Raw genomic sequence first — 41,927 nt, 5'->3', positions numbered from 1 at the left:
CTAGGTCAGCTTGGCCCTATCCATCCCCGCATTAAAATACGGGGATTTTCGGGCGCTTTTCGTTAAAAGTGCTGATATCGTGTGCTGTCATGTCGGCAGCAGTTGCGGCACCTGTCATACCAGCTGCAATAGCTACATATCCAACCAAAGCATTAGAAACAGCACCAGTGAATTTATCGATCATTGGACGAACTGCCAAAACGACGGCCTCGTTTCTTTGACCACTCTTAAGCTGACCATATTCAATCGCATCAGTTAAGGTCAAAACAGTTACTAATTGAGCAAAGTTGATGTTGAATAAAACCAACCCTAAGTCCATTAACACAACATTATCACGGCAGAAAATGAATAAAAGATAAGCACAGATCATGCAAGTTTGACCTGCAACAAACAACCATTTTCTTGGAATGTACTTATTTAAAACTGGGAATAATGGACTGACACAGAACCCTACAATCGTTGCAGCAAGCCCTACAACCCAGAATTCGCCTGGTTTACCAATGACAAACTTGTACAGGTAGAACAAAACCCCGTTAGTAATAGTGTTAGCAAGTGAAAAGACTAAGTAGGCTAAACTCGGCCAAAGAATTTGATCGTTATGGAAAATAGCACTGAAGACTTGAGGCAAAGTAGTTTTCTGCTTGGCTGAATTTCTAATTAAATTGTGCTTTTCTTTAGTACCTAAGCAAACAATAATGGCACAAACAATTGCTAAAGCTGAAATTACGGCCGCAAAGGCAAGCCAACCTGGTGCGCCTTCTTCATGTTTACCAGTAACTGCATAAGTTACCCCAGTTACTAATGGAACAACGATAATTGCTAAACCGTTCCAACCAATAGCACCTGAAAAGGCACCCAATGAAGTATAAATACCACGCTCATGTGAATCTTCACTTAAAGCCGGAACCATACCCCAATATGAAACATCGGATAATGAATAGAAGATATCAAAACCGATGTAGATAATTACGAATAAGATAGCGAAAAGAATCCAATTGCTTTGCGCTAAGCCAAAGATTCCAGTAAATAAAATTAATAATAATACTGCACTAACTACAGTACCCAAGAAAATCCATGGCTTAAACTTCCCCCATCTTGTTTTGGTATTATCAACTATGTTGCCCAAGATTGGGTCAATAACCAACTCGACAATTCTAATCACTACCATTAAGCCAGTGATTAAACCAATCAATTTATCAGCTACTGATTGCTCTAGCCCACTGAACATTCCGCTAGTAATAAAAATAATAAAGTATGTACTCATTACACCATAAAAAGCTGCGTGTCCTAAGTTACCCAGACAGAATGATGCATAGGAAATTATTTGTTTCCCTGAATTTTTATGACTGTTTGTCATAATGCTTCCTCCTAAATTGTTATCATCTGTAATCGTTTACATATCTGAGTATACGCTTAGTATCAGTTTTGGTAAATTATTTATTTAATATAACTAAACTATTTACTTAGAGTAAAAATAAAAGAGAATGCTATGCTTCAGCATTCTCTTTTCAAAATATTCAAAATGAAAAATTTTTATTTACTAAAAAATTTACTCACCTTTAGGAATAAAGCTTTTACGTACCACCAAGTTAGTGTTCATATTCACATCAATATGCGCACGATCAGGTTGAATAATTAAATTGGTCAGCATAGTTAAAGCTAAATCAATCATTTCCTGCTGGTTGATGTTGTAAGAAGAAAGTGGTGGTGATACGTACTTCACTACATTACTGTTATTGATACTCAAGATTGCGGTATCTTTTGGTACGTTAATATTTTCTTCGTTAAGGGCCTGTAAAACACCGACTGCTAATGTATCAGAAGCAATTAAAAATGCATCTGGTAAATTGTTCTTGCACTTCTCTATTACTTCTTTGCCAAGCTTATAACCATTTTCAACGCTGAATGGTCCTGAAACGAACACGTTGCTGTCATCTTTTCCGCGAACCTTCATATATTCCGCAAAGGCAACGGAACGTGGATCATTTTCTTGAATATGATCATGCTTAGGGCCAACACCACCAATAAAACCAATCGATTCATAGCCGTTTTTAATAAACAAATCAATAGCATTCTTAACTGTTAAAGTTAAGTTAGGTCTAATTGAATCGAACAATTCGGGAGCTGGATTAGTATCAACAAACACCCCATTTGGTAAAACTCCGTGCAATTTTACCAACTCAGCATTTTCGATTGGCGCTGCTCCAACTCCAATAAAACCTTGGAACAATGAGGCATTTTCAATTAAGTCAGCCGCATTATAAAAGGTCTTCATCTTCATTGATTCTTGCTTAACGGTTTCTACCAAGGCTTGCTTTAAAGAAGTAAAATACTCATCTTGCAACTGTTCTTTATGGTTAGTGCGGTAAAGAAGCGCAATTGTAGGCTTAATTTCCTTTTCTTGGTGGTCTTTCCAATAACCAAGCTTATTAGCAATTTCTAAAATTTTATTTTTGGTATCTGCAGTAATCGATAAGTTAGGATCATTATTGAGCAACCGCGAAACAGTCGCAGAAGAATACCCCGACTTTTGTGCAATTTCTTTAATAGTTGTCATAATTATTTCTTTCCCATTTACTAATATTCCTGTCTTTATTATACAAAATATTTACTTAATTCCAATAAAGATCAATTTTATTCAAAAATATTTTTCTCGAGATTTGACAATTAATTTATTTACTTTTAATTACTAAATTATTTATTTATTTGATAAATTATTTAATTTTGTGTTATAATAAAACCGTTTTCAAAATATATTTTTTATAGAAACTAGGTCTTATCATGAAAGCAAATATCAAATGGCTTGATGATCCTGAAGTCTTCAGGATTAATCAACTGCCAGCTCACAGTGATCATCCTTTTTACAAAGATTACCGTGAATGGCAAAACCACAGCAGCAGTTTTAAACAAAGCCTCAACGGTGCCTGGCAGTTTCATTTTTCAAAAGATCCTCAAAGCCGGCCCATTGATTTTTACAAACTCAGCTTTGACTCATCTTCCTTTGACACCATCCCCGTTCCTAGTGAAATTGAATTAAACGGCTACGCCCAAAATCAATACACTAACATTCTGTATCCCTGGGAAAGCAAAATCTATCGTAAACCTGCCTACACCCTGGGGCGCGGCATCAAGGATGGCGATTTTAGTCAAGGAAAAGACAACACAGTCGGTTCATATCTTAAACACTTTGACTTAAATCCTGCTTTAGCCGGCCATGACATCCATATTCAATTCGAAGGCGTTGAACGGGCCATGTATGTCTATCTCAACGGTCACTTCATCGGTTACGCCGAAGATAGTTTCACACCTTCCGAATTCGATCTTACACCTTACATTCAAGCAAAAGACAACATCTTAGCTGTCGAAGTCTTCAAACACAGCACTGCTTCCTGGCTAGAAGATCAAGATATGTTTAGATTCTCCGGTATTTTTCGTTCAGTTGAACTCTTAGCCTTACCTCGGACTCATCTAATGGATCTAGATATCAAACCAACTGTTGTTAATGATTACCATGACGGTGTCTTCAACGCTAAATTGCACTTTATGGGTAAAACCAGTGGCAATGTCCACGTCTTAATTGAAGATATCGATGGCAAAACTTTGCTTAATAAAAAGTTGCCACTTAAATCAACCGTTGAAATTGAAAACGAAACTTTTGCCAATGTTCACCTATGGGACAACCATGATCCATACCTTTATCAATTAATCATTAAAGTTCATGACCAAGATGGCAAATTAGTTGAACTTATTCCTTACCAATTTGGTTTTAGAAAAATTGAAATTACCAAGGATCATGTGGTTTTGCTTAACGGCAAAAGATTAATCATCAACGGCGTTAATCGTCACGAATGGGATGCTAAGCGTGGCCGCAGTATTACCCTAGCCGACATGAAGCAAGACATTGCTACCTTTAAACACAACAACATCAATGCCGTTAGGACCTGCCACTATCCAAATCAAATTCCTTGGTACTATCTCTGCGATCAAAACGGAATTTACATGATGGCGGAAAACAATTTGGAGTCCCACGGCACCTGGCAAAAGTTAGGCCAAGTTGAAGCTACTTCCAATGTACCCGGCAGCATCCCCGAATGGCGTGAAGTCGTCGTCGACCGTGCCCGCAGCAATTATGAAACCTTCAAGAATCACACTGCAATCTTATTCTGGTCACTTGGCAACGAATCATATGCCGGCAGCAACATCGCCGCTATGAACAAACTCTACAAAGATCACGATTCTTCTCGCCTCACCCACTACGAAGGCGTCTTCCATGCACCAGAATTTAAGAAAGAAATCTCAGACCTTGAAAGCTGTATGTATTTGCCACCTAAAGAGGCAGAAGAATATCTCCAAAATCCTAAAAAGCCACTTGTCGAATGTGAATACATGCACGACATGGGCAACTCCGACGGTGGCATAGGCTCTTACATCAAGCTAATTGATAAATACCCTCAGTACATGGGCGGCTTTATCTGGGACTTCATCGATCAGGCTCTGCTTGTGCATGATCCAGTCAGCGGACAGGACGTATTGCGTTACGGTGGCGACTTTGATGATCGTCACTCCGATTATGAATTCTCTGGCGACGGTTTAATGTTCGCAGACCGCACACCCAAACCAGCAATGCAGGAGGTTAGATACTACTATGGCTTACACAAATAATTTACACGTCGTTTATGGCGAAGCTAGTTTAGGAGTCAATGGTCAAGATTTCGCCTATTTATTCAGCTACGAGCGTGGTGGCCTTGAATCTTTGAAAATCAAGGACAAAGAATGGCTTTACCGCACGCCTACACCAACTTTTTGGCGGGCGACCACCGATAACGATCGCGGTAGCGGCTTTAATCAAAAAGCAGCCCAATGGCTAGGAGCTGACATGTTCACTAAATGTGTGGGTATTCACGTTCAAGTTGACGATCACCAATTCGACGAATTGCCTATCGCTCCAATCAATAATCAATTTAGCAATCAGGAATTTGCCCATGAAGTAAAAGTGGCTTTTGACTACGAAACTTTAACTACTCCTGCAACCAAAGTCAAAATCATTTACAATATTAATGATGCTGGTCACATGACGATTACCATGCATTATTTTGGTAAAAAAGGCTTGCCGCCTTTGCCTGTTATCGGCATGAGATTCATTATGCCAACCAAGGCTAAAAGTTTTGACTATACTGGCTTGTCTGGTGAAACCTACCCTGACAGAATGGCTGGAGCAGAACGCGGAACTTTCCACATTGACGGCTTGCCAGTTACTAAGTATCTTGTACCACAGGAAAACGGGATGCACATGCAGACTAATGAATTAGTCATCACCCGTAATTCTACGCAAAACAATGCGGACAAAGATGGCGACTTTAGTTTAAAGATTACGCAAACTAAGCAGCCATTCAACTTCAGTTTACTGCCATACACTGCAGAAGAATTAGAAAATGCCACCCACATTGAAGAGTTGCCATTGGCTCGTAGAAGCGTATTGGTAATCGCGGGAGCTGTTCGCGGCGTAGGCGGCATCGACAGCTGGGGCTCCGATGTAGAAGAGCAATACCACATCGATCCTGAGCAAGATCATGAATTCTCATTTACGCTAAATTAATTTAAAGAATTTATTTTGAATTAGTAAATAATTTACTAAATAGTGTGTTATAATGTAATCGATTTCAATAAAAGATAATAACTAAAATAAAGGAGCGCAAAACATGAAAGTTTTAGTTGTCGGTGGTGCGGGTTATATCGGCTCACACGCTGTACGCGAATTAGTTAAAGAAGGTAATGATGTTGTTGTCTTAGATGCTTTATATACTGGTCACAGAAAGGCTGTAGATCCTAAGGCTAAGTTTTACCAAGGCGATATTGAAGATACTTTTTTGGTAAGCAAAATTTTACGTGATGAAAAGATTGATGCTGTAATGCACTTTGCAGCATATTCATTAGTTCCAGAGTCAGTTAAAAAGCCACTTAAGTACTATGACAATAACGTTACTGGCATGATTTCATTATTACAAGCGATGAATGATGCCGGCGTTAAGTACTTAGTCTTCTCTAGTTCTGCCGCAACTTACGGTATTCCTAAGAAGTTGCCAATCACTGAAGACACCCCACTTAACCCAATCAACCCATACGGTGAAACCAAGATGATGATGGAAAAGATCATGGCTTGGGCTGACAAGGCTGATGGCATTAAGTACACTGCCTTACGTTACTTCAACGTAGCTGGTGCTTCAAGCGATGGTACCATTGGTGAAGACCATGCACCAGAAACTCACCTTATTCCAAATATCTTAAAGAGTGCCATTGCCGGTGACGGCAAGTTCACTATCTTCGGTGATGACTACGACACTAAGGACGGTACTAACGTACGTGACTACGTTCAAGTTGAAGACTTAATCGATGCTCACATCTTGGCTTTGAAGCACATGATGAAGACCGACAAATCAGATGTCTTTAACTTGGGTACTGCACATGGCTACTCCAACTTGGAAATCTTGGAAAGTGCTAAGAAAGTTACCGGCATTGACATCCCTTACACAATGGGTCCACGCCGTGGCGGCGATCCTGACTCGCTTGTTGCCGACTCAACTAAGGCTCGTACAGTTCTTGGTTGGAAGCCAAAGCATGAAAATGTCGATGACGTGATCGCCACTGCTTGGAACTGGCACAAGAGTCACCCAAAGGGCTACGAAGACAAGTAAAGTATAATAAAGATTTCTATAAAAACTAATCGTTTTTCAAACTATTTTCTACATCTATTATCTAAAAAATGACGCTGGTTCGATCAACTAGCGTCATTTTTGATTGAAATTATTTTTCAAACTCTAATTTAGTTACCCAAGTTTGAACTGCCTGAATAACTTGAGTAAAAGTGATTCCCTTAGCAAAAGGATGTTTTCTCACGTATCTATTCCAAAGATTCTGCATATTACTATTTTCAGCAATAATATCTACTTATCTTAGACAATACTTATAACCTATATCTTGTCCTGTCCAAAAGATTGATTCACGGTAATTCGTAGTATTAGCAAAAGCTGACTTTAAGGTAGCTAAATTGATTCGTTCTCTCTGCAGTATGAATAAATCATAGAGATCTTTCATACGTGTATTAGCTATTCCTCTCGTAATTACCGTTTCTAATTTTTCCGCTACTATAGTTTCCATAGTATATGCCCAAATATTAATATGTCGATCTTCTAAATGTAATTTATAGCTATATTCAATCTCCCTAGGTGTAATAACATCCCCTGTTGAAACATCTACTTTTAATGGATATCTTATCTTCCGAAAAGAAGCATTAAAATGTAATCGATAGCCCTTGTACTCTTCATGCTCATGAATCTGTTCAATTTCTGACAACGAAATGCTTAATAGATCCCCCGCTAATTTTATTTGACAGATTTCTTCAAATACTTTAGCTATTTGTTTTTCGGTCAAATCTAATCCTTTTATCTCAGCATCAATGTCTTCCGTGGATCTTTTATCGATACCAACAATAGCCGACAACAAAAAACCACCTTTTAAAATGAAATTATCTCGATATTTTGATACTGAAATTCTTTCTAGCAAATCATCTAACATAATTTCTTGCCATAATCGACCAATCTCATTTCCTTTTATATTATGCTCTCTAGCATACCTTCTTACATCTGCTTTGAACTGCTTCTCATCAACATAATTTTTCACAACAACACCTCTAAGTAGCTATTTACCTTTCTAGTTACCCTAAACTTTTCTGCAAAAGACATTAATGTATTTATGTCTTTTTTCTTTTCCTTATTCCACATCTTGAAGGCATTGGTAATTATTTCGATATCTACAGCATTAATCGGTCGCAATATTTCAGCTAAAGTTCTTTCAGCAGTATAGAGATTAATCACATTTCCATTGAATGATTCAGTTTGAGTTATTCCCTGAGTAGCCAAACTTTTAGTTTGAATATGTGGATTTATTTCAATATCCAAAGTTGGATTATTGTAGCCCCTAGGAAAAGTCATATCTAAGCTAAAAGGATATTGATCACTTAACCCCCATAAATATAATGCTGTTTCTAAAGAATAGATTCCTTTTTTATATTTTTGTTGCAAACTATAAAATATATCCTCGGTATCATCACCAAATAAATAAATTCCCGGACGTATTTTTTCTAACGTACCATCCTGAACAGCTTTCGAAATACTATAACTTGATACTCCATTTAATGCTAATTCACGATGAGTAATTGTACCGTTATGTATTTTTGCTAGTTGACTAATCAATGATTTTTGTTTCATAAGTACTGTCAATATACGAATATGGAATTATATTACCTACAATTGAAAAATATATTTCTTCTTTCATTATTTCGAACATAAGTTTAATGAATTACAAATATAAAAACAAGCGAACAAATTATTAAGATTTTATTATTTCCATATTCTTCTTTTTCAATTGCTTTTTTACTTATTTTACTACACTTTACTATGTAGTGTAGTAAAATAAGTAAATTTAGCATCTTTATGGCAAGTATTAGAGACATTGCACGTATTGCCGGGGTATCGCCAGCTAGCGTATCACGAATTTTAAACAATGATCCAACTTTTAGAATCAATGAGGCTAGTCGTGCCCGCGTTATCGAAACCGCCAAACGCCTGCATTATTCGAAATCTCAAAAACATCCTGGTCCCAAACAAACTGATAACCAGCTCTCGATTGCACTAATCATGCGCTATAACAAATCTCGTGAAATCACCGATCCCTATTTTCTCAATCTGCATAAAGGCATTAATGAAGAAGCCAAGAAATGGCATTTACGTATTGAGCAACCTTTTAGAATAGAAGATGATAATAAAAATTGGGCTGACTTAGCTAAATTTGGCGCAGTGCTAATCGAGGGTGAAATGACACCTGCGGCAATTAAGCAGATTCAAAGCATTAATCCTCATATAATTTTTATCGACGTCAACACCAATATTCATAATTGTAATATCGTTCGTAATGACTTCGTGGAAGAAACTTCTCATATTCTTGATACCCTCTATAATCTGGGACACAAGAACATTGTTTATATCGGTGGAAAATCATTGGTTCTTGATCTTGATGGTAAAATTGGTTCTGAGAAAAATGATCTACGTGAACTCACTTACTTGTCCTGGATGAAGCTACATAATCTTGATCAGTACTGCCATTCTTTTATTACTGATTGGTCAACTGACTCTGCTTTTGAAGCTGGAAAAAAGATCTTAAAACTACAACAACGTCCTACTGCTGTTGTTGTCGATAGTGATCCTATGGCACTAGGTATATACAAAGCTTTCAATGATGCTAGTGTTAATATTCCAAATAATATCTCTGTTGTTAGTTTTGATGATGTAGATATCAATCGCTTCTTAACTCCTACCCTATCCAGTGTCTATATGAATACTGAAGAAATGGGCAAGACTGCCGTTCGTTTAGCTAAAGATCTAATTACGGAAGATATTCAAATTCCACTTACGATCACTTGCCATAGTCAATTAAATATCCGTGACTCCATTTCCAAAAGAAAATAATAAAAAAGAAAAGCCTCGAAAGCACTCAACTTTCGGGGCTTATTATTTTAACCAAAAAAGAGTACTTATGTACTCCTTTCTGTTACAACAGTCTTTAGTAAAAGACTGAAGCAGCATCTGCCATAGTTTCTATATTCATCAGAGCGAATTTATGCATAATAATCAACAACTTTAATCCATAGCATATTGCTATTTCTGAAATCTGTTAGATTGGCATTGTCTTGAATTACTTCTTAAACAATTCAATAACCATCTTCATCTGTCTCATTCGTGATAATCCTTAAAAAATGGTTTTAACCCAGTGTTCAATATCAAGATAAGTATGCAATAAAATATATCTTAATTCCATGCCAACAAGAGCCATATCTATCAATTAAAAGAGACTTCAAGATTTTGAGTTTGATCAAATCTTATCAACTTGTAAAAAGTATGTTCTTTGCTTTAAATATTCCTCACTTATATTTTTATTAGTGACTTATACACCATAATTTTTAACTCATTTACTTTATTCTCCAAAAGACAATTTTTTATCTATTATACTTGTAAACTTTCTAAAAATTCGGTTCTTAATTGTATTATATGTAACCTCAAGAAAGATTCAAAATCAACAAGAAAAGCCTCTATAATCTTTCTAAAACTATCCTCTAGTAGTAAACAAATCCATGGTGTACTTGAAGCGTTGCGGATCTTCATCTGAGCCATCGCGTTCAACGACTAAGAAGTAATTTTTGTTAATATCATATTGTGCGTCTTGAATTGTGATCGTGACAGCGATTGTGCGATCGGCAGCAGAGCCCTTGCGATCGGCTTCTATCGTTACGCTGTTAGAGATCAACTTGCCATCCTCATCAGTGAAGTAAACATGGTATTGCGTTGGTAAAACTACATCGCTGACTGGTGCGGTTTGATTGAACAATAGATTCATCTTCAAGTTATTAATTTTGAAGGTCGTTGCAGCAAGTTTAATTTCTGCTGGCTTAGCGGCGGATCTTCTTGAAGTTGCCTTAATATCAAGTACAGGAATCAGCATTTCTTGAATGGATGAACCACCATGAACGTAATTTTTACTACCACTTTTGGCAACGAATTCGTTAGGACTTGTCGGGTAATAAACATTAGTCTGATCGTTATTGCCCAGACCAACACCCATTGTGGTGCCTTTCACGCCCTTAACGCTAATCTTGTCTGGCGTAATCAAGTATCGTAAGTGAGCATTGCCTTCATAACTTTGATCACTCAAGTCAATCTTATCCGTATCTTGAATTGGTCTTTCCTGATAAATAAAACCATGATCAGCAGTAACAATAATATGAGCTACACCGTTGGTTCTCAACGACTGAATTGCAGCTTTGATTTCTGCAATCGCCTTTTCAGTGGCATCAACCAACTCTTTAGTTGTCTTTAATTCATGACCTTTGGCGTCAATTTGATTGTGATAAAGATAAATTACATTTTTTCCAGTGATAAACTGCTTGATCTCCTTGGAGGTCATTTCCAAAATATCTTTTAATTGAGCAGCCGAATTACTTTCATCAACGGCCTTCAGAATCTTATCACGGTTAAGCGTTGTTTCCGCATTCTTGCCATCCACTCTAACCTTGACAGCCTTGGCATCCCAAGTTAAAGCATCATGCGGCAACATCACGTTCATTCCCGTGTAAGTGACCGATGGCAATCCTGTCAAAGCATACTGCATCTTCATTGTTAAACGGTCGTTGCTGTTGAGTTCTTCTTCAAGTTCCTTAGCCACTTCAAAACGTAGCGCATCAGAGAAGATAACAACCACACGCTCACGAACATGTTTGACATAATTATGGTAAAAACGCTCTTGTCTTAATTTGGCAGGCACTTGCGCCAGATCGAAGGTTTCATTCCATTGCTTAATTGAACTGTTAAGTAAACCGTTGCCGTAGTAAAGATCAACCGTCTTCTTAATTTCAGCATATTCATCAGTGTCCGCAATTCTGGTATAAGCTAGCAAGCATTTACGATAAATCGTGTCAATCTGGTACTCATTATCAAGATATTCGCTCAGTTCTTTCTGCCAGTTTTCTACCAATGGCACCCGCAAGTTCAACAATTCAGCGGCATAACGCAAAAACTTATACTCATTCTCAGTACGGGTAGCGAAGTTATTGCGCGTCCGCTTCAGCATCTGATCAATGATCTCCAAAACTTGCTCATAGTCGGTAACTTGATTGCCAACGAATTTACTGCGAATTTTAGCTAAAATCAGATCATTAACTTCATTAAAAATTGTCACTTGCGTTAAATCGCTCAGTGCCTCTTGCACTAAAACGTCGTGCAACTCAAGATCAATCCAGACACGCGTTGACTCATTATCATAATATTCTTGATATTTGTTAGAATCGGCGAAGCGATCAATGAAGATTTGAACGTTGTCTTTATTCTTAAGCACCAATTTTTGCAGCTTGTGTGGCAATTTGCTGCTTAATTCGTTAGCCAAATAAGTTACAAAAAGTCGGTTGAACAGATCAAGAAGACTAACATTCTCCTCTGTATCATAGCCAAAGTAGTTACCAATCAGTTTCCAAAACGGATCCAAAACATTGTATTTAGCAAACGAGAACAAATAGCGATTATTGGAACTGCCAGCAGCGATGATTTTCATGAGCAGTTCGTTCATGTCTAGCTTTTCAGTCTTCGTAATTGCTGCAATAATGCCCCTTTCTGGACTAGATTCAAAGTCTTCCGACCAATATTTAACAAAATTACTACGTCTAGTCTTAGCACCAAAGTATGCGTGATATCGTTTTACAAAAGACAATTTATTCTCAGGCAGATTTAACTCTTCCAGAATAATTTGTGTTGCATCAGCGGTGAAGAGTTTAGAATAATGCTCCATATCAGTTAAGTAATTTTCTTGGCTCTTCGGACGCTTGTATGGAGCATAGATCAAATATTTATGTTGTGGATCATCTAAGAGGTCAATCTTAGTCTTAAATTGTTGATCCGCTTGTGCCTTGTAGAGTTTAGCTTCAGTTAACTTGCTAGCAATCTGATCAATGATGTCTTGGAACTGTTGCTTATCGTCATACCAAAAAACGTATTGATAGTCATCAGCGAAATAGTTATTAAGTTCTGAAATAATTTTATCGGTGGTTAATGTGGTCATGCATGTTCACTCCTACTATTATTAAATAAATTATATCAGTAGGCGAGGATGCAAAAAAGGCAGATTTATCGCATACTAATTGACATTTCTGCCTATTAAGTACTATATGTAGCAGTTAAGTTTGCCGCTTAGTATACATGTTGTGTTTTTACTTGACATAATGATAATTTTGCTGTTGAATGTAATTGTCGATTAATGAAGGAGACATAATAATGGATAACTTAGGCAAGCGAATAAAGGATTTACTAAAGACAAACGGTATAACACAGAAAGATTTAGCAGAAAGAACAGGTTGCACTCAAGCTGCAATTTCGCATTATATCAAAGGTGACCGCACGCCAAGAGCACGCGTAATGACTAAAATTGCGAGTGCATTAAATACCACTTCTGATTATTTAATTGATGGTATTCCTCAAGATCAAAAATCAGAATTAGGTTATGCGAAAAAGCTTATTGCTCGTAACGCTAAAAATATGACTAAAAAAGAGAAAATGGATTTAATTAATATTTTATTAGGAGAAAAAGATGATTGACTATCCTCATAAGTTAACAGATGAAGTATATGAATACATCAAAGGAGAAGCTACACATGTTCTCGTACAAGACCACATTCGTCTTCGGCCTATTTTAGGTCAAGAAATTGCTATGAAAGAACATATTAAATTGATTCCTTATTCAACATTATCTGGAAAAAAACTAGAAGCAATCAAAGCACTTAGCAAAGACGGAGCATTTGAAGAAAACGGTAATGAAGATTGTATTTACTATAATAACTGTGACTGTCCTCAACGACAAAATTGGACAATTCTTCACGAGTTAGGACATTTCTTTTTAGACCATATAGGTAGAACTGATACTGAAGAAAGAGAAGCAGATTTTTTTGCTAAATTTATTATTGCACCACCTATACTTGTTTATAAAATTAAGGCTCAAGATCCTGATGATATATATGAAAATTTTAAAATTAGCAGCGAGGCTTCACAATATTCATTTAATTATTATCAAAAATGGCTACGACATTATAAGCAAAACGGTGAGTTAACCGATTATGAACAGCAACTTTTAGATTTGTATAATTTAGAAATTAATAACTTAATTGCTTCTTGATCGGCAATTAACAGCAAAGGAAGTGATGTCCATACAAATATTCCATTTTAGAAGAAAAATGTCATTTTATTTCGTAATTTGAGCAAAGAAAAAACGTATTAAATTGCTCAGGCAATAGCAATTAATACGTCAGCAAGTGTACGGAAATACAAGCTATATGATTCAGTTGTATTATCGCACATTTAGCTATGTTTCTCAAATATTATTGAAATGTTTCACCTTAAATGGTGTAGAAAGGAGCTAATTATGCCCCTAGCTATTAATAATATCGTAGATATTTGTCGATTTATGCAACAAATGCATGACGAATTAAAAGAGCAAATTGAATTCGATTCCGATGGTTGGCCTATTTTTCAAAGAACGAATTTTGTAAGTGAAGTTCCCGAAGAATTTGTAACTTTTGATTATCGTAACAATTCTTTAATTACTGCGCCTAGGAATAAAACCGTATTAGCTTTCTTTGAGCCCGATAGACGAATTTATCCTCGCTTAAGTAAAATCAAACAGGATTTGCCTATCTATAAGCAATACGCAGGAGTAGTATTCCCTGACATCACCATAACTACAGATATGGATCATGAATTACAAGAAACTCTCATTTTGGCTAATCATTTATTTGCGGCTTATCTTGTCGCCAATGGTGTTAAAGTTGTATTTAATACCCGTACTGCTGATATTACAACACTCGATACCTTTAAAAATATCCCTCAAGGAGTAATGTGTGCCTCTGGATTTTTAGGTTGTAAAAATTCAACTAATTTTTTTGAGGCATCTAAGTACACCAATAAGATTCTTAGAATCCTCCCTGAAACATTGCTTATTTACGGCAAGCATGACAAGAAAATTGACATGCAATTAGATACTTTAGGTATTAATTACTTGTATTTCCAAGATTTTCACAGTAAAAGCAAAATGGAGGTAGTAGCCTAATGAGCGATTATAAGACTAGATACTCCATTGCTTCAAATACTTATATTAAAAAAACGGTACCAGAAAATCATTTAGATCAAGAGCGGTATCAAAGAAGTAAAGAACGGGAACGAAAATGGAATAAAGATTGGGTTAAACAAAGCGTGGATTTAAACGAAGTGGTTAATAAATTTATTCCAACCAACGATCCCAATCGACATATTAAAACAAATTCGGGAGTTAAATTTAGCTTTTACGGAACTAGATATATAGTAAAAGCTGACAAAGTTGCAGGTTATCTTAGAATTTATGATAAACAAGCGCGCAAATATTGCAAGATTGACGGTACCCCATCAAATAGTTTGCGATTAACTCACTTTAAAATTAAAAAAAGAAAGGAAAAATAATATGTGGTTACATGTTGCGTTAAATCCTACGGCTGTTAAATGTGATCCAGAATACCCTATCCCTTATGTGGACGGTGAACCATCAGATAATTATTTTTTTGACGAAAAAGTGGCTCAAGCATTAGAAAAGGATGGATTTCTGAGTGAAATGTGGCACAAATTTGATGCTACTTTCGACTGGGGAGATTATGATTACTTCGATTACAAAAAGTGTATTACATTTCGTCAATGGCTTATTGAGCGTCTAAAATCTCCAACAAACACCATTGTAAAACCAGTATATGATACTATGTTAGACTATGCGAATAAGGCTATTAAATATCATACTGGAATAGGTTTTGATTTCTAGAGGTGCTTTATGAAATCTACTTATAAACTATTGTCAATTCAATTAGATGGTCTGCCATTACCCAGTTGTCCTCCAAAGATTGTTTTTAGTCTAGATCTTAATTCAATTGACGATCTTAATACTAGTTTCAATTTATTTGACTACGATCACTGTATAAGGAGAGTCAATTGTTCATCGTTATTAAAAACGAATTCATTCTCTGAAATTGATGCCGTTGTTAGCAAAGTTCCTGAATGTACTAAGCTAATTTTAGTAGCAGACGAATGCTGGTATGCTAAAGTAATGAATGAGCTTTACATCAGACGTGTTTTACAAGTTTACGCATATCTTGATAAAAAATATCCAAATCTTCAGCTTGAAATATATGTACCAAAAGATTCGACTCAAAAACTCTTTCCTATCCTGAAACAAATGAAATTTTCTTAGAATAAAAAGACGCGTTAATCTCACTGATTGACGCGTCTTTTTTTGGACTCTATAATCTATAACTTCGACAACAGCTTTTCGCCTTGTTGCAGCTTATCATGATTTACTAGTACGCCGTCATCAAGATCCAAGTCAACTGGATTTTGGGATAAGTGATCTAAGATTTGGTCATACTTAACCATTTCTGCCATTTGCTTATTCAGAGTTGAGATAGTCTTACGATACTTACTCTTAGCACTAGCTGTTGTTTCTTGATCTAATAAATTCTGGTCAACATTGATCAGGTCATTCATTGCTGGTTGCAGGTCATGAAGATAATGACGAACCATGGCAAGTTGATCTGGAGTGTAGCGGTGCAGATACATTAGAGCTTTGAAACCTTTATTTCTGCCGGAACTGAATTCCCAGTAGATTGGTCTCTTTTGATAGATCTTAGAGTGATCCTTGTAGAAATCATTAAGGAAGTAATCTCTGATGATTTGCTCAGCGTTGGTACCTTTTTCAAATTTCTTTGGATCCAGAGTTTGAGCAATGAAGTTCATATTATCTGATAAGTGATCTGGTTTGAAGGTCTTAGACAAGAATTCTTTCAGTCGAACAATGATATCACGACTATCTTCGAAGTATTGACGATCAGTTAAAAGGATAATGTTGTCCTTGTTAGGAATGAAAGTTTGATAATTAGAATCATTCCAATCACCACCAGCATATGCAAGACCATCTTTATCTAATGAATAGCGTCCAAAGACACAACCGATGAAGTATGACAAAAATGCTTTGATATCACGGACTTGATCAGCCTTACGGACGGAGACTTCCTTATCATCTTCTTCTGGGGTTAATTCATCTTGTAGGCCGTAAAGATCGATAAAGATTTTGTTTAACTCTTCTTCGTTTGATTTAAGTTGGTTGAAACGATCTAAGGCTGTTTGGGACCAATTATTATAAGCTTGTTGCAAAGTTGATGAATTAGTAGTTAACAACGGATTACGTTTAAAATCCCATGAAATTTCAAATGCATCCCAATCATCTTGAGACAGTTTTATACATCTTTTGGTAAGGCTTATTATAATATCACCATCGTTTTCATTGAATAGAAATGGCATTCTTATTATATCAGCAATTTGAAGATTAATTGTTGGACTAATCAATTTCAAAATTAGCTCTGCAGGTTTACTATTCATACATGCTATTACCTTCAGTCTTAGCTCCTCAGGGCCAAACATACCTGGACCTCCAGAATCGTAAATGAAACCTTTTTTAATCCATCTCATGCTAAATGGACCTGAAGTGATATATGAGAATCCAACTGAAGGTTTAAAATAATAAGAAATATTAACTATCGTTCTTGTATAAGACTTATTAATCGTTTTAGCAAAATCAATAACATCTTCACCATCGTTTTCCCAATTAACTACAAAATCATTGTAACCATACCATTTTCTATAGCCTCCACCTTTGCTGTATGGAAACCATTTTGCTTGAGATAGAATTGAATCTTCACAAGAATTAGAGTTAAAACTTATTTTTTTATAAGCAACTTCATTCCATCTCCTTAAGAATCTTTTATTATCAGAAGTCGTCATTCCTCTCTTAACTTCAACAATACTTCCTATAGGTACTCCTTCTTCAAAATCTTTAATTACATTTTTACTTGCCCAATAAGCAATAGGACTACCAGGAATTTTACCAAAATTCTCTTGATTAGCATGGTACAAATACTTAACTTCAGGATCAGCAATAGCTTCCAAAACTTTTTGCTCTTGAACAGTCATACCACCTTTGAAATTACTCAAACGTAAATAAGCACCGACTTTTTCATCTGAATTCTTCAAAACAAAAGTATCAATTGGCACAGTGGCTTCTTCAAATGCGGAATATTCCATCTGAATCAAACTATCAATCTTAGTATTATCAATGACATCTTTACGTAAAGGTTCATAAGTCTTAATAAACATCCAAACCAATGGCGTCATATAACCAGAATAACCACCATCAATTAGAAGTTGCATATTATGATAAATGAAGACAGAGAATAAGTCTTTTGAATAATCCTTGTAGTTATCTCTTAAGTACTTCTTCAAAGTCTTATCAAACTTATTCATGTAAGGTGGATTAGTAACAACAACTTCATACTTAGCAGACATGATCTTAATGATATTTAAAGTCTTAAGAATATGTCTCTTCATTTGATCATAACCAAATACATCCAGGCCAGACTCAATTTGAATGTTTTTAACTGCAGATCTAATTGCATCTACATCAACATTCTTATCTATCTTGATAATTGCTCCTAATTCAGTTGCATCGGAGAAATCACTAACTAGCTTCTTTAAATCTTCTTTGATTTTCACATCATCAATTAGATCATAGAAACCATCTTTTACATTTAAATCATTGAAGTAATAAAGATTGATCTTTGGTACTCTTCTAAAGAACCGACGATCGTATTCTCTACCCTTCATCATTAATGAAAAGTAAGCTAACTGAAATGCACGCTTATCGATTTCAAGACCGAAGATATTATTTTCAATAATTTGACGAGCTGCATCCCTTTGAGAATATCCCTGTTCAACATACATCTTCATGAGTAAATCAAAGGCATAGACTAAAATATGGCCCGATCCCATGGCATTATCCAGAATCTTATATTGGGTAATATCCTTATCATCATTAACTTTTTCAATTTTATCAGGAAGAAGATACTTCAATTCATCTTTAATTTGGCTGCCTTCGTGACGTTCAAGATAGTATTTCCCCAATGAATTATCAACCATGTATCTTACAATCCAGTCAGGCGTGAACAATTGCGTAGCTGCAGCGATCTCATCCTTCTTGATTACCTTACCATTCATATTAACCACTTTTTCATGTGGCTCACTATTGTAATACTGATAAAGCCAACCAATAATCTGAACTTGACCTTCCTCATTTACGTCAAAGTAGCTTTCCGGAATTTCATTAATTAAGTCCTGAATAACCCCGCGATCATAATGCGGTGTAAACAACAGCTTCAAATAATTACGCGTCTTTTCAAAAAGTCCGGGCAAAATTTCACTCAAAGCATCACATTGCTTAATGAACAACATCATGTAAAGTTGATCCATCAACTCTGGCGTCTTATCAGTCAAAGCGTTAGTGATTAACTCTTTTTCCTGATCTGAATAGCCACCAAGATCGTCTTCAATTTCCATTGCTTCATCAACAATGTCAGGTTCAGCCTTACCGTCTTCACTTGTTAACACTCTTACTCGACTTGGCAAGTAATTGTTAACTTCCATGAAGCGAAGCGCAATAATCCGGTTAAACCATGTGTAAGCAACTTCTTCAACGAAGTCGTTAAAGGCAGTTTTAGGATCATTATCATAATCACGATTCTTTAATTCATTAACAATATCTCTGCGCCAACCAATTTGTGCGCCTGTTAATGCATTATTTTCGTTATCATCAACGTAATATTTTTTATCGGTGGTTGAGATCGGCAATTCATTGTTAATCTTATCAGCTGTGATGCCTAAGCCAGCTAATTTGACTTCAACCGTATCTCTTAAGTGTTGTCTTGCATTAATTGCAAACTTTTTAATTTTATTTTTGTCCATGAGATATCTCTCCAGTGCTTAATAATACCTATTAATTATAACAAGAGACTTTCATTATTTGTGTTCCCTAGCAAAAAAGACTGATTTTTCGTCAGTCTTTTTAATATTTGCTTCTTTTATTTAAAATCGACATTCAAGATATCAGTATTTTTTAATTCAGCTTCTAGCTTGGATCTTAATTGTTCAAGATACTTATCGATATCTTTTTCACTTTCAATCTTCCAAGATCCCTCAGTGACTAAATCATTAATGTTTCTAAAGATTGTTCTCTTCGGTTTAACAATCGGTTCAGTTGGTTGCGGTGCAATTGGAGTTACTGATGGTTTAGTATCCTCATCATTCTGAGCAGGTTTAGCAGGAATTGGTTGAGTGTTTTGCGTAGGTCTCTCTGCTAATTCACGACTAACTTCAGAAATCCGCTCCTTTAATTCACGATTGATACCATCGATCTTGTTCGTTAAACCAATCAAGTTCAAGTAAGCATCCCCATCATTACTCTCGCTATAGCCTTGTGCTTGAGCTGATAAAGAATTAAATTTATTATCGATCTCGTCATTTAACAACTTGGTTTCTTTTTCTGGGAAGCCAGTCTCCGTTACTTGTTGCTTAAAGACTTGCGTATTTTCCTTAATCTGCGCATCAATTTCGTCATATGCTTTTTGCATATCATCGTTATAACGCTCTGCAAAGGCAGAATTTAATTCACTCAACTTTGGAATTGATTTATTAAATTCATCCATTGCCAAGTATTTATCAAGATCGTTAGCTATATCTTTTAGCTCATTATCATTGACAAAGCCCTTCGCATGATTGAAGCGATCAAGGTAATCATGTGATCTATTCCAGATTCTCTCTTGGCTGCTCTGTCCTTCAACATCGCCGTAGAACTGCAAGATAGATCGATCATCTATGTCATCACGCCAATCTTCAAAGTCATCTAAATGATCTGAAATAACTTGGAAGACACGATCACTATCATCAACTTTAGTAATTCGGCTTAATTCGTTAATTCCTTTTTGCAATAATTCATAGCCTGGATATGGTGTATTGAAGTTATACTTTTGTGTCTTAAGTAAATTCTCCAGAATGTTTACCGCTACCGCAGTCTTCTTTTGAATTTCATCAGCCATTTGCTCAGAAGTTGCATCCTCAGACAAATTCAATTGTGCTTCAAGAACATCACTAACGAACTCGCGTGCATCTCTCTTTTCACGCATTGAAATTTCTCTAACTGGCTTAATCGTCAATTTAGAAATATTATTTTTACTAATGAAATAGCGCTGAACGGATTTAGGATCTTGATGAGCATCATTCAAAGAGATCTGTGAATTATTGAAGTAAAGCTTCAATCTTCCGTCAGCAAAGGCTTTGGCAATCATCCATGCAACATCGATTTGCTTATAACCGTATGGGATATTATTAAAGTGACTAACCACACTAGCAAAGGAAACATTGTTCATTGAACCTGCTTGAACGCCAATGTAATTAACTACTTCATCAACGGCATGTTCATTTTCCTTGAATAAGGTAACATCACTCTTGCCTTTTAAGATATCAAGTACATCTTGATCAGATTTAATTGATGTTAGGTATTGCAAGTTGCGGTAACTGTTATCAATGATCTCTTTCTTAGCTTGTTCTAAACGAGCTTCAAAGTTACTTCCTTTAGCAAGAACATCATCTAGGATGTAGATATCTGCATCAATTAAGTCATCTTTAAGCATCTTTTGAGTGGATTCTTCTGCTTGCTTAGCTTCAGCGCGACGGTTAAGAGCAATTTCTTGCTTTTTATCGTCCGAACGACTTTCTGGAGTTTGTAAATATGTAGTTATCTTCTCAATTCGGCGATAGTTTTCAATATAACGATCATCATCTTTTAAGACAATGATAATACGCTTACCATCACTAGCTTGTTGCTTAAAGTCAATATCACGATAGCTGCCTTCAAGTAATGGTGACACAATCTGAATATTAAGATCATTACGCAACGGATTAAGCCCCATATCATCAATATACATGTTGAATTCAAAGATATATTGATTCTTCATCTTTGGATATGTGTACTTAGAATCAATCAATCCTGAAGTAAATAAGTAAGCACCGATATCACGTGCAACGCGACGATCATCGACTTCGATGGCATTAATTGCCTCGTTAACTTCTTGCTCAGAGTCAGTCAAGAATTCGTAAGTATCCATTTTCTTTTGGATGTAGTTCTGTCTGAGCAAAACGTGAAGAGCATCCTTAACTTTAGCTGTCAATGATTGACGATCTTCGTTAATATCATCTAGTAGCAAGGTTACAATATTTTCCAAAGTTGATGGATAATTATCAACATAACGAACCATGAATAAAACAGCTAGAACTTGAATGTTAAAACCGTAATCACCATGATCGCCGTTAACATACTTATCGCCAATTGCCTTATCAAACACAACTTGGTGGTCATGACTAAGGAATTCTTTCATCCCAATGAAGAAGGCAGAGAATGGTACTAACTTACCCAAATTATCATTCTCATATCTTCTAGTGGCTTCTTGGAATGTTGCCAGCATTGAACGCTCACCATCAGACATGTGGCTACCATTTGCACCTTTTTTACGAACTGCAGACAAAACATCCTTTAACAAGCTGAATTGATATGGCACGAATGGGTAATTATCAACGAAGGATTGCGCACTTTCATATTTTTCACGCTTAATCGCATCACTAAAGTTAATCTTATTATTGATGCTGTATTCCTTCTGCGTGAATAAATCTTCTAGTTCTTCCTTAGCTAATGGAGTCTTAGCAAGCAAACGTTTACGAATAACTTCATCAGCGTTAGCAGAACTCATCGTAATTAAAGTATTGAAACGACCTTGAATCTTAGAAAAGTCACGCTCGTGCTTGGAGAAATTACCAGTAACTTCATCCATTTGCTGCTGCGAAGTTACGACAACCCATGCACGACCTTGGCATTGAACACCCAATTGTTCAACGATTGTCTGCAAATTAAGCATCCGATTATCATCGTCACCAATGAATTGACCTACTTCATCAGCTAGGAAGACGAAGTGGTGATCGTTACCTTTTTTATCAAGATAATCCTTCACTAAACTGGCAAAGCCAATAGCATCAATACTGAACTTCTTACTTTGCAAGCCATCAACATAATTCTTAGCATCCACTTCATTTAAGGCACCACTATTAATGAGTGCGCTTTGAATACGAGTGGTCATAATGGCATAGTTTCTGCGAGTAGCTTCCCAAGTTGAATGATGTTTGATATCAAGTTTCTGGAAAGCTTCCTTAAAGGCTTCATACTTACCTGCATTATCAAGCCAGCGTTCCATATCCGCAATTTCCGCAATCGGTGAGTAACCTAATTGTTCATTGAAGACCTTAAGAAAAACATTAAGGATCGCGTTACTATCATTAGCCGCATTAGAATCAGCTTTTGAATCAATGTTAAACAAAGCCACATCTGTTGGGACACTAGTTGCCTTGTTAATAGAATCAGCTAAATGGTCATCATCAAACTTACCGTCTTCAAGGAAATAGTCAATTGCCTTACGACCAGCAACTGTATCATTTTCTAATAAATAGGAAAGAATCTTTAAGAAGTGAGATTTACCGGAACCGAAGAACCCACTAATCCATGCACCCATCTCATCAGTTGGATTATTAATACTCTTGTCATAAGCATCAAAAAATCTGGTGAAATTATTCTTCAACTCGTTAGTTACAACATATTCTTCTAATTCTTGTTTCTTGATTGCTTCACTGTCTTGACCAATCTTAATAACACCGCGGATATCACGGTTGATATCTTTTTGGAAGATGTCTTTAATCTGTGTCATATCTATATTCCTTAATCTACTCTAAATGCTCTGTAATAATTTTGATCTTTTACTTCACCGAAGGCTCTTAGGCTCATTTCATCATAATTGCCTGGATAGAACATTACAACGGGATTTTTATCCAAAACTTGATGCATCGTGTTAAGAATCTTATGTGCTCTAATAATCGGATAAACTTTGCCCAGTCCATCTAAGAAAATAATACATTGCTCTGGCAATCTTGACTGGATATATTGAACAATCAAATTATTATTTTCGCTCATTTCAAGAATATTGTTGATTTGTTCAATCAGTACATCAAAGCCTTGCTTTTTTTCAATATTTTCAAGAATGGGAATGGGATCTGCACCAGTATATTCTTCTTGCTCTCTGAGTAACTTCATCATGACATCATAAATATCAAAAACACGCAAATTCACTCTGGAGGCTAAAGGACTGTCACTTATTTTGGCAATTTGCTTGCGCACTTCCAGCTCTTGGTCAGCTGGATAATCAAAGATCCAATAGCCGACTTCATTGGATAATCCTTCATTATGTTGAAACTTAGGATCAACCATTTTTTCCTTCAGATGGCTGAATCTAAGATTGATATCTTCAGTCATTATATTCCTCCTAAAGCAGCCAATTCATAATCTAACTTGGCATTTTTCATAATTAAGGCTACTTGTGTGTCAATTAATGGGTAAAGCAATTTATCTTCTTTTTTATTTTCGGGATTGATTTCCATTAACCCAGCGTCCCGCAAAAAAGTTTTGAGCGCACCCTTAAGCCGCTTAAACGTATTCAAGGACCATTTTGCTATTTCAGGACTTTCGATTCGTTTTTGATTAAGAAATGCTTCAACTTCGTAATCCTGCAAAGTAGTTTCGTGCATCGTAACTTTTGGCCGATAAACGTCATAGACAAATTCATCAAGAATCCGACTCGTTAACATCACTGAAATTAATGAAACCAATTTTTGATTAGTAGTATTTAGATGCGGAAAAGCATCGATCATTGCCTCAGGTAAGGCTGTTATCCTGATAGCTAGGTTTCTTGAACAGCGCTTAGCACGCGCTTTTGTCGACATTTGAAAAATATTTTCGTCATCACTAAGTTGCTTTATTTCATTAACACTCTTGCCAGATTGATAAAGCTGAATAAATTGCGTAAATTCTGGCAACCAAATTGCATATGAAGCAATCCCACCATTATAATTGTGTGACATGATTTTTCCCCATTTTCGTTAATTGCTTACACGTTTATATCAACATGTAATTCTACCTTATTTATTATATATGTTGTTTTATAATAGAAAAGAGAATTATAGTTTTTTCTGTGACTCCTTATCTGACTACATACAAACAAGAAAAGCCCCGGAAGCACATAACTTTCGAGGCTTATTTAACTTAATTTTATCTAGAGGGAGAGAAATTATTATTTAATTAAGCTATTCTTCAAAGCCATTATTATCACTTAACTTGCGATACCAATGGCCCGACTTTTTAAGAGTTTTAATTTGAGTATGAATATTATCACGAATTAACCCATAACGGTTACGATAGGCATTCATCCATGACCAGCAATCAATCCCAGTCCATACAAAGTAGCCGTGACAATTCGATCCTGCTTCAATACCCTTATGTAGTTCTAATAGGTGGTCCTTGATAAACTTGATTCGATACTCATCTTGAACCACGCCATCTTTGATAAAGCGTTCTTCGCGGGAGACACCCATTCCGTTTTCTGAGACAAACCAATCAATATTGCCATAATTATCGCGAATATTGATCGCAATGTCATACAAAGTTTTAGGATAAATCTCCCAGCCCTTATCTACATTCATTACCCGACCTGGCATCTCATAATTATCAAAGTAAATGTCGGGCATCCAGTCTTGCAAGCTCTTCGGAGAAACCTGTGGAGCTTGAACTCTTTCTGGATGATAGAAGTTCACACGCTGCTAAAATTTTAGGCTTAAAACAATACTTGAAGCGTAAGCCTGCTGCTTTATCTGGTGGTCAACGTCAGCGTGTTGCTTTGGGACGTGCTATTGTACGGGATGCTCCAATCTTTTTGATGGATGAACCTTTATCAAACTTGGATGCTAAATTGCGTGTAACCATGCGTGCTGAAATCGCAAAACTACATCAACAATTAAAGACTACTACTATTTACGTAACTCACGATCAGACTGAGGCTATGACCTTAGCCGACAGAATTGTCATTATTAAAGATGGTATCCAGCAACAAGTTGGTACGCCAATGGAGGTCTACAACAAACCTGCTAATATTTTCGTAGCCGGCTTCATCGGCTCACCTGCGATGAACTTCTTCAATGTTACCTTGAAGGATGGTATGATTATCGACAACGATCACCACGATTTTGAGATTCCTGTCCCTGAAGGTAAGCTTAAGATCTTAAAGGACAAAGGCTATGAAGGTAAAAAGCTAGTCTTTGGTATCCGTCCAGAGGATGTGCACACTGAGGAAGTATTTTTACAAAGCTTCCCTAAACAAGTTGTCACAGCTAAAGTTGTTGTTTCTGAACTTCTTGGTGCTGAAACTCAACTCTATTGTAAGGTTGGTGACACCGACTTAGTATCTAAGGTCGACGCACGTGACTTCACTAAGCCAGGTTCTGAGATCAAGATGGGCTTTGAAATGAACAAGGCACACTTCTTCGATCCAGAAACTACTATGACTTTAGATAATTAATTATTCTACCTTCCCCCTCTAAATCAAAATAAAACAAAGAGCGATAGTACCGCAATCGTTGGTACTATCGCTCTTTTTGGTTTATTAACTTTTATTTTTGAATATGTTTCAAAGCATCAGATACGGCTTCTTGAAAGGCATGACTAGTAACAGAAGCACCGGACACAGTATCTACATCAGTAGTATTGTTAGCAATCATTGCTTTGGTTAAAACTGGAATTGCTTTTCCTCCTAATGATGGTGATTCTTTCTGTTGCAGAGTTTCAATCTTTTTAAGTTGATTTTTATCATTGAGTGTTACTCTAACTACAATCGGTAAATCACTTATTCCATTTGAACTGATACCTATACCTTGATTTTTACCAGCATCAAAATTAGCCATCATAGTATGAGCATCGGATTTCAAATCAGCAACTTTAGAGGCACCAGTAACTGCATCTAATTCAACCTCTTGATCCTTGGGCTTAGCAGCATTCTCGCCAGCTATCTTTCCCGAAATCAATAAGTCAGCAATACTATTAGCACCGATATATTTAGTAGCAAAAATATCACCTAATTCACCAGCCTCATATAAATGAGGGATAACTTTGCCATTTAAATCAATTACTTCACAATTTTCATTTCTTTTAGCTCCACCATGAGTATGAAGAATATTATGTCTTACAGGAATTGCATAATATGGTCCTTTTCCAAAACTACGCATAGTATAAATTTTTCGATGAAGAAACATATCCCGCTTTTTTACATCAGTTAAGAAATTAAAATCTGCAACTTCTTGCTTCAATCTAGGAGCGGATATTTTTTCAGCGAGTTCTTCAATCGTATTTGCTTTAATTGCATAAGAAATTAATTCTTTTATTTGACTTGACTTGGCAGAAGTATCATTACTCAACTGCTCATATTGTCTTTGATCCATTACAATATGAGGATGATTTTGGTTAGGAATCATTATCCAGTTGCCATGATTATATTTATAGCCATGACGATCTTCCTCATCCTCACGGAAATAACGCGTACCATCATCACCCGCTACAAAAATTGAACCATTAAACAATGATTTCCAATTAATCATATAGGCAAACTTTTCACGTGGGTCGTTCTGTCTTAATGATAAACCGTGCGAATCATAGTTAGACATATGCCATAATCGTGCTCCTGCTTCGACAGCTAAATCAATTCCTTTGCCTTGATTATATAAAGAGCCTATTGGAGCCAAAGATCCTTGACCTAAAAAGTCTTGAATCATCGCTTGATTGTTTTCAAAACCACCACAGCTCAGAACTACACCATTTTTAGCAGCAACCAGTCTTTTATTGCCATTACGATTAATTACTACGCCCATAATAGTCTGATTTTTTGGCGACTGAATCAAATGCTCTACAGGAGAATCAAACCAAATATCAATTCTATCTAATCTTTCATAAACTTTCTTACGTAGCAGCTTCCAGAAACCGCCATTATACATCCCTTGGGTCATACTTTGCGATTGCATTGCATCCCCATGCCGATATTCAGGATATTCACCCTTAGGTCTTCTTCCTGTAGCTTTTGCCTCAATACCAAAATACTTTTTAGAATATTCTTTCATCTTAAGAACATTCTCAACAAAAGCATCTAAATCTTTTTCATCGTATTTAAATGGATAATAAGTTTGTTTGTAGTAATCTTTTAGATCATCAAAATTACTGCCCCAGGCAAAAGCACCACCAGCATATCTGGTATTACCACCTTCGCTACCTTCTGGAGCCGAATCCACTAGTAAAACATGAGCACCGTTATCTGCTGCAAATCTTGCGGCTCCTGCACCGGCACCACCAAAACCCACAACAATTACATCATAGACTTTGTCCCATTTTAACGAAGAATTATATATCATTTTATTCACCTATTTTTACCAGTATCCAATAACTTTAGTCCAAAGCAATCCGCCACCAAGCCAGATAATGTTGAATACCACACCAATAATTGCACTTAACTTCCAGAAGTCCTTATTAGAAATATATCCTGTTGAAGAAACCATTGCAGCAGGGCCCGCAGAATATGTAGAAGTTGAAAGATATACTGTACCACACATTGCTAGCATTAGTGCTGCCATAATTTTTGGCACTCCCGCACCTAGAGCAATTGATAAAAAACCAGCATACAAAGCTGAAATCTGAGTTGATACACTTGGGAACAAATAGTGTAAGTAGAAGTAAACTAACCACAGAACTACTAAAACTAATACCCAATTCATGCCTTTAAGTCCTGCACCCAATGTCTTTGAGAACCATGGGAAAAAGCCTAAAGTCATTAATTTTTGTGACATTAGCATAATAACTGAAAGCCAAGTTAAAATATTCCAAGCAAAACTTTCATTTAGAATATCTTTGGTATTAATTACTCCAGTAATTAAAAGTAATGCTACAGCAATAAAACTAGTTTCAGTCGCATCAATTCCAATATGTGGCCCCACTAACCAGAGCAAAATAGCTACTACAAAGACCACTGACATAATTTTTTCAGCAGCCGTCATTTTACCTAGTTCTGTTAACTTTTTATCTGCCCAAGCATGAGCATTTGGAGTCTCTTTTACTTCTGGTGGATAAACTTTATACAATAAAAATGGCACAACAAGTAAAGAAATCAGTCCAGGGACAATAGCAGCTAGGAACCATTCCATCCAAGAAATTTCAATTCCTTGTGTTTTTGCCAAACCTAACGCTACCATGTTACCTGCCAAACCTGTTAAAAACATACCGGAAGTAACATTGTTGATTTCATATTCATTAAACACTAAGAAAGAACCTAATTTTCTCTGTGTTCCCTTTTCAGGATCAGAACCCATTTCACGAGAAAGACCATCGATAATTGGATACATGATCCCATTAACACGTGCATTGTTGCTTGGAATACCTATTGCCAAAACAGTTTCTACAAATGATAAAGCATAAGCTAAGCCTAAAGTGCTTTTGCCAAAAGTTCTAACAAAAATATATGCAATTCTTTTACCTAAACCTGATTTAATAAATCCAGCTGCTAAAAACATACACATAGCAACCATCCAAGAGGTTGAATTACCAAATCCAGCCGCCACTTCTTTCATGTTAAATATACCGGTTAAGGTTGCTATCACAACTGCAATTAAAGTGGTAGCCATCATTGGTAATGGCTTAGTAATACATGCTGCAATAGTTGCAACAAAGATTGCAAATAAATGCCAAGCTGGCACACTAATATCTGTTGGCTTAAATGGTGTTACAAGCCACAGTACAATTCCAATTACTAAAGGAAGAATCCATTTCTTCCATTGAAATTTATCTAACATTTTTCTACTCCCTAAATTATTAATCAAACTTTGTAAGCGCTTATCTTTTGTTGACGATTACAATTTATAACATTATTTCGTTAAATGCTAATTTGAATTTGTGAATAAAATGATTTATTTTTTTGCTTTAAATCTCAATATAATAAGTTTTATAATGATTGTGAAGTTCATAACTTATAATCAAAAAAGATCAATATATAAAATATATTTATAAATGGAGTTTATGATGAATAATCAAGACTTAATGTATTTTTGCAAATTAATAGAAACTGGTAGTTACACTAAAACAGCTACATTTTTTAACGTTACTCAACCAACGATCTCAGCAGCTGTTAAACGTCTAGCTAAGCATTTTAAAGATCCTTTAGTTGAACAGGTTAATCGAAAAGGCAAACTCAACACAACAACTGCTGGAGACTTGCTTTACAATAAATCAGTTAAGCTTCTACATGAAATTAATAGCGTTAATTATGATGTAATGCATGCCAGTGAGAAGAAAATACGAATCTCTTTTTCTGGTGTTGCTGGCAGCATGTATATTCCTGAGGTTATCGCTCAGTTTCATCACGCTAACATAATGTCAATGCTTGACACGCATCTAGAGCGATCAGCAGATATATTCGAAAGTTTAACCAATGGAGATATTGATGTGGCCATTTATTCTTGGATGGTGCCTATTAACGACTCAAATTACTATATTCGTAATTTAAATAAAACAGAATTAGTCATAATAACTGGTCTTAACGATCCTTGGGCTAATAAAGAGCAAGTTAAAATTTCTGAGCTGTCAGAGCGAGACTTTATTGCGCGTTCAGAAGGATATTTGACCAGAGAATGCTTAGATCAAGAAGCAAAATTAGGTAATTTTTCTCCAAAAATAATTTTTACAGCTAGAACTATGCAACTAATGATCGACTTAGTTAGTCAAAATGTAGGTATTGCTTTAGCAATGGAAGATACACTTAAAGATAGAAGAGATTTGCATATTATTCACTTGATACCAGATCAAAGGTTATGGGCTTATATGCAAATTGCTATGCGGAAGAGCTTTATTCCAAATGACTATCAGAAAAAAGGTATTGATATTCTAAGACATTTTCGTGAAAATTAGCTATTTGGCCTTCTTAATTGCTTTATTAACCGCCTCTTCAACTGCTCTAGTAGTCGTTGAAGCACCTGAGACTGCATCAATTTCCGTACTATTAGCCTTAACAATTTCATCAGGTAATTTTTGAATAGCTACTGCTCCAATTCCCTCAGTTTCATGATTTTCAAGCACTTCAACATTCTTAATCTTTTTATCTTTGTAAGTAACTCTAACCACAATTCGACCACCAATACCAGCCTCGGTAGAACCAACATATTGATCTGGACCTAGTTCTATATTGTCAATTTTATCCCCAGCTATTAAATCATTAACCGATGGCACAGCATTTTCTAGTTTAACTTCTTGTGTATCCGACTTCATCTTAGCTGCTTGCTCACCAGCAATCTTACCGAAAATCAAGCATTCAGCGAGATTACCGCCACCTTGATAACGATTGACACACATACCGCCCATTTCACCAGCACTGTATAGGTGAGGAATTGGTTGATCATTGTTATTCAATATTTCAGCTTTTTCGTTATGTTCTGCACCACCCTGAGTGTTCAAAACGGCTGGAGCTAATTTGAGAGCATAAAGTTTGTTAGTACTGATTTCATCCATCGAGTCTGTGGCACGACCAAATTCAAGATCCTTACCATTTTTAGCAAATTCATTGAATTGGTTTATTGTAGCAGTCAAGTTTTTAGCCGGAACATTCATCTTATCAGCTAATTCAGAAACGCTAGTAGCATTAATCATCTTATCAAATAACTTGTTGTAACGAAGCTTACCGCTTTCTTTTTCTTCAACAAATTTTTGGTATTGTTTTTGGTCAAAGACTAACCATGCATTGTCAAAAGCATGAGGCATGTTGTATTCGCCATGATCATAAATGTGACCGTGACGGAACTTAGCATCTTCTTTCATAAATCTTGAACCATCATTAGCAACAGCAATAACTGAACCAGACTTAACATTCTTCCAGCCCCCGATCTGACGACCACGAGTGCCCTCTTCTTCAGCGATCACGTAGCTTGGGATAATTCCAAGTGATTCGTAGTTGCTCATATGCCACATCTTTGCACCAACGCTTTGGACCATCTTTACACCATCGCCACGGTTATATAAAGTACCAAGTGGGGTCAACTTGTGAATATGTAAGTAATCTTGTTGCATTTGTGGATTATTTTCAAAACCACCAGTTGAAACAACTACACCGTTTTTAGCATGGATAAAGTATCTCTTATGGTTACGTTCAACTATTGCACCTACAACTTGATCAGTCTCTGGGTCTTGAATCAGTTCTAAAGCGCGAGAATTAAGCCATACATCGATTTTATCTTTACGATCTGCTACTTCCTTACGAATCTTTTTCCATAGACCAGCGTCAAAGTCGCGGTTATGCACTAAAGCAAAGTCAAAAGTATCTGAACCTTCAAATTCTGGGTATTCACATAAGTGATCCTTGTGATCTAGGGAATCACCTTCTCGGAAGTCATCACCCCAAATAAATGGCTTAATACCAAAATATTTTTCAAAGTATTCGGGCATATTTACAAAACCGTCTAGATAAACATCCATGGTCTTCTTTGAATATGAATATGGTTCTGCTAATTGATCAAAGTACTTACCAATCTTTTCACGATCATGAGCCATGGCTACATGTTGAGCAGAATATCTAGTATTACCACCCTCATGTCCATAAGGAGCTACATCAACTAACAGAACATGAGCATTATTGTCTGCTGCAAATCTAGCAGCAGTACCGCCTGCTCCGCCAAAGCCTAAAACCAATACATCATAACTTGCATTCCACTTAATATTTTTTACATTTTTCATTTTTTGATCTCCCATAAAAATCAACTTGTCGTGTATTAAATATCATGTGAAAAACTAAAGTGCAAGCATTATTTTGTAAGCGCTTTTTCACAAAATAACCTTTTTGTCTTATTTCATAGAGCTTTAGACATGTGAAAAGTAATCTAAAATAATCAAATTTATATTTTTGTGAATTGATGATAAGCAATATATATATTTCGATAAATTATATTTATGGAGTTTAGTTAATGCTATAATCTATAATGTATTTGTGAACGGTTAATTTATATGTCCAATAATAGATATTTATTTAAAAATGGAATTCAGAGATTTAAAGTATTTTCAAAAACTTGTAGAAACTAAAAACTATAATAGAACAGCTGAATTTTTCGGAGTAACTCAACCAGCTATTTCTTCAATGGTTAAGCGACTTGAAAAAGAAATTGGTACCCAACTAATTTTTCAGGCCCACAATCACAAAAGAATGACTATATCACCCGCTGGCTTAGTTGTATACCGTAACGCAAAAGGGCTAATTCAGAAAGAACGATCAATTATTTTAGAAGCCAAAAGAGCAAACGAAAACAGTTTTCGTTTAGGCTATTCTGAGTTAGCTGGTAAAGAATGGCTAGCTTCCGTCATCACTCAACTTAACCAAGGACATTTGCTAGCTTCAGTTGAAACGCATGAAGAAAATTCTCATTATTTAGAACAACATCTTCGTGAAGGAAGATATGATGCCATTGTTTTTTCTCGTCTTGACAATGAAAAACTCCCTGGAATTAAATTAACCACACTTGAAACCTTCCAATACAATCTCGTTGTTCCCAGCAATAATCCGCTCGCAAAGCAAAAAGAAATTGATCTATTTCAAATTGCAGATATTCCTTTAATTATGAGACATAAACGTTTTCTATCTAGAACTGCCCTGGAACAAATTTTTACTAACACAAATTTTAAACCAAAGAAAAAACTAGTTGTTGATAGTATCGATGCTACTTTGCAACTAGTCAAACAAAATATGGGTGTTGGTTTCTTAATGGATATAGCTGCCAAAAACTATCCCGGAGTAAAATCTATTCCATTAATACCCAGCCAGCAGATTTATTGCTACTCTACTTTAGGGATTCGTGAGGATTTTATGCCAAACAAAATTCAAGCAAAATGTCTCTCCATTTTAAAAGGTTTTTAATTTCAAAAAAAGCGATAGTACCGCAATCGTTGGTACTATCGCTATTTTGGTTTATTAGAAGATTAGCTTTGCTTCAAGAAATCCTCTAACTGCTTATCGGAGAAAGTATTGCCATACTTTTGCTTAAGCTGTTGTAAAATATTTTGATTGTCTTCACCATAATCACGCAAAACAGAAATCAAGTTTTGCACTCCGGTGATCAGGCCTTCTTCCATTCCGAGCTGCTTTGCTGCTTCTGCGACTTCTTCCGTGTTCATGACGTGTTTCCTCCATTCTTCGGTTCTGCGATAATTATTCATTGTCTCCTTAACTCGGCTAATGAACTTACCATTTGAAGTTGGCTTGCCTTCAATCAAGCGATAAAGATCGTCAAGACCTGGTTTCACTTTACCTTTGGTTCCCTTGGTGTTTAAGTATATTATCTCAGATCCATCATTTAGTTCAACTGATGGGTCTTCTTTGGCAGTATAAACAAAACTATACCGCTTCAAGCCTTTTCCTTTTGGGTCAAACGGCAAGATGAAGATCACATAAGCCGCATGCAATTCTTCATATTCTTGTCTTCGCCGCAAAAAGCCATCCTCCATTAGCTTAAATAGATACTGTCTGGCGCGCTTATCCATGTCTCTTTTGTTGGCAACCTGCATCTCAACGTTGTAGCGCCTGCCCCGGCTATCGGTGATCAAAACATCAAGAATCGAAACCTTCTCCAGCCATTGAATGCGATCCTTTCCTGCGTGCGGACCGTTAAGTCCTTAATGTCCAAGTGTGGCAGCACCTCATTCAAGAACATACGGCAAATTTCTGGATCCTTCATGACGTTCTGAAACATCAGATCATCAGTAAAGCCCAATACTTCCGCGACATTTAGTTTTTTATCTTTGCTCATGCAAAGTCCTCCTAGAAAAATTTTTTGAGGATGTTTAACCCTCTAATATTTATTACGCAAAAAAGGCGCCAAATTTTTTTAGAAGTTGAAAAAAGGACAAACACCATAAAAATGTTCGTCCTTCGAGTATTATTTGAAATTTTTTCATTTTAAAACTGCTTGCAAACCAGCTGCTAAAACACCACCAACAATTGGCCCCACCATTGGCACCCAAGCGTAGCTCCAATTAGCTGACGACTTATTAGGAATAGGTAAAACTGTATATGCTAATCTTGGCGACCAATCACGAGCAGGATTCAATGCGAATCCAGTAGTTCCGCCAAGAGCTTGACCGACAACCATGATCAATAGACCAACCGCAATCGGCTTTAATCCTTTATCAAAATCACCTAAGTTAAGTAACGCAAAAACAAAGATAAAAGTTGCTATCGTTTCACTTAAGAAATTAAATAAATTGTTCTTAATCGCTGGTGCAGTAGCAAAAATCCCAACATTGTTTCCTGCTTCTGATGTTTTAGTGGCCTTAAAATGAGGATAAAACTGAATTGCTACTAAAGCTGCACCGACAAAGGCACCTAAAAATTGACCCAGCAAGTATGGTCCAACTTCGCTCCATGGGAAAAAGCCAAAACTAGCAAAGCCAATGGTAACCGCGGGATTCAAGTGCCCCTGTGAACCAAGACTGGCAGCAACATAAACACCGAATGTAACCGCCATGCCCCAAGCAATAGTTACATAAAGCCAGCTAGCGCCTTTAGCATACGATTTTTGCAAATTAATTGCAGCACCACAACCAGTGCCCAAAACAATTAAGACTAAAGTTCCAAAGAACTCTCCTATGAATCCTGACATAATGCCCTCTTTCTATTAATCTTTAACAATTAGTGGTTTAAGTTGCTTTTCAATATCGTTTAAGCCCACACCTGCTTGAATAAGTGATGCAGCTGTATAAGCTCCCTCGATAAAAGCAGCATCATAGAGATGAACCTTTTTATCAGTCATTTCCATTGCCATCTCAAGGTTCATTTTCGCACTGCCTAAGTCATAAAAAGCTAAAATTTCATCTGCAGTGTTTTCATCAAACGCTGTCATAATCTTTTCCATGCTAGTGCCAATATCATTGTCGTTTGTACCACCTGCGGCAGTAATCGGCACATCCTTTGCTACTTGATTAAGCAATTTAGGTAATCCGTTAGCAATGTCTGGTACATGAGAAACCAAAGTTATACCTAAGCTCATAGCAAGCCCTCCGTCTCAAGCATTGCTTCAAAAAGATACCCGCTTGATTGAGAACCAGGATCAATGTGTCCCTTGGACCGTTCACCTAAATACGACGCTCTACCTTTTTTAGCAATCATATCTTTAGTAGCCTCAACAGCATCTTTGATTTTTTCTTCAGTTAAATTGCCACTCTTAACCTCTGGTACTAAAGTGTTCCAGACATCTACCATGGTCTTATCGCCTGGTTTAGCGCCACCACGCATTTCAATTCCAGCTAGCGCAGCATCAAACAACTCACCAATATCATCAGTTGAGGCACTCTTCTTGGCCATTTCTAGAAAAGCCGTTCCATACAACGGGCCAGATGCACCACCAACTGTTGAAATTAACGCCATGGCAATCGTCTTAAAACCAGAAGTTAAATCAGCTGGTTTAGTAGCTAATTTTTCTTTAACTGCAGTCATCCCGCGATCCATATTAAAGCCATGATCTCCATCACCAATTGGCGTATCAAGATCACTTAAATATTGTTTATTTGTATTAACCTTGTCAGCGAACTTATTCATCCAAATAGTTAGTGTATCAGTAGTTAATGCCATTGTTTTTCCTTTCTACCAAGCAATTGTTTTAACTGGATAATTCAAATAATCTAGCCATTTATCATCCTGAATTTCAAAAAGCGTAAGTGAACTACCGGCCATATCAATTGAAGTCATATAATTACCGACCTTCATAAAACTAGGTTCAATATCAAAAGTTTCTAATTTATTTAAGACATCGTTTGAGAAAATATATTGTTCCATTAATGGAGTAGCACCCATGCCGTTAATTAAACAAGCGTATTTCTTGCTACTATCAAGATGCATTTCATCGTTCAATTTACCAATTAATTCATCAACTAATTCTTTTGAAGGCTTAATTTTTTCACGACGATAGCCCGGCTCACTATGAATGCCAACACCATACTCAATTTCATCCTCTTTCAGGATAAAGCCGGGTTTACCAACTTCTGGATTAGTTGCTGCAGAAAGAGCTACAGCAATTGTCTTGATATTTGGTAAAACCTTTTTAGCTAAAGCATCAATCTCATCAAGACTAGCTCCCTGTTCAGCAGCTGCACCAAGAATCTTATGCATAAAAATGGTTCCAGCTACCCCGCGTCTTCCTTGAGTATAAAGGCTATTTTCAACGGCAATATCGTCGTCAACTACAATTGACTTAACAGGAATATTATCCATACTTGCTAAATCCTTAGCCATGTCAAAGTTCATGACATCACCTGAATAATTTTTAACAACCATGAAGACGCCTTTACCCTGGTTAACAGCTTTAATAGCTGCATATATTTGATCTGGCGTAGGTGAGGTAAAGACTTGGCCACAAACAGCTGCACTAAGCATCCCATCACCGACAAAGCCAGCGTGAGTTGGTTCATGACCCGATCCGCCACCACTGATAATTCCGACTCTATCTTTCATTGATGCTTTATCTGCGCGAACAACAGCTTCAGTTCCTTCAATTTTTTCAATATATTGCGGATATGATCTAGTCATTCCATCAACCATTTCTGGCACCACATCGTGTGGATCATTAATAATTTTCTTCATCAAGTACCCTTCTTTCTTTGTTTAGATTTTTAATCTACTTTTACAGAAATCGCTTACATAAATATTATAACTAAATTCTTCTCATTAGTTTAGTTTCTCGCTTATGTGCTAATATGTTATTCTCCAAAAAATGTACTTTGAAATCGTTAAGCTTATTCGTCATAGACAGAAGAAAATTCAAAACAAACTACAAGCACAAAAATAGTCAAGCATTGCAAAATTACAATACTTGACTATTTATCTGTATTTCTAACTCACTACAGTTTTTCGTAACTTAGCTTTTTTAGTAACAGTATTAGCCACTTTTACAAATTGACCATCAGCTAATTTGTAATATAACCTACCCTTGATTACATATTTATCTGCATTGTTCAATGCACTAATCCATTGATTCTTCTTAAGTAAAACTTTCTTTCCATGCTTTTTGACAACATTACCTTTTTGATCGTAAACATAAGCATTGTGAGTCAGCTTGAGTCTCTTAGGTGCTTGAAGAACAGTATTTGCCGTTTTAACAAAAGTATTGTTGCCTACTCTATAAAACTTAACGCCATTGATAAATGTTACTTTAGCATTATCCAATGCAACGATTGTCTGTCCTTTTTTGAGCAAGCTCTTAGCATTCTCAACATCAGTCAAAACAACTTCACCATTTTGATCATAAAGATATGCATTATGCAATAATTTAAATGATTTACCTACTAAAGGATCAATTGATTTTGTTTCAGTAACTCCATCTGTGTCACTCGTGCTAGTGTCAACTACTACATCTGTATTGTCTGTAGGTACAACATAGTTAGGATCAAAATGCACAGTTAGCTTCTTGGTGACGGTATTTCCAGCCTGATCTACTACATTAACAGTAAAGATATGAGTAGTCGGTTGATCATTATTATCGTTAAGATTTTCAACTTGCTCAAATTCATGATCGCCATATGGATTTGTGAACTCTGTATCAGTATTCAAACCTTCTAAACGATTATAACCTGAGTTTAAGAATTCACGATAAATGTTATTACCATTAACGTAGAGTCTATAACCATCCAAGTTATCATTTACCTTACCTGATAAAACAAATTTAGGATTATTAGTCCAAAGCTCAAGTTCATTACCATTAACTTGGTTGACTTCAAGAGTTGGTTTTACTGTGTCTAAGATAAGATTTAATGTACCACGAACAGTTTGACCGTCCTTCGTCCTATAAAGATAAGCAATTGGACGTTGACCAGTACTATTTGCAGTCACGGCAAAGCTAAACTTACCATTTTGATCTAGTTTAACTTGATTTGCAGGGTCATTTTCATTGGAACTATCACTCAAGACAGTTAAGCTAGTTACATTATCGTCTACATTACCAGTTACCCTAAACTTCATTGTAGTGGGATCATAGTAACCCTTTAATACTGCGTTTTGACCAAAACGAGTAGTATCATTATCATTCATATAATCAAAATGAATGTTTGGATTAGGAGCTGTTCTAGTCGTCAAATCAGATGGGGCATGTCCTGGATATGCTCCTGGACCAAATGCATCCACATTTGCTGCCTCGTCTTTTACTTCAACACCTAACTGATCACGGTTAGTATAAACTGGACGATCAGCTGCATCTACTTCATAGTAAACACCCAGGTGATTTGAACTTGCTACGCCTCTTTGACTAGTTTCTTGCTTATCATTGTAAGATGGTCCATTAACAACAGTCCAACCAGTTAATAATGCACGCTTGCCACCATTAATTGAAGTATGTACATGGAATGTAGCTACCCCATCATCAACTTCACCTGTATATAATTCACCTGTAAAGTAATCTTTAGCAAAAGCTTGGACATTTTCACCTTTAGGTACAGCAGCTTGAACAACTACATCATCTTTTCGATTAGTTTCAACAGAGTTGATTGAAACACCAAAGTTACCTGCAAAAGTGTCAGTAACTTGCCAATTAAAGAATGCTTTTGGAGTTACAGTTGAGAAATTCTTTAACACATTTTTACCAGTAGCATCAGTGCTAAATACCAAGTTAGTTGAATTGACATCAACAGGAACAGAATACTGACCATTTTGAACCTGAACTAATTTACCATTCAAATAGAAATCTTGATTTGCTCCACCAATTAACGTGTAAGTCTTAGTATCATTATTGTAACTAGTAGAATTTTGATCAAATGCTAATCCATTAGTAGCATTCCAAACACTGACTGCAGGTTCATTAATATCTTTTCCTGCTACATCAACACTGTAAACTGCAGTATTATCAGCCACATCACTCAAGGCAACACTTACCTTATTTTCAGCGTTTGATAACGCAGCAACCGCATTCTTGTCCAAAGCAAAACTGAAATGTCCTTTTGTCTTTTCAGCATTATCAAAAGCCGACTGGCTATCACTAAGTTTATAGCCGAAGACTTTATCGTTAACTGTAACTGTAGCATATGAATAATTAGTAAAGCCAGCCCCAGTATCTTGGTATTCACCGCTTAAAGTATTCGTGGCTTCATCATATTTCACATTAGACAATGTTGGTGCAACAGTATCAATTACTACAGGGAAATCTGCAGTTTGCACTTGATGAGGTCCTTCATTCCAAAGTGTAGCTACTAATCTATAAGTATAATTACCATCTTTAGCAACTTCCATTTGACCAGTTTTACTATTATATACCTTGCCGTCCCATTCAAACGCATCAGGATTATCTCTCATTGAAACTGATAAGCTTGTATCTTTAGTTACTCCGTTTTCATCATAAGACTTATCTACACCTTGCACATCTGCAACAACTCTTACGACATTACCTTGAGCGTCAAGGACCACAGCTTTTAAATCCTTAACATTTTGTTTCAAATAAGTATATGGTTTAAGAAGATCACTCTTATTATCGTTATTTGGTGAGAAGGCTACCTTTCCGCTTTCATACAATTTTGCAACTTCTTGCCAGTTGTAATCGCCTTCTACATTAACAAGTTGCTTTAATGATTCTTGATCAGCAACACCACGAGGATAGTTTTGCTCATTAACGAATCGATTTCCCTGGATGTCGGAGTGTGCTTCATTAGCATTTTGATCAAAAACATTTTCACTGGTTAAGTCACCATAGTAAGCTAAATATGGTACTGAAACTGTAGATTTATCATTAGTATTGGTGAATCTTAAAAACCCTTCTACTAATTGATTGTTGTTTAAGCCATTTAGATTTAAAGAATACGTAACCTGTTTAGTTTCTTTAGGAGCTAAACTAAATGAATTTTCACCATAAACACGTGCACCCGCTAATTGAACATCATGATAAACTCCAGTATTGCTATCCCTTTGTTCAGTATATCCACCACCAAAGTCATCAAAAGTATAAACTTGTTCTTGGTCCGTTAGATTATGGAAAGTTAAAGTAAATGGAGTATTTTCTTTAACTTGATGAAGTGAGACTGAACTTGTTCCATCATCAGCAATTACATAAACTGGATTCGAAGTCGCAGCACCAACATCGATTTGTCCGGCACCCTGTCTACGTGGAGAAACAGGTGTAGTATACCCATTTTGCGTTTGAGGTTTAGCACTGTTCATTAAAAGAGCTTTAGTAGCAGCAACCAACTGCGCTCCTTTTAATTCAGGATTAGTTTTCTTTAGCCGTTGCATTACCAGTGCAGCACTTGCTGCTGCGAATGGACCAGCCATTGAGGTTCCACTCATTGTTTGGTAATTATTATTGTTGACGATAGAAACAACTTGATACCCTGGAGCAGCCAAATCAGGTTTTAAAGTAAAGTCTTGTACCGGTCCCCAAGATGAAAATCCAGCCATGTCACTATCTTTACCAGTAGCTGAAGTCTCTGCAGCAACTGTTAATGCATTTTTAGAAGCACCAGGATTGGCCACTGTACTTGAATTAAGTGGTTCATAATTACCATCTGCACTTCCAGATTCATAACTTTCTACAGAAGTCACATTACTTGTATTATCAACTGAACCTGAATGACCATTATTTGATGCAGAAATTGAAACAAACACACCATGATCAATTGCATATTGAACAGCTTTTTGTTCAATATTAGTTAATTGCTGATCTGCAACACCTTGACCAAGGGACATTTGAATTACATCCGCACCTAAATTAGTAGCATCGTAAATAGCCTTAGCAACATCATCAGTTTTTTCATCTGAAAACTGACCGAAAACACGCAATTGCATCAATTGAGCTTCTGGAGCAACACCGACAACGTATTCTTTATTACCATCTGGTTTTCCATCAGCAGCAATGATACCTGAAACGTGTTGACCGTGAGGAGAATCATTTGAGTTAGTGTCATCAGAAGTAATGTAATCATTGTCTCTATCGGCATAGTTATAAACATATGGGAACTTTTCATTTACGTACTTCCCATACCCCTGCTGTTCAATCTTTTTTGAATATCATCCTTTGAAAGCTTAGGATTTTCAGGCATTGTTTGAAAATCCTTATGGCTTGGATCAGCTCCTGAGTCAATAACAGCTACGACAGTACCTTGACCTTTATATCCCTGGTCCCATGCAGATTGAACATTCCCTTTAACATGATCAGCCTGATTGGTTGGTGTTTGTACTTGATTATCATTCTCTGGCGTATTGTTTTGATCAGCTGTATTAGCTTCTTGATTACTTTGTTGAGATGAATTAGCCTGCACTGTAACATTTTGTTCAGTATCATGGCTATTAGCTGTATCTCCAGCTTGCGTCTTATTCTCTGTTGTGTTTTGATTTTGTGCTGTTACCTGCACTTCAGAGTTAACACTAAGTGTATAATTTTTTGCGGTAAGTTGAATAAATAATTAAAAAGCTCAAGTCC

General features: G+C 36.3%; 28 protein-coding genes and 5 pseudogenes. 13 read left to right on the top strand and 20 right to left on the bottom strand.

Annotated elements, in window-relative coordinates:
* Nucleotides 1–37: 37 nt before the first annotated feature.
* Both CP352_RS08450 and CP352_RS08445 read right to left on the bottom strand, forming a co-directional pair.
* Nucleotides 38–1,357 (bottom strand): annotated as a pseudogene (locus CP352_RS08450) (glycoside-pentoside-hexuronide (GPH):cation symporter); the annotation flags it as partial.
* A gap of 192 nt (nucleotides 1,358–1,549) precedes the next feature.
* Nucleotides 1,550–2,557 carry a LacI family DNA-binding transcriptional regulator gene (locus CP352_RS08445; RefSeq protein WP_089143672.1) on the bottom strand — a complete coding sequence of 336 codons (1,008 nt, stop codon included), beginning with the start codon at nucleotides 2,555–2,557 and terminating at the stop codon, nucleotides 1,550–1,552.
* Between the two features lie 224 nt (nucleotides 2,558–2,781).
* Between CP352_RS08445 and CP352_RS08440 the strand changes: the two genes are divergently transcribed.
* From CP352_RS08440 to galE, 3 genes are all read left to right on the top strand, one after another.
* Entirely contained in the window at nucleotides 2,782–4,662 is a 1,881-nt protein-coding gene (locus CP352_RS08440) for a glycoside hydrolase family 2 TIM barrel-domain containing protein (RefSeq protein ID WP_089143493.1), read from the top strand.
* Entirely contained in the window at nucleotides 4,646–5,596 is a 951-nt protein-coding gene (locus CP352_RS08435) for a beta-galactosidase small subunit (protein WP_013086597.1), read from the top strand. The genes CP352_RS08440 and CP352_RS08435 overlap by 17 nt, the downstream gene beginning before the upstream one ends.
* 103 nt (nucleotides 5,597–5,699) lie before the next feature.
* A complete protein-coding gene (galE, locus tag CP352_RS08430; RefSeq protein WP_089151217.1) occupies nucleotides 5,700–6,692 on the top strand; it encodes a UDP-glucose 4-epimerase GalE in 993 nt (330 codons plus the stop codon).
* Nucleotides 6,693–6,801: 109 nt separating this feature from the next.
* Here galE and CP352_RS08425 read toward each other — a convergent pair.
* Nucleotides 6,802–7,677, bottom strand: a pseudogene (locus tag CP352_RS08425) (nucleotidyl transferase AbiEii/AbiGii toxin family protein).
* Complete coding sequence (locus CP352_RS08420; protein WP_089147462.1) at nucleotides 7,674–8,264, bottom strand: type IV toxin-antitoxin system AbiEi family antitoxin domain-containing protein; 591 nt, start codon at nucleotides 8,262–8,264, stop codon at nucleotides 7,674–7,676. The pseudogene CP352_RS08425 and the gene CP352_RS08420 overlap by 4 nt, the downstream one beginning before the upstream one ends.
* Nucleotides 8,265–8,489: 225 nt before the next feature.
* Here CP352_RS08420 and CP352_RS08415 point away from each other — a divergent pair, with 225 nt between their 5' ends.
* Nucleotides 8,490–9,521 (top strand): LacI family DNA-binding transcriptional regulator, encoded by a 1,032-nt coding sequence (locus tag CP352_RS08415; RefSeq protein ID WP_089147461.1) that lies wholly within the window; start codon nucleotides 8,490–8,492, stop codon nucleotides 9,519–9,521.
* A 637-nt stretch (nucleotides 9,522–10,158) separates the two neighbouring features.
* On the opposite strand, the gene pglZ is transcribed toward CP352_RS08415, so the two are convergent.
* Nucleotides 10,159–12,657, bottom strand: coding sequence for a BREX-1 system phosphatase PglZ type A (gene pglZ / locus CP352_RS08410; RefSeq protein WP_089151216.1), 2,499 nt, complete (start codon nucleotides 12,655–12,657; stop codon nucleotides 10,159–10,161).
* Nucleotides 12,658–12,869: 212 nt separating this feature from the next.
* On the opposite strand from pglZ, the gene CP352_RS08405 reads away from it, so the two are divergent.
* The 6 genes from CP352_RS08405 (at nucleotide 12,870) to CP352_RS08380 (ending at nucleotide 15,855) form a co-directional block, all read left to right on the top strand.
* Nucleotides 12,870–13,190 (top strand): helix-turn-helix domain-containing protein, encoded by a 321-nt coding sequence (locus CP352_RS08405; protein WP_089143240.1) that lies wholly within the window; start codon nucleotides 12,870–12,872, stop codon nucleotides 13,188–13,190.
* Nucleotides 13,183–13,764: an ImmA/IrrE family metallo-endopeptidase gene (locus tag CP352_RS08400; protein WP_065989563.1), complete on the top strand. Its 582-nt coding sequence runs from the start codon at nucleotides 13,183–13,185 to the stop codon at nucleotides 13,762–13,764. The genes CP352_RS08405 and CP352_RS08400 overlap by 8 nt, the downstream gene beginning before the upstream one ends.
* 246 nt (nucleotides 13,765–14,010) lie before the next feature.
* Nucleotides 14,011–14,694: a DUF4417 domain-containing protein gene (locus CP352_RS08395; protein ID WP_158227698.1), complete on the top strand. Its 684-nt coding sequence runs from the start codon at nucleotides 14,011–14,013 to the stop codon at nucleotides 14,692–14,694.
* Nucleotides 14,694–15,080: a hypothetical protein gene (locus CP352_RS08390; RefSeq protein WP_065989567.1), complete on the top strand. Its 387-nt coding sequence runs from the start codon at nucleotides 14,694–14,696 to the stop codon at nucleotides 15,078–15,080. Before CP352_RS08395 ends, CP352_RS08390 begins: the two co-directional genes overlap by 1 nt.
* A gap of 1 nt (nucleotide 15,081) precedes the next feature.
* Nucleotides 15,082–15,429 carry a hypothetical protein gene (locus tag CP352_RS08385; RefSeq protein WP_065989569.1) on the top strand — a complete coding sequence of 116 codons (348 nt, stop codon included), beginning with the start codon at nucleotides 15,082–15,084 and terminating at the stop codon, nucleotides 15,427–15,429.
* Between the two features lie 9 nt (nucleotides 15,430–15,438).
* Nucleotides 15,439–15,855, top strand: coding sequence for a hypothetical protein (locus tag CP352_RS08380; protein ID WP_089146193.1), 417 nt, complete (start codon nucleotides 15,439–15,441; stop codon nucleotides 15,853–15,855).
* A 56-nt stretch (nucleotides 15,856–15,911) separates the two neighbouring features.
* On the opposite strand, the gene pglX is transcribed toward CP352_RS08380, so the two are convergent.
* The 5 genes and pseudogenes from pglX to CP352_RS08355 form a co-directional block, all read right to left on the bottom strand.
* Nucleotides 15,912–19,454 (bottom strand): BREX-1 system adenine-specific DNA-methyltransferase PglX, encoded by a 3,543-nt coding sequence (pglX, locus tag CP352_RS08375; protein WP_089151215.1) that lies wholly within the window; start codon nucleotides 19,452–19,454, stop codon nucleotides 15,912–15,914.
* Nucleotides 19,455–19,570: 116 nt separating this feature from the next.
* A complete protein-coding gene (brxC, locus tag CP352_RS08370) occupies nucleotides 19,571–23,296 on the bottom strand; it encodes a BREX system P-loop protein BrxC (RefSeq protein ID WP_089151214.1) in 3,726 nt (1,241 codons plus the stop codon).
* An 11-nt stretch (nucleotides 23,297–23,307) separates the two neighbouring features.
* Entirely contained in the window at nucleotides 23,308–23,898 is a 591-nt protein-coding gene (locus tag CP352_RS08365; RefSeq protein WP_089143245.1) for a DUF1788 domain-containing protein, read from the bottom strand.
* Nucleotides 23,898–24,503 (bottom strand): DUF1819 family protein, encoded by a 606-nt coding sequence (locus tag CP352_RS08360; RefSeq protein ID WP_089147453.1) that lies wholly within the window; start codon nucleotides 24,501–24,503, stop codon nucleotides 23,898–23,900. The genes CP352_RS08365 and CP352_RS08360 overlap by 1 nt, the downstream gene beginning before the upstream one ends.
* A 222-nt stretch (nucleotides 24,504–24,725) precedes the next feature.
* Nucleotides 24,726–25,232, bottom strand: a pseudogene (locus CP352_RS08355) (family 1 glycosylhydrolase); the annotation flags it as partial.
* On the opposite strand from CP352_RS08355, the pseudogene CP352_RS08350 reads away from it, so the two are divergent.
* Nucleotides 25,214–25,993 (top strand): annotated as a pseudogene (locus tag CP352_RS08350) (ABC transporter ATP-binding protein); the annotation flags it as partial. The pseudogenes CP352_RS08355 and CP352_RS08350 overlap by 19 nt on opposite strands.
* A 91-nt stretch (nucleotides 25,994–26,084) precedes the next feature.
* Here the strand turns inward: CP352_RS08350 and CP352_RS08345 are convergent.
* The gene (locus tag CP352_RS08345) at nucleotides 26,085–27,869 is read right to left on the bottom strand and encodes an FAD-binding protein (protein WP_089150966.1); all 1,785 of its coding nucleotides are present in this window, start codon (nucleotides 27,867–27,869) and stop codon (nucleotides 26,085–26,087) included.
* A 15-nt stretch (nucleotides 27,870–27,884) separates the two neighbouring features.
* The gene (locus CP352_RS08340; protein WP_005723335.1) at nucleotides 27,885–29,300 is read right to left on the bottom strand and encodes a DASS family sodium-coupled anion symporter; all 1,416 of its coding nucleotides are present in this window, start codon (nucleotides 29,298–29,300) and stop codon (nucleotides 27,885–27,887) included.
* Between the two features lie 226 nt (nucleotides 29,301–29,526).
* Between CP352_RS08340 and CP352_RS08335 the strand changes: the two genes are divergently transcribed.
* Nucleotides 29,527–30,411, top strand: coding sequence for a LysR family transcriptional regulator (locus CP352_RS08335; RefSeq protein ID WP_060464190.1), 885 nt, complete (start codon nucleotides 29,527–29,529; stop codon nucleotides 30,409–30,411).
* On the opposite strand, the gene CP352_RS08330 is transcribed toward CP352_RS08335, so the two are convergent.
* Entirely contained in the window at nucleotides 30,412–32,226 is a 1,815-nt protein-coding gene (locus CP352_RS08330) for an FAD-binding protein (RefSeq protein ID WP_233186494.1), read from the bottom strand. It lies immediately after the preceding gene.
* A 295-nt stretch (nucleotides 32,227–32,521) separates the two neighbouring features.
* Here CP352_RS08330 and CP352_RS08325 point away from each other — a divergent pair, with 295 nt between their 5' ends.
* Nucleotides 32,522–33,397 (top strand): LysR family transcriptional regulator, encoded by an 876-nt coding sequence (locus CP352_RS08325; protein ID WP_060464188.1) that lies wholly within the window; start codon nucleotides 32,522–32,524, stop codon nucleotides 33,395–33,397.
* A 62-nt stretch (nucleotides 33,398–33,459) separates the two neighbouring features.
* Here CP352_RS08325 and CP352_RS08320 read toward each other — a convergent pair whose 3' ends face one another.
* The 7 genes and pseudogenes from CP352_RS08320 to CP352_RS08295 form a co-directional block, all read right to left on the bottom strand.
* Nucleotides 33,460–34,083: an Rpn family recombination-promoting nuclease/putative transposase gene (locus tag CP352_RS08320; protein ID WP_233186929.1), complete on the bottom strand. Its 624-nt coding sequence runs from the start codon at nucleotides 34,081–34,083 to the stop codon at nucleotides 33,460–33,462.
* Nucleotides 34,080–34,286 (bottom strand): hypothetical protein, encoded by a 207-nt coding sequence (locus tag CP352_RS11375; RefSeq protein WP_225520358.1) that lies wholly within the window; start codon nucleotides 34,284–34,286, stop codon nucleotides 34,080–34,082. The genes CP352_RS08320 and CP352_RS11375 overlap by 4 nt, the downstream gene beginning before the upstream one ends.
* 144 nt (nucleotides 34,287–34,430) lie before the next feature.
* A complete protein-coding gene (locus CP352_RS08315) occupies nucleotides 34,431–35,138 on the bottom strand; it encodes an MIP/aquaporin family protein (RefSeq protein ID WP_005723341.1) in 708 nt (235 codons plus the stop codon).
* A gap of 15 nt (nucleotides 35,139–35,153) precedes the next feature.
* Nucleotides 35,154–35,525 (bottom strand): dihydroxyacetone kinase phosphoryl donor subunit DhaM, encoded by a 372-nt coding sequence (gene dhaM, locus CP352_RS08310; RefSeq protein WP_061204855.1) that lies wholly within the window; start codon nucleotides 35,523–35,525, stop codon nucleotides 35,154–35,156.
* On the bottom strand, nucleotides 35,522–36,106 hold the full coding sequence (gene dhaL, locus CP352_RS08305; protein ID WP_023488668.1) for a dihydroxyacetone kinase subunit DhaL: 585 nt from the start codon (nucleotides 36,104–36,106) through the stop codon (nucleotides 35,522–35,524). The genes dhaM and dhaL overlap by 4 nt, the downstream gene beginning before the upstream one ends.
* A gap of 12 nt (nucleotides 36,107–36,118) precedes the next feature.
* Entirely contained in the window at nucleotides 36,119–37,114 is a 996-nt protein-coding gene (gene dhaK, locus CP352_RS08300) for a dihydroxyacetone kinase subunit DhaK (protein WP_089150967.1), read from the bottom strand.
* A 249-nt stretch (nucleotides 37,115–37,363) separates the two neighbouring features.
* Nucleotides 37,364–41,880 (bottom strand): annotated as a pseudogene (locus CP352_RS08295) (S8 family serine peptidase); the annotation flags it as partial.
* Between the last annotated feature and the right edge of the window lie 47 nt (nucleotides 41,881–41,927).

Source organism: Lactobacillus sp. UMNPBX1 (assembly GCF_002554085.1).
GTDB classification, from domain to species: Bacteria; Bacillota; Bacilli; order Lactobacillales; family Lactobacillaceae; genus Lactobacillus; species Lactobacillus crispatus.
The sequence above is the reverse complement of the archived record's forward strand: the minus strand, read 5'-3'. Positions and strand labels throughout refer to the sequence as shown.

Coding starts and splice junctions, on each gene's coding strand:
- CP352_RS08445 (WP_089143672.1), bottom strand. CDS start 2,557: ATGACAACTATTAAAGAAATTGCACAAAAGTCGGGGTATTCTTCTGCG.
- CP352_RS08440 (WP_089143493.1), top strand. CDS start 2,782: ATGAAAGCAAATATCAAATGGCTTGATGATCCTGAAGTCTTCAGGATT.
- CP352_RS08435 (WP_013086597.1), top strand. CDS start 4,646: ATGGCTTACACAAATAATTTACACGTCGTTTATGGCGAAGCTAGTTTA.
- galE (WP_089151217.1), top strand. CDS start 5,700: ATGAAAGTTTTAGTTGTCGGTGGTGCGGGTTATATCGGCTCACACGCT.
- CP352_RS08420 (WP_089147462.1), bottom strand. CDS start 8,264: ATGAAACAAAAATCATTGATTAGTCAACTAGCAAAAATACATAACGGT.
- CP352_RS08415 (WP_089147461.1), top strand. CDS start 8,490: ATGGCAAGTATTAGAGACATTGCACGTATTGCCGGGGTATCGCCAGCT.
- pglZ (WP_089151216.1), bottom strand. CDS start 12,657: ATGACCACATTAACCACCGATAAAATTATTTCAGAACTTAATAACTAT.
- CP352_RS08405 (WP_089143240.1), top strand. CDS start 12,870: ATGGATAACTTAGGCAAGCGAATAAAGGATTTACTAAAGACAAACGGT.
- CP352_RS08400 (WP_065989563.1), top strand. CDS start 13,183: ATGATTGACTATCCTCATAAGTTAACAGATGAAGTATATGAATACATC.
- CP352_RS08395 (WP_158227698.1), top strand. CDS start 14,011: ATGCCCCTAGCTATTAATAATATCGTAGATATTTGTCGATTTATGCAA.
- CP352_RS08390 (WP_065989567.1), top strand. CDS start 14,694: ATGAGCGATTATAAGACTAGATACTCCATTGCTTCAAATACTTATATT.
- CP352_RS08385 (WP_065989569.1), top strand. CDS start 15,082: ATGTGGTTACATGTTGCGTTAAATCCTACGGCTGTTAAATGTGATCCA.
- CP352_RS08380 (WP_089146193.1), top strand. CDS start 15,439: ATGAAATCTACTTATAAACTATTGTCAATTCAATTAGATGGTCTGCCA.
- pglX (WP_089151215.1), bottom strand. CDS start 19,454: ATGGACAAAAATAAAATTAAAAAGTTTGCAATTAATGCAAGACAACAC.
- brxC (WP_089151214.1), bottom strand. CDS start 23,296: ATGACACAGATTAAAGACATCTTCCAAAAAGATATCAACCGTGATATC.
- CP352_RS08365 (WP_089143245.1), bottom strand. CDS start 23,898: ATGACTGAAGATATCAATCTTAGATTCAGCCATCTGAAGGAAAAAATG.
- CP352_RS08360 (WP_089147453.1), bottom strand. CDS start 24,503: ATGTCACACAATTATAATGGTGGGATTGCTTCATATGCAATTTGGTTG.
- CP352_RS08345 (WP_089150966.1), bottom strand. CDS start 27,869: ATGATATATAATTCTTCGTTAAAATGGGACAAAGTCTATGATGTAATT.
- CP352_RS08340 (WP_005723335.1), bottom strand. CDS start 29,300: ATGTTAGATAAATTTCAATGGAAGAAATGGATTCTTCCTTTAGTAATT.
- CP352_RS08335 (WP_060464190.1), top strand. CDS start 29,527: ATGAATAATCAAGACTTAATGTATTTTTGCAAATTAATAGAAACTGGT.
- CP352_RS08330 (WP_233186494.1), bottom strand. CDS start 32,226: ATGAAAAATGTAAAAAATATTAAGTGGAATGCAAGTTATGATGTATTG.
- CP352_RS08325 (WP_060464188.1), top strand. CDS start 32,522: ATGGAATTCAGAGATTTAAAGTATTTTCAAAAACTTGTAGAAACTAAA.
- CP352_RS11375 (WP_225520358.1), bottom strand. CDS start 34,286: ATGAGCAAAGATAAAAAACTAAATGTCGCGGAAGTATTGGGCTTTACT.
- CP352_RS08315 (WP_005723341.1), bottom strand. CDS start 35,138: ATGTCAGGATTCATAGGAGAGTTCTTTGGAACTTTAGTCTTAATTGTT.
- dhaM (WP_061204855.1), bottom strand. CDS start 35,525: ATGAGCTTAGGTATAACTTTGGTTTCTCATGTACCAGACATTGCTAAC.
- dhaL (WP_023488668.1), bottom strand. CDS start 36,106: ATGGCATTAACTACTGATACACTAACTATTTGGATGAATAAGTTCGCT.
- dhaK (WP_089150967.1), bottom strand. CDS start 37,114: ATGAAGAAAATTATTAATGATCCACACGATGTGGTGCCAGAAATGGTT.